Raw genomic sequence first — 41,850 nt, 5'->3', positions numbered from 1 at the left:
CCCTGAATCTTCTCCGTCACGTCCTCAGGTGCGGTGAATTTCGTGCCCTTAGGAAGTTCCTTGCCGCCCTTATCCTTCGGAGCGTCAATAGTAGCCTCTTCACCCTGCTTGACACGAGTCTCCTCGTATGCTGGGTCAAACTCAGCGTTCTGCATCGAAGCAACGATGAAGGAGTCTGCGGCAATGTCGTTATGGCGTGGTCGACCCTGCTCATCAAAGCCCGGCGTGCCGTTGACCAAGTATGCAGTGTAGATCGTGCCAGCCTTTGCATCCTTCGGCACCTCGAACGTGCGGCAATCGCCCATGTCACCATTGACAATCAGGCAGTCAATGTCTTTAAGGTTTTCACCCTTAGCGCCACCCTTGAGAACCTTGCCCTGCGGGTCGCGCCACTCGATCCAGCTGTTCAGCGGCGGCAGCTTACCCGTCAACTCAAGCTCAGCAACATCGCCCGGGGAGGCCGGCTTATCAGTGGTGTTGAAGTTGATGATGCGCAGGTTCACGTCGTAGCCCGGCAGCAACGCAAACGCCACAGACTTCAGGTTACGACCCTTCGTCTCCGGGGAGTTAACTACCGGCGCATTGATCGGGTTGCGACCCGGATCGCGCGGACGCATGGTTACGAATGCACGCGGGCTGTGGAACTGTGGCACCATCCACGGCGAGTAGCTGGTAACAATGTCACCATTCGAGTCGATGACGCCCATCCAAATGTCACGGAAATCCTTGAAACCGGCGTCCGTGGTACGCAGACCATCAGGGATAGCACCCGAAGGCAGCTGGATGGTGAACTGGCCGTTTTCGTTCGTCTTGGAGTAACGAGTGAAGGCAATGGCATCCGGGTTTTCCTTCAGGAACTTCACTGCCGCTGCAGTGCGCTGCTCCTCCGGCAGCGAGTTCACTGCCGCGTCATACTTCTGGTAGCCCTCCGGGGTCATCTTGGAAAAGACCACGGTAGCACCCTCGTGCAGTCGGTCACCCGACTTACGAGTGAAGTTAGGGCCGGTGGACATATTGCCAGTGCGGTCGAAGCGCGTACCAGTCTCATTCCAGACGGTACCGCTGACCGTGTCCTTGTAGTCGCGTTCGCGGCGGATGCCGGTAAGGACGACGTGTTCATTCCCCTTGGTAATGGTGCCGTCTTCCCACTCGTCGCGCGGACGAGTCATCAGCTCAACGTTGGGCACCTGAGCCATAAGGACACGCAAGAACTGCTTGTTCTTGTCCAGGTAGTGAGTCGAGCCATTACCCTCGGAGTGGTTACCCACGAATGCGCCCGGGAAGAACGGATCTGCCTGGCGCAGCATGTTGTATTTCACACCGTCGCGCTCATAGGCCGGAATCCAGAGGCGGAAGCTCTTACCTTTCTCAGCGGACCACTGGTGCTGCGTGCCGTTCGTGTCCACCCACGGCTGGCGCATATCGAAGGCGAAGGTACCCTCGCCGCCCTGTGCGCCGCGGAATGCGTTGTGGATCTTGGCAGCGTAGTAGGGCGATACCGAACCGTCGGTATCAATCCACTGCATGTAGATGGTCGTGCCGGCAGGCACAGCTGGCAGACCGGTGCCGGTGATCAGGCCCACATTGTTGATTTCCCATGCGCGACCAGAAAGAACGTAATCCTTCAGGTGCATGTTGGAAACCGAGCTGACGTAGCCATTGGCGACACCGTCTGCCCAGATCACCGGGTTGCCATGGGAGTCAATCTTGGGCTGGTCTTCCAAGGAAGGTGCCGCAGGTGCGTTCTCGCCCCCCTGCGCCGGCGCGTCGCCGGCTTCCTGCGCGTGAGCGGCCGGAAGGAGCGGTGAAGAAACCGGCTGTACTGCCGGCGCAATGAGCGCGGCAGTGACCGCTGCCGCTGCAATTGAGATCCCGCGATTGCGGATCGTTGTTCTCGCAGTCATGTATGTCCTTTCAAAGGGCTTGTATCGCCATTTCGTACCACTTCACCTTTGCCAATGCGCTGGTATCCGCGGCGCAGACTTCACGGAAGCTTTCAGAAAAACCAAACAACTTAAAGAATCCGTGAGTTGCCTGATAAAAGAATAAAGTCCGGCCAGCTTTTATGCAACCTCTGCCTACGATTCACTCATAACCTTGCAATGTCTAGATTTCTCCGCTTTTCGATCGTTGAGTACTATGCGCCACATGCACCTCATCCACTGCAACTGCGGAGGGTCGGCGCCCATTGTCGGCTCTGAGCACATACTTCTCCCCCCAATCCCATCACGTAAGGACTTACAGGCGGTGGACGCCGCAGCTAAAATCTGCTTGCCGGAAGACCCCACACCGTCCTTGGCAGAGATCCAGGCCTCCCCAGATGTCGGACACATGGGTGCCCCCGCATTTTCCCCCCAAAGCCCCGAAACGCCCCTGCGTGTGATCGTTTCCGGCTCGGATGCGGCCCTCGCAGCAGTGCTTACTAGGATGATGCGCGGTGATTACCTGTGGGCGGAGATCGCATACGTTCCAGATGATCCCACCTCCGCAGCAGCTGTGTGCTGGAACGTACCCACATCACGCGACGCTGCCGTCGCTCTGGCTCTCGAAGGCTCCGTTACACCCGCAGCCTGCATCCGCACCGATACCGGCGACGTCCTCGCCGGGGCAGCAGAAATTTACCATGCTGACGGCCGTGAGGAGTTCGTCGGCGAGGTTGTCGTTGATTCAAAAAGGTTGATATACCGCACAGGAGAAGATCCTTCGGCCAGCTTCTCTGGACAATTTGGCGCACGGCTGGTTCCCACCATGGATCAACCCGGCATAGCCTGCAGCGCGTTCATCACCCCGGTGTCACCCCCAGCCGGGCACTCACGCCCTGCAACGCTGAGCCCTGAGCAACTTGAATGGTTCGCATCCACACCGGGTCTGCGCTGGCTTACCCGCGGCAAGCACGCTACCCCAGCCGTGCTAGACCACACACGTATCCTCCAGGGCCGAGCCGTGCAGGCCGGCGGCAGCGACATCACGGTGAAGTTAGACGGCGTGGAAAAGCCTCGCACCGTCAACCGGGTAACCTTTTACCGGCATCTGCGCGACATACAGGCAGTGCGCCAACCCTAGACACGAGCCGTGCGCGCGAGCTGTGAGCTGTATACGCAAGCTGTACGCGAACCCCACATAGCCAGGCCTGTCAGGCAAGCACCATGGCATCAACGTCCGTGTTGCCACCACAATGCTGCCCCTGGTGTTGGTCTTCGCTACCTCGTCCCTCGCAAGCGATCTCAGAGCAGGCGTAACGGTTCTGCAGGTAGTACCGCCTGCTCTAGGGGGATGACCGTGCCGTGGTCGCGGAATGCGTCGGCAAATTTTCGCCAATCGCTACCGTAATAAATGACCGCACACGACATGGGAGCTCCTTTAGGGTCCTCTTCACCCTTGATATAGAAGCGAAGTCGCGGTACCGAAAGGAAGCAGATCGCTGAGGCTTCTGGGTAGACATACGTCTTCCAGTGATGAGTATTGGTTGCTACAGGAACTAGGGCAATTACCTCTGAACCAGCATGAGCTGCTCTTACCATGCGTTCAAACCAATGAATAATCCGTGTACCTCTTGCTGGATCGGATCCGTACGGAGGATTGACATAGATGGTTTTTGCGTCCCACGGCTCACGCAAACCATCGTGTTCAGGCAAAAGATACGAGCGCTCAGCGTCAACGAGCGACCACTTGTTGGAGCAAGGATCTAGACCTATATGGCCATCGAATACTTCTTTTACCGATTTGATGATGCTTGGAGGCGTACACCAATCCTTTGTCTGTGAGATTGCCTGTCTTCCTGCTGTCACTGCTCGGCCTCCTGCTCATGTAGCACTTTTAGTGTGTGCAAGTCCTTCTTAAGCTCAGCTAGTGCAACGTAACGCCCAGCCTTCTCTAGCATGTTCAAACTGTCGTCCGCTTCTGCTTCTCTGGCAGTTGCTACATCGCTGGGTGCAGGAGCGATGACGTTAAACCATCTATCCCATGGTTGTTCTCGGGCAAAGTACTCTGTCAGTTCTCGGTCGGCCTCAGCCTCTATCTGCACCTTCGTAAACACCGTTGGTTCCCCTTTAGCCCGCCCCACATTCGCACGAAACGCTGCTCTGGTTGCTTTGAGTTCGTCCTGGTCACCATTTAGAACGTCTTCAATAAATTCTGCCAAGCCATCATCAGTAAAGAAAAGCAGCCAATCATATGACTGAGCCAAGACTCGCATCTCCTTGTTCTTTGTCTCGGCAGTAAACCAGTTCCCGTGGTTACTTACTACACCGATAGTCAGCACAATATTGGCCAAAGCATTGACATCCCCTTGATCAATAGCATTCCGGAGGAAATCATAGTAGCTCTCGTAGTGTTGCAGCTTCCCTTTTTGATCCTTTACTACAGCTGCCACAGACCCATCGCTTCGGGGCACTCGCTGCAGACCCGATACGGTTCTAGCTACGTATGCCCCCTGTTTGGCTTTCTCGATCGTTTGCGGGCCTTTCTTCATCCCTTGCTCGACACCGACGCGTTTACATTCGACCATTGCATACGGCTTCGTCTTGAGTCGAGTGATCTCCATATCCGCGGAGTCGCCCACCATGTGAGCAACCCAGAAGCCACCTTCCGCTTCAGCAAAAACAGTTGCATGCCGCAAAACATTGCCTTTTAACAGAGCAGCGTTACCACGCTTTTGCCCGACTTGGAGCCCTGCTGAGCGTGCTGCCGCCAAGATTTGTGTAGGCGTCAGCGTTTTCGTTCTGTCAATAATAGGCACGGACGTAGTCACTGAAGCAGGGTGGAGCGAGAACTCAACATTGTGCGTGATCTCTGCATTTCCGTACTCGGGCAAACCGCGCTCAATAGCAAGACTGGTTTCCAATCCCCAATCTCGAATCATGTAGAACGTCACCAACTCGACCAATGTCCCCAAGGCTCGACCTGCGGCCTTTTTGGGTGAAACACTTTGGTGGAAGATTTCTTCTGCCAGCAGATTCTGAAGCGCATCCACTGACTGGTACCTAGCCATATTTCCTCCATAGCCTGTAAACACTGATACGCACCCAGTGTAAAAATACCCTGGTGGTCCCACATGCGACAGTATTCAATTGAAGGGTCGCGAGGATAACCTAGATTCAACCGCGAACGCTGCTGCGCCCATTGTTGGCAATGATCGCTGACGCCGCCTCAATCATTGTCGTCTGTTGCCGCATCAGTGCTCCACAGCCTCGGCGCGACATTTCGTTGCGTTGGTGACTACGTTTGAACCACAGGCGCCGATAATATGTGCAGGCAACATACGTAGACAAGACTTTGACACACTCACAAACCTAAGGAGCACCCCAATGACTACGCATCCCGACCTCGAGCGAATTGAAGAACTTGCCAAGGCCACGGTCTTTGACGTCAACGGCGAGAAGGTGGGCAGCGTAAAGGACGTCTACATCAATGACACCACCGCTCAACCGGATTTCATCTCCATCAACCATGGACTCTTCGGCGCAGGCCACAGTCTTGTCCCGCTGTGCGGGCACTCGCTGCGCGACGGAGAGCTGCACCTCACCTTTGAAAAAGAGCGCATTGAAGACGCACCCGATTTAGACGACAACGGCCACCTGACTACTGAAGACCAAGACGCTCTCTACCACTACTACGGCCTCGATGACGCCGACGCCGAGAACACCGAAACCCAGGACACTGAACCAGAGCCGGTACCAGAGCAGGCCCCCGAACCGATCCGCCTGCGCAAATACGTGGTCACCGAAACCGAAACCATCGAAGTACCCGTTGGACAAGATCATGCAGAGCTAGGTAAGACTAATCCTCCAGATCACCAATAGGATCAACATCGAAATGCTCCGGCTGATACTTCGGTGTTGAAGATGTCGGGGCCAACGCCGCCAGCGCCGACTCCCTGGACATGCCGCAAATCTCCAGCATGTCCACCGTCAACGAACGTGTCTGTGCCAACGCGGCGTAGGTGGACAACACCGGCCCCCCTGGGGCCTCCAGCGCCACCTCCATGCCCGAAGCCTGCGCCACCGCACGCAACTCATTGACTAACTGCGGAATCACCACAGCCTGAGCCCGACGGGAATTGACGTCATAGACCTCAGAGATCTCAAGCGCCACCTTCGCCAGCGTGTCTATCAACACAATCTGTGTCTCCGAAACCCGATCACCGTCCTCACACAACACCCGGGCACGACGCGCCAACACACGCGCGGAACGCACCGCGTTATCCACCGGCGGAATCACGCGCCCCATGGACTGGATATAGCGGCGGGAACCCCACAAAAACGGCGACAAGCGCGTGGACTCCGCACCGGATTGCACGGCGGCAGCCATCGCATCAATCCGCGTCTGCGAACCCCGGATCGCTTTTAGCGCGGTGTTGATTTCTTCGGGGTTGAGGTTGGCAAGTCCCGACGCAACGTCGTCAAGCACACTGCTCAAAAGGCTCATAACCTGTGCAATTTCAGCCCTTGCTGAAGCCATAGGTGCTTGCGGAATCAACGACAACACCCCGAGCGCGACCAAACAGCCAACACACGCATCCACAGTGCGGTCAAAGCCAGTCACCGCCGCACCCGGCGGCATGATCGTAGCGATCAAAATCGAGCCAATAGCCACCTGGTTGACCAACATCTGCGACTTCGAGAAAAACGACGCGATCAACAGCGCACCAGAAACAATCACCGCGATCTGCCACGGGCCATCCCCCAGCCGGTAAAACAACAAATCCCCCACCAACACACCCAGCAGGCAACCAATGGTGATGTCCACCGCCTTTGTCAGCCTGTCACCCGTGCTGATCCCAATGATCAACACCGTGGTAATCGGCGCGAAAAACGGACGCTGGTGGCCAAAGAGATCCTGCGCAATCCAATACGCAAGGCCAGCGGCAAGACCTGTCTGCAAAATCGGCAACAGCCGTTTACGCACACGCTTTATACGCGCCTGGAAAGACTCATCAACCGCACGCAGACGGTCGCGAGTGTTCATTCGTTGTTGAGCCATAACAGATACAAATACTAATGGCGCCGGGCACAACCCGACGCCACGTTGAAAAAGAGCAGCTACTTAGCCACGCTCTTGCCAACCGAGTGCAGATCCTGGCACGCCTCAATCACACGCTCAGACATGGACTGCTCCGCCTTCTTCAGGTAGGAACGCGGGTCATACATCTTCTTGTTGCCCACCTCACCGTCAATCTTGAGCACACCGTCATAGTTCTGGAACATGTGGGTGACAATCGGGCGGGTAAACGCGTACTGCGTGTCCGTATCCACGTTCATCTTCACCACACCGTAACGCAGGGACTCCTCGATCTTCTCCTTCTCAGAGCCGGAGCCACCGTGGAAGACAAAGTCAAACGGGTTGGAACCAGCAGCCAAGCCGAGCTTTTGCTCCGCAACCTTCTGGCCCATGTCCAGCACCTCCGGACGCAGCTTCACGTTGCCCGGCTTGTACACGCCGTGCACGTTGCCAAACGTAGCGGCAAGCAGGTAACGGCCGTTTTCGCCGGTACCCAGCGCGTCAATAGTCTTAGCAAAGTCCTCTTCCGTGGTGTACAGGTTCGCGCCGGCCTTCGCCTCAACGCCGTCCTCCTCACCACCAACAACGCCGATCTCCACCTCAAGGATGATGTTGGCCGCACGCGACTTCGCCAGCAGCTCCTGCGCTACCTCAAGGTTGTGATCAATCGGCACCGCGGAACCATCCCACATGTGGGACTGGAACAGCGGCAGCTCACCACGGTCCACGCGCTCCTGGGAGATAGCCAGCAGCGGGCGCACGTACTCATCCAGCACCTCAAGCTGGCAGTGATCCGTGTGCAACGCAATGTTAACGTCATAGTGCTTGGCCACTTCGTGTGCGAACGCCGCCAGCGCCTGCGCGCCAGCCACCTTGTTCTTCACGCCCAGGCCAGAGCCGAACTCAGCACCGCCGATGGAGAACTGAATGATGCCGTCCGACTCAGCTTCGGCAAAGCCCTTGATAGCTGCGTTGATGGTCTCAGAAGAGGTGCAGTTAATTGCCGGGAATGCGTAGCCGCCTTTCTTGGCGGCATCAAGCATCTGGTTGTACACCTCAGGGGTTGCGATAGGCATGCGGAAATCCCTTCCTGTCGGGGCAAATAATACCCCTCCAGTATGCCCCGTCTACGGCCTGTTTGCAGCCACCGCCGCCGCAGCCTCCAGCAGCAGCCAGCCGGACAACTGGACTGACAGGTCGCGTTCATCGATCCGAACCAGCCCCACAGCTTCACTTATCGACGCCGGCCCCAACCCATAGTTATGCGGCAACCTCGCATCCTCCGTCCACTCCGCCGGGAAAATCGGCAGACCATCGACCTCTAGACGGTGCTGCCACAGACTTTCCGCCGACGCTAGGACTAGGCGGGCCGCCACCTTTTTGGTAGCGATGTTCTCCCGCGAATCTTCTGGAAGCCTGAGCGCAATGTCTGCGAGGTAGCGCGCAAGAATACCCTTGAACAGTCCGCCGTCGCCCTCCCCGGACTCGGCGGCTGGGCTGATGATCACGCCCTGCGGTGTTGCCATATTGAGCGCAATGGCCTGCACAATCGCACGGATATGCGTGATGTAGAACACGGACGCGTCGGCGCGTTCGGAGAACTCAAACGAGTCGATCGGCTCATCTTCTGCAAGACCAATGTCTTCGCGCAGCGCCAGCGCAATCTCCAACGAGGCGCCGAGGACCGTGCCCTGGTTGTAGGTGTAGAGCTTCTGGTTCACCTCGGGGCCGTGCATGCGCATCCGGATGCCATCATAGAGCAGGCCCGACTCCGCGACCAGGTTGTCAAAGATCCAGTCCGTGATCTGCCGCGCCTTGTCTACACGGCCCGTCCTTGCAAACAGCATCGCCGCCGTGGCGTTCGACGCAATGTTGTAATACGTCTCCTCCGCCTTCAACGGCAACACACCCGTAATCGGATCAATGGCCTCAAGCAGGTCAAACTCCAACGCATCAAGGGTGCGTGTGCGTTTAAACCCGTCGAGGGCAAGCGCCCGGTTCCACGCGAGCGCCAACCACGCCTTGTCATCATTGTGCGGATTATCCGTCGGCTTGCCCTTGGTCCTGCGCTGAATCCCGCGCAAGGTGTACGCCAGCAGCTTGCGCCTGGACTTAGTCGGCCGCCGCAGCGCCGCGTCCACCTGGCAATCCACATACTGTGCCTGCCACCAGAAATGCCAGTGCCAAAACAGTTTGTCCTTCGCCCCAGGTGGCCACGTCACCATAGCCAAGTTCGTTTTGGGGATACCCCAAAGACGAGCGGCGTGACGCTCATTGATGGCAGATGCTGCCAGGTCAGCGCGATGCGACCAGGTTTCCGGCACGTTGGCTCCCTCGGCGACGCTATTGCTAAAAACTGTGCTCTCTATATTGCCACCAATATTGCCACGCGACGCCTCATTGTTACCCCTCCCCCGTTGGGTGTGGTGGAGTGGATACCCCTTTGGCGGATCCTCGGTCGCCGGCTGACAAATCTGACAACGCGGTTTACGTTTCCCCAGTTCATGCTCCGATTAGCTAGGGGAAATTGTTAAATTTGTCAGAGCCATGCTTCTGGCGGAGCCAGGGCAAGGCCAAGGTCAGAGGACCAAAAGCTACCAGGCCCGGGAAAGATCCGCGTGCTGGCGTATCCAGGTGTGCATGGCAATGCCAGCGGCCACGCCCGCGTTGATGGAGCGGGTGGAGCCGAACTGAGCAATGGAGCAGGTCATGGAGGCAGCGGCCTGGGCGTCCGCAGTCACGCCGGGGCCTTCTTGGCCGAAGAGCAGCAGGCAGCGCTTCGGTAGCACGGCCGTTTCCAACGGCACCGAGCCCGGCGTGTTGTCGATGGCAACCACCGTGATGTCTTGGCTTTGAGCCCACGCGATCAAATCCGCCACGGTGGCGTGGTGACGGATGTGCTGGTAGCGATCCGTCACCATCGCCCCACGCCGATTCCAGCGCTTACGCCCAACAATGTGCACCTCACGCGCCAAAAACGCATTCGCGGTACGCACCACGGTGCCGATGTTCATGTCATTTTCAAAGTTCTCGATGGCTACATGAAAATCGTGACGCTTCGCATCCAAGTCGGCGACGATGGCGTCCATAGACCAGTACCGGTAAGCATCAACAACGTTGCGGGTGTCACCTTCGGCGAGGAACCTCGAGTCGTATTGCTCACCTTCCGGCCAAGCGCCCTCCCAAGGGCCGACGCCGTGGCGGCCTTCGTTCCACTCGGTGGGGCCTTTCACATTGGCGTTGTCAAGCGGAAGCTCAGGCAAGCCCCAAATCCTCCAGGCCAAGGATGTGGCGATAATCCACGCCGGCGTCTGCAATGATCTGGGCGGCGCCGGTCGCGCGGTCAACCACAGTGGCCACGGCAACAACCTCGGCCCCCTCGGCGCGGCAGGCCTCAACGGCGGTCAGCGGGGAATTGCCGGTAGTGGTGGTGTCTTCCACAACCAGGACGCGCTTGCCAGCAATCGACGGGCCCTCAATACGACGCTGCATGCCGTGCTTCTTCGCCTCCTTGCGCACCACAAACGCGTCAATAGGCCGGCCGGGCGCGTGCATGACGGCGGTGGCAACCGGATCGGCACCGAGCGTCAGGCCGCCGACAGCGTCGAAATCCAGGTCCGCGGTCAGCTCACGCAGCAGCGTGCCAATTAGCGGGCTGGCCTCATGGTGCAGCGTGGCACGGCGCAGGTCAACGTAGTAATCCGCCTGCCTGCCGCTGCTCAGCGTCACCTTGCCGTGCACCACGGCTAGCTCCTTGACCAGCTCGGCCAGGCGTTCTTTGTTACTCATGTGTGTCCTCCTCAAAAATGGATGGCGGTTGTTGCATGCGCGGCGCACGCGTTAAATCCGTTACGTTCCCAGCGCGGGAGTCGCCGGCGATGGGCTCTACGTCATCCGCACCGACCTCGCGCGACCCCACCTCACCCTTCGTGGTGCCTGTGACCCTCGTGGGCAGCTCCACCTCGGGTTTTAAGAGCTTTTGCTTGTCCACGCCCACCGTAAACCCTCTCTCCGCCAACTCACGAGGGGAAGCGGGTGGGAGGGTTCGCGCAGCGTCTGCAAGCAATCCGAGCGGGGCGAAGGCGGCCTGCCAGTCGCTGGGCTTGGCGCCGTGGGCCAGCTGGGCGACAACCCAATCAGCCTCAAACCAGATCGCTTCCACGGCGGCTGGCATCTGCTCGAGCGCGGTGGAAATGCGCACGTCAATGAAACGTTGGATGGGGCCGGTGTCCGTGCCGAAGATGCGGAAGCCTTCAAGCTCGGCAACCAGGTGGAGGTCGGTGTCGTCGCAAGCTCCGACACCGGGATGGGCATTGTCGCAAGCTCCGACACCGGGATGGGCGTTGTCAACGCGGCGCATGTCCACCACCACATCGCTTACCTCACCCGTGGTCATAGCGATCACTGTGGTGGAGCCAAGGTCCGCAATATACGTGTCGTGACCGAACTGCACGCCACTAGCCACCTTCGTTGCTGCCGCACCTGCCGATGCGGCGCCGCGGCGCCACTCCCCCGTCAACGACTCATCAGTCTTGGCGTACGCGAACCCATTCGCCTTCGCCCACGCCTGGCGCGTCTCCGCAACATGTAGTGCCGGTAATGTCGGCAGTGCTGGCAGACTGGTCTCCGGACGCAGCAGCCACAAGCCCGCCGCAAACAGCACGACGGCCAGAAGAATTAATACGTAGGCCATTACACGTCTGCCGCCACCGGGTTTTCACGATTAGCGGCCCACTGGGACCAACCACCGATGTAATGCGTCAACGTAGGCAACCCGGCGTGCTCCAACGCAGCGAGCAGGAGTGCCGAGTGGTTACCCGAACCCGAATACGTAATAGCCTGAGCCGGATCCGTCGACTCTGTAATCCCAATCTCAGCGGCACGCTGGCAGATCTCGTCTGCGCTGCGCACCAAGATGTGATCCTCCTGCGAGTCAAACAGCTCCGACACCGGAAGATTCACCGCATGCGGAATGTGACCCGCACGCAGATCAAGGGCTTCGCGGCGGCCTTGGAAGCGGCGTTGCGATCGTGCGTCGATAAGCAGGCCAGTGAAATCCCTGACCTCCTCCATGCTGGCGGTGGGCAAACACCCTGGTTTGAGCTGCACCTCACGCGGCACAACCACCTGGCCGGGACCGGCGACCGTGGGCAACTGCTTGGCCTCCCAGCTGGCAAAACCGCCATCCACAATGTGCACATCCTGGATACCCGCCCAACGCAACACCCACCACGCGCGCGCCGCGAACAGGCCCGTGCCCTGGTCATAAATGTACGTCGGACGGCCCGCCTCGATCCCCCAGCTCTTCGCGGCCTTGCGCACAACATCAATGTGCGGCAACGGGTTCCTACCTGCTGCGCGACCCGGCATGCCCGCGAGCTGCGACGCCGGGTCACAAAACAACGCCGACGGCACATGCTCAGACTGGAACTTCGCCCAACCACGATTGACCTTCTGCTCCCATAATGCCGCAATCACGGTCTGCTTGTTGCCGGACTGAATACGATCGTTCAGCTCCTCTGCCGCCACAAAAACGCTCATGGTGGCTCATTCTAGGGCAAATCTGTGCCCGTGTTATGCCGTCGTGTCATGCCATGTAGCCCGGCGCTTGCTCGATGGCGCCCTCAGACTCCAATCCATCCAGCCACTCCATAATCCCCTCACGAGGACAATCCGCGCCTATAGACGCCGCGAGCATCCCACCCGGCCCCATCTCCACCCGGCAGCCGAACGCCAGCAACGTCTCGGCGAGCTGCAGCGGCGCCTCCGTCGCCGGCAGGATTCGCACCGTCGACGCACCGCCACGCACCACCACACGATCCACGTGGAACTGGCCACCAACTGTGACACACTCCACGATGTCCCCCAGCGCCAGCGAGGTATCCACAAACGGCACGCTGGCAACCACGAAATGGTTGCCAGAGAGCTGGTGGCCTGCGAGCAGCTCGTTTTCCACACCCGGGACGGCAACGCGGGTGGTGATAGTGGTGATCGGTTGCATGCACCGGATTGTAGCCGGTGCTGGGGTCTGGGCGTGGTGGGTTGGCGGTAAGCGCCCCCGGACAGAGCAAACGCCTAGTACTTGATGGACATTCGGCCGGCGATCTTGCCGTTTCGCATGTCTTCAAACACCTGGTTCACATCATCGAGTTCGCACGCCGTGACGTGGGGCTTCACCTCGCCGCGGGCGTAGAAGTCGAGCGCCTCCGCCATGTCCTGACGCGTGCCCACTAGGGAGCCGCGAATGGTAATGCCGCGCAGAACGATGTCGAAGATCGGTGCCGGGAACTCCCCCGGCGGCAGACCGTTGAAGACGATGGTGCCGTTGGAACGGCACATCGCAATGGCCTGTCCGAACGCGGCTGGGTGCACGGCCGTAACAAGCACGCCGTGGGCGCCGCCGTCCGTGAACTCCTGCACAGCCTCACCCGGGTCGGTGTTGGCGGCGTTGACGGTGAATTCGGCACCGAGCTCCTTGGCCAGTTCGAGTTTGTCGTCAGCGATGTCCACCGCAATCACACGCATGCCCATGGCCACGCCGTACTGCACTGCAAGGTGGCCGAGGCCACCGATACCGGAGATGACCATGAACTGTCCTGGCTTCGCTTGTGCTTCCTTCAGGCCCTTGTATACCGTGACGCCAGCGCAGAGGATCGGGGCGACCTCGACCGGGTCGGCGCCTTCGGGGATGCGTGGGGCGTATCGCGTATCTACGAGCATGTACTCACCAAAGGAACCATTCACCGTGTAGCCGCCGTATTCTGCCTTTTTGCAGTACGTTTCACGGCCGGTTCGACAGAACTCGCACTCGCCACATGCGGACCAGAGCCAAGCGTTGCCGACAATGTCACCAACCTTGACCGAGTGCTCACCCGGCCCCAACTCAATGATCTCGCCGACGCCCTCGTGGCCCGGCACGAACGGCGGAGTCGGTTTGACCGGCCAGTCACCTTCCACCGCGTGAAGGTCGGTGTGGCAGATACCGCTGGCAGAAAGTTTCACCAGTGCCTGGAACGGGCCAGGCTTAGGCAGGTCGATCTCTTTGACGTTGACGGTTGGGCCGAACTGTTCGGCAACTGCTGCTCGCATGGAAGTTGGAGCGGACATATGGTTCTCCTTTCCTGAAAGGGACGTTCCCCAGGAATGCTACAGTTCACATTCGGGTAAGTCGAGTGAACTGAAACACATTTTCATTAAGCCCCAGATGCCCTGGCCCCGGACCGGGCGGCGGCGGTGCCGCCGCTGCGGACCCTACGCCGTGATGTCCAGGTGGTCGGCGCCTTCGGCGACGTCTACGTGCACCGCATCACCATCGCGGATCTCGCCGGCAAGCAGCTTCTTCGCCAGCTGATCACCGATCGCCTGCTGGATCAGACGACGCAACGGACGAGCACCGTAGGCCGGGTCGTAGCCACGCTCCGCGAGCCAAGACTTGGCGGCGTCGGAGACCTGCAGCGTCAGACGTCGTGAAGCAAGACGCTCCGCGAGCGCCGCGAGCTGGATGTCCACAATGCCCACGAGCTGCTCCTGAGTCAGCGGGTCAAAGACCACCACATCATCAAGACGGTTGATGAACTCCGGTTTGAAGTGGTGCTTGACCGCGTCCATGATCTGCTCGCGAGTACCACCAGCGCCCAGGTTGGAGGTCAGGATCACCACCGTATTGCGGAAGTCCACGGTGCGGCCCTGGCCATCCGTCAGGCGGCCTTCGTCCAACACCTGGAGCAAGACATCGAAGACGTCGGGGTGGGCTTTCTCGACTTCATCGAAAAGCACGAGCGAGTACGGACGACGACGCACCGCCTCAGTGAGCTGACCACCAGCGTCATAACCCACATACCCCGGAGGGGCACCAACCAGGCGCGCAACGGAGTGCTTCTCCCCGTACTCGGACATGTCGATGCGGACCATAGCGGACTCATCATCAAAGAGGAACTCCGACAACGCCTTCGCCAACTCCGTCTTACCCACACCAGTAGGGCCGAGGAACAGGAACGAACCAATCGGACGGTTCGGATCCGCAACACCCGCGCGGGCACGACGCACCGCGTCAGAAACCGCAATGACCGCCTCACGCTGGCCAACCACGCGCTCGCCCAGCACGTCTTCCATCTGCAGCAGCTTCTCCGTCTCGCCTTGCATCATCTTGCCGGCCGGAATACCCGTCCAGCTCGACACCACATCCGCGATCGTGTCAGGCGTGACCTCCTCCTCCAGCATCGTCTTCGTGCCAGCCTCAGACTCAGCCTTGGCAACCTCCGCCTCCAACTCCGGGATGCGGCCGTAGCGCAGCTCAGACACCTTGGCGTAGTCTCCCTCGCGCTCCGCAATCTCAGACTCATTGCGCAAGCGCTCCAGCTCCTCCTTCGCGGACTGGACGCGGTTGACCTCGCCCTTCTCGTTCTCCCAACGTGCCTTCATCTCGCCCAAGACCTCACGCTGATCCGCCAACTCCTGGCGCAGCGCGACGAGGCGCTCCTTCGAGGCTGCGTCCGACTCCTTCGCCAGCGCAATTTCCTCAATTTCTAGACGACGCACCACACGCTCCAACTCATCAATCTCCTGCGGAGACGAATCAATCTGCATGCGCAGACGCGAACCAGCCTCATCAACCAAGTCAATCGCCTTATCCGGCAAGAAACGGTTAGTGATGTAGCGGTTGGAAAGCTCAGCGGCAGCCACCAGCGCGGAGTCCTGGATGCGCACGCCGTGGTGCACCTCGTAGCGCTCCTTTAGGCCACGCAGAATACCGATCGTGTCCTCCACGCTCGGCTCACCCACGTACACCTGCTGGAAACGACGCTCAAGCGCCGCGTCCTTCTCAATGTACTGGCGGTACTCATCCAACGTGGTCGCGCCAACCAGGCGTAGCTCACCGCGCGCCAGCATCGGCTTGATCATGTTGCCCGCGTCCATCGCGCCCTCACCGGAGGCGCCGGCGCCGACGATCGTGTGCAACTCATCAATAAACGTAATGATCTCGCCATCACTGGACTTGATCTCATCCAGCACTGCCTTCAGGCGCTCTTCGAACTCACCGCGGTACTTCGCGCCGGCCACCATGGAGCCCAAATCCAGGCTGATCAGCGTCTTGCCCTTCAGACTCTCCGGGACGTCACCGGCAACGATGCGTCGCGCCAGGCCCTCAACCACAGCGGTTTTGCCCACACCAGGCTCACCAATGAGCACCGGATTGTTCTTCGTACGACGGCTCAACACCTGCACCACACGACGAATCTCCGCGTCACGGCCAATAACCGGGTCGATCTTGCCCTCACGCGCACGCGCCGTTAAGTCCGTGGAGTACTTCTCCAACGCCTGGAACTGCTGCTCCGGGTCCTGAGAGGTCACTTTCTTGTGGCCGCGCACAGACGGAAAGGCGTTCTTTAACACCTCATACGTCGCGCCGCGCTTGCGCAGAAGCTCCGCAGCCTCGTCACTGCCCTTCGCAATTGCCGCCAAAAGCACCTCCGTAGAGACGTACTCATCGCCCAGCTCTCCAGCCAGCTCCTGCGCGGCGTTGAGCGCCGTCAGCGCCTCACGGTTAAAGTTCGGGTTCGCCATGTTGGCACCCTCGGCCTTGGGGTAGCCGTCTGTAATCACCGCCGCTTCCTTAGCGACGGTCCCCGGGTCCACCCCAGTCGCCTTCAACACAGGAGCGGCAATGCCGTCTTCCTGCTTCAAAATCGCCTCAAGCAGGTGCGCCGGACGAATATCCGGGTTTCCGGCAGCCGACGCCTTCTGCAGCGCCTGCTGGATCGCTTCCTGCGTTTTGGTGGTTGGGTTAAAAGCTCCCATGTCATACTCCTTTGATTGTTGCTAAGTTTTGTTGTGCACTTTGCCTTGCACTTTTTGCCTTGCACTAAGTACAACGCACGAAAGGTTGAGTATGTTCCACTCAACTTTGACCTGGGCCTTTTATGCCTGAGCTTTGGGGGTTTCTGAGATTTGGAGTACGGGGGGAGCTTTTTGGGATTGCGGCGAATATCTGCCAAACCGGGGATAGTCGCATTGGCTGGCAGCTGGTTCACAGTTTCGGGCCTATTGCGGCAGATATCCCCGGTTTGGCAACATGCTGCCGCAATTGAAAAAAGCCCCCCACCACCCCAGCTTCACAGCCTTACAGCCTTACAGCCTCACAGCTTTAAAAGCGCCAAGCGAGTGCAGCGAAACTACAACACAACAACGGAGGGGATCCATCAATGACCACCAACCAGAAGAAACGTGTCGAGACCGCCGCGCGCGGGCTGACCATTCTCCGCCTCATGCAGTGGGGACGCCAATACACTGCGCGCGAACTCGCCGAAGCCCTTGGCGTGAGCGAACGCACAGTGCGCGAGTACATCGCGCAGCTGCGTCGGGACGGCTACAACATCCACTCTGCACCCGGCGTCGAAGGGCTCTACGAAATCCGCTCAGGCGATTTCATTCCCGCGCTTTTCTTCAACGAAAAGGAGTTTGACCTGATTCTCAAAGGGCTCCGCGCACTGCCGTACCTGCTTGGGAACAATCACCCCGACGTCGCCGAACCCATGTCCCTCTACAGGCAGATCGTCCGCCAACTGCCGTACGGCACGGACTATCGCGTCTCCGAGGAGATCCGCGACTTTGAGTGGAACATGCAAAAGATGGCGGCGAAGGCGACTGCGTATGATCGACGGTCATGAAGGACCCAGCGAACGTGCGCGCAGCATGGTTTCAACGTTTCATTGACGCCTACCCGCAAGGTGCTTCCCTTTTGCCCCGGGATGCAACCGAGATGCCGCAGATCGCGCTTGATGCTGTGGATTACGTCCTGGAACACGCCAACACCCCACAGCTGCCAGAGGACGTTCAGCAGCGCCTGGAAACGTGGGCGCTGGATCTGCGCCGGACGGGGTTTCCCGCTTCAGAGTTTGGGATGATTGCAGGGCTGTACGGGGATGCGGTCAAGCTGGAAGAGCCTCGACGCAGGGTGCTCGCAGCGGCTGCGGAGGTGATGCGCAGAGCAAGCGTGGCGGCTGATTTGGACGGCATTGCGCCAGCGCACGTGGCGCAGGTGACGGATGTGACGCAGACGTCGGGGGTGACTATCTTGCGTCTGGAGGCCGGATCGAAGATTGATTACCAGCCGGGCCAGGTGCTGCCCGTTATGCTGGCTGGGCAGCAGGGGAAGTGGTATCACTGGGCACCTGCAATGCCGGCCAATAGTTTCGGGCAGTTGGAGTTTCACGCGGTGCTGGATTCGGATCCGGGCGATTACGCAACCGTGGGCGCACCTCACGGCGAGCCGATGAAGGTGGGCGAGCGCGATCTTCTGCTTGTAGCCGTAGGCACCGGCTTGGCCGCGGCGAAGGCACTCGTGTTCGACCTGCTAGAACGTGAAGAAAAGCCGAACGTGCACCTGATCATCACACCGGGGTCGGAGGGCTTCTATGACTTGGCAACGTTCAGCGCCATGGCCAAGGCACAGCCTTGGCTAACGGTGACGTGTTGTTGTGAGGACCCAGAAGTAGACACCGCCGACCTTACGTGTGTGCGCGTGCCGCTGCACATGCTGGTTCAGGGTCCGGGCACGTGGTGGGGCAAAGATGTGGTGCTCAGCGGATCTGAAGCCGACATCACGCCGCTTGCGGAATTGCTTGCAGAGCTTCAACCGCAGGTCATCGCGTACGACGCTAGCACATCTCCGTTTGCTCAGTAATAGTCAGAAGCGGAAGCGCGCGGTGGGCGTTGTCGACTTCGTCGAAGTCAATGTCCACGATCAGCGTCTCCGGGGCGTAGCCGGCCTCCGCGATGCGACGCCCAACGGGGTTGACCACGCACGAATGGCCCGCACCGGTCGGGCCGGAGGGTTCGCCAGCCTTGGCTTCCCAATCGGGACGCGCTTGGCCGGCTGCCGCGATGAACACACCGGCATCCAGCGCGCGGGCGGCGGTCAGCGTGCGCCACTGCTCAATCTTGTCCTTGCCATCGGCCCAGCTCGTGGGCACAACAATCAGCTTCGCGCCGCGTGCCGCCAGCGCCTTGAACTGCTCCGGGAAACGAATGTCAAAGCAGATGGCCACACCCACCGTCACGTCTTCGTGCTCGAACGTGACTAGCTCGCTGCCAGTTTTCACGGTGTCGGATTCGCGGTAATTGAAGGCGTCGTAGGCGTGAATCTTGTCGTAGCCCTTGTGTATATTTTCGCCCGTTATGAGTGCCGTGTTGCGCACGCGGTTGAGGGTTTTTTCGCCGACCTTATTGACATCACCAGGCCGAAACATCCCCGCCACAACAGTCACCCCAAGGCGCGTGGCAAGCTCCCGCATGGCGGTGGCGAACTCCCCGTCCAGCTCCTCCGCCTGAGTATCCAATCTCCCCTGGTCAAAGGCCTGTGACGAGGCTTCCGGCAGCACGATGAGGGTGGCGCCGGACGCGGCTGCGTCTTCAATCAGCGGGCGCAATTTCTCAATGTTTTTAGCCTTGTTGGCTCCCGTGACCGTTTGCAATAAGGCGATTTTCATGTGGATAACTCTAGGCAAGTTATCCACAGTTTCGCCACGCCTCATTGCCCCACCCCACCACCGCCTGCCACACTGCCGGCATGAATTTTCTTAGCTTGACCGAATCAACCGCACGCATCGCCCTCCAGTTCATCCCCGAGCGCGTCCCAATCCCCACAGCCACCCTTGACCCCTCCCTTACAGCCACCGCCCTCTCGCAGCTCCAGGCCAAAGAGCTTTTGCTTCACGACGCCACGTTTAACTCCCTCACCACCCACCTAAAATCCATCACCACCTTTGCTAGAAGCATTCTGGACGCCGATGCCGCGTGGGCTGTCCGACTCAGCAGGAGGGCTGGCCGTGACTAACCTCGCCTATACCCCAAGCCTGTTGCCCACCCAGCTGCACGGTGTTGCTACCGCGTGGAGGCTTGCCGCCGTGGCGTTCTCGGCTCGCGCCGCCACCGTTCACCGCACCATTGACGCGCTACACAGCAGCGGCTTTGACGGGCCTGCGCCGCAGCTAGCCTACAAACGTTTAGCGTCCTACGCCGCTGCTTACGAAGCCGCCGCCGCACGTGCGAAGCGCGTCGCCGAAGTGATGACGATAGCCGCCCAGCAGCAGGACCTCATCGACCAAGCCGCCGCCGACGCTATCCACGAGCGCACGATTGTGATGCTGAATCTGCTGTCTAAACGCCTGGACATGGCAGTTGCGAAGCACCTCGACCCAACCGTTGCTGATCAGATGGAGCGGTTGGTGGATGCGGCTGGCGTGGACATAGATACGCTGCATGCCCAACACATGGCCACCCTGCCGGCCGCAACCCAACTGGCCATCGAGCGCGCCGGTGGGACCGTGTTGGAGGCCGGGCCCGGGGCGAGCACCGTGATAGTTGGTGATGCCGTAGACCCGGCGCGCATTATCACCATGGTTGCGGGAGTCTCCAGCGGGAACCCCCGCGACCTGCCTGCTGAGCTGGCGAAAGCGCAACGCATCGCGGAGACCACCGGCGCGTCCGTAGTCGTGTGGCAAGGCTACGACCCGCCTCAAGACCTGGCCGAAGGCTTCTCCGGGTTGCCGGCCACGCGCGGGGCGGCGGACCTGTCCATGTTCCAACTGGCGCTTGAAGAGCGCTGGCCGGATGCCACCAAATCTGTCGTCGCCCACTCCTACGGCACGCTGGTGGCCAGCCGCGCTGCCTACGAACACGGACTGCTTGCGGATGACCTGTGGTTATTGGGCAGCCCCGGTGTTGATGGGCGCTCCGTGAAGGACCTGACCCTACGCAGCCCAGGTTCTTCGGTGTTTGTTGCGGACGCTTCCAATGATGCGATCCTCGCCCTGCGCAACGACGCCTTCAGCCTCCACGGCTCCACCTCCCCCAGCGACCCCAGCTACGGCGCCACCATCATCGACGGCATCCGCGGCAGCCACAGCGACTACTTCCACGACCAGGTGTTCCTCGACGCGCTGGCTGGGGTTGGGGTTGGGGCTGGGACTTAGCGTCCACGGCGGCGTCGTGAAGCAAAAGGCTCCCACGCCACGATCGCCGTGGAGCGCGGCACGTGGACGAGCTCACCGCGGGAACGCCTGGAGGCGGAACGCTCCTGCTCAAGCTCCGCCTGCAGGGACTCGATCTGCTCAGTAAGCTCAATGATCGTCTTGATCCCGGCCAGGTTCACGCCTTCTTCCTGGGAGAGGTACTGCACGCGCTGCAGCAGGGCGATGTCGCGCGTTGAGTACCTGCGCCCACCACCGGAGGTGCGCTGCGGCGTGACCAAACCCAAGCGGTCATAGGTACGCAGGGTCTGGGCGTGCATGCCGGTCAGTTCTGCGGCGACGGAAATTGCGTAGAACTGCTCCTTTGCCATGTGTCTTCACCTCCTAAACCGCCCCGGCCCACCCGGCGCGTGGGTCAAAGCCGGAGTCTTTCTCAGCCTGGGCGTAGGTGCGAAGTGCACTCATGGCACCCGCATCCAGGTCGCCGGAGCGGGGCACTGCCACTTCCACTGTGACCAGCAGGTCGCCGGCGCCGGATTTCCGAGCCACACCGCGGTCCTTCACACGCAGCGTCCTACCGTTTGGTGTGCCGGCGGGAATCTTGACGCGCACTGGTTTATCCAGCGTCGGTACCGCCACGGTTCCGCCTAGCGCGAGTTCCGTAAAGGACACCGGCACAGTGACCTCCAGGTCGTCGCCGTTGCGGCTAAACACCTTGTCCGGGCGGACGTGCACGGTGACAAACAGGTCGCCGGAGGGTTTGCCGTTCGGGCCGGCCTCGCCTTGGCCGGCAAGGCGTACCTTCTGGCCGTCCTCAACACCTGCGGGGATGCGCACGGTAATCGAACGGGTGCGGCGTACAGTCCCGGTGCCGTTGCACGTAGTGCACGGATCCTCGATTGTCTCGCCGGTGCCGTTGCAGTTCGCACACGGTCGGGCCATGCCGAACGCGCCGGAGTTTTCCCGCACGTAGCCGGAGCCGTTGCACACGCCGCAGGTGTGTGTTTTGCCGGTTTTGGAGCCGGAGCCGTGGCAGGTGGTGCACGGTGCGTCGCCTGTCAGCTCAACCGGGAAGGTTGTGCCTTTGGCTGCCTCGCGGAAATCAATGGTTATTTCCGTTTCAACGTCGGCCCCCCGCGACGGCCGAGCGCCCCTGCCAGCACCGCCGCCGCGGTTAAAGAAGCCACCGAGGATATCACCAAGGCCGCCGTCTCCAGCTTGTCCACCAGCCCCGCCGAAGATGTCTCCGAAGTCGAATTCTGCGCCGTCGAAGTTGGACGTCGACGTCGTGCGAAACCCGTCCGGGAATCCGGAACCACCTCCAAACCGGCCGAAGCCGCCTGAGCCAACCATTGATTTGAACTGGTCGTACTCTTTGCGTTTGGTTTCATCACCAACCACGTCGTATGCCTCGGCGACTCGCTTGAATTTCTCCTCAGCCGCCTTGTTGCCCGGGTTGGAATCTGGGTGGTTCTCGCGTGCTAGTTTGCGGTATGCCTTCTTAATATCGGCGGCCGACGCGCTGGAGCTCACGCCCAAGTCTCCGTAGTAATCCTTGTTTGCCCATTCCTGTTGCATTGCCATAGCCCTCCTCCTTTCTTTCCTATTTCCTGTTTTAAAAAAAGCCGGGGCAAGCGTTCGCCGCTCGCTCCCGGCTTTGGGGCCATCATGCTTATCGACGTCCTACGCCACCTACTCCGACGCCTCCGCCGGATCAGCCGCCTCCGCCGGATCAGCTGGTGCAGCCGGGTCGCCGATGATCACCATCGCGTTGCGTACAAGGGTGCCGCCGAGCGTGTAGCCCTTGCGCAGTACCGAAGCAATAACCTTCTCATCGCCTTCGGAGAGGTCTTGAACAGCCTCGTGTACTTCCGGGTCAAACGCTTCGCCTTCAGCGCCGAACGGCTTCAGGCTCTGGCCTTCAAGCGTGCTACGCAGCTTGTCACCAAATGCCCTAAGCGGGCCTTCAGCCATGTCGCCGTGCTGCTCTGCCAAGTCCAAGTCGTCCAGGATCGGCAGCATCTTCTCGGCGAACTTCGCCTTGGTCAGCTCCGCGATCTGGGTGCGCTCACGCTCCGTGCGACGACGGTAGTTCGCGTACTCCGCGCTCACTCGCTGCAGGGACTCGGTGCGCTCAGCCAGCTGGAGCTCAACGTCGCTCACCGTGCCGTCGCCGTCAGCGTCGGGATCAACCGGGTCGACGTTTACCTCAGCGTCAGCGTCTGCACCTGCAGCGTCAGCGAGTTCCGCTTCAAACGCTTCGGCTTCGGCCTGGTCCGGGGACACGAACTGCTCGTCCGTGTTCTCCGGCGCACCCGGGTCATCCGGCATCTGCGGATTCACGTTGGGTTCAGTCATAGCTTCTCGCGTCCTTTACTTACTTGTTGTCCTCAGCAGTCGGTGCGTCTGCGTCGTCCTCAACAACCTCAGCGTCAACCACGTTGTCATCAGCGTTGGCGCCAGCCTCACCGGCGGTTGCGCCGGCGTTTGCCTCAGCCTCGTAGAGTGCCTTGCCCAGCTCCTGGGACTCAGTGTTGAGCTTCTCCACCGCGGACTTGATGGCATCCAGGTCGTCGCCCTTCAGTGCCTCATCCACAGCGTCTGCAGCCTCAGCCACGCGGGTACGGATGTCTTCCGGCAGCTTGTCGGTGTTCTCATCCATGAACTTGCGGGTCTGGTAAGCAGCGGTCTCCGCGTTGTTGCGGGTCTCCTGCTCTTCACGACGCTTCTTGTCCTCATCAGCGTGCGTCTCCGCATCCTTGATCATGCGGTCGATCTCCTCCTGGGACAGGCCAGAGCCGTCCTGGATCTTGATCGTGTTTTCCTTGCCGGTGGCCTTGTCCTTAGCGGACACGGACACGATGCCGTTGGCGTCGATGTCAAAGGTGACCTCGATCTGCGGTACGCCACGCGGGGCCGGAGCGATACCCGCCAGCTCGAAGGAGCCGAGCAGCTTGTTGGCGGCAGCCATCTCACGCTCACCCTGGAAGACCTGGATCTGCACACTCGGCTGGTTGTCCTCAGCCGTGGTGAAGGTCTCAGAACGCTTCGTCGGGATGGTGGTGTTGCGCTCGATCAGCTTGGTCATCACACCGCCCTTGGTTTCGATACCCAGGGACAGCGGGGTGACGTCGAGAAGCAGCACGTCCTTAACGTCGCCACGAAGCACACCAGCCTGCAGAGCAGCACCCAGAGCCACAACCTCATCCGGGTTAACGGACTTGTTCGGCTCCTTGCCAGTCATCTCCTTGACCAGGTCGGTCACTGCCGGCATACGGGTGGAGCCACCAACCAGCACAACGTGGTCGATGTCGGAGAGGGACAGGCCTGCGTCCTTAATCACCTGGTTGAACGGTGCCTTCGTGCGATCCAGCAGGTCAGAGGTGATCTTCTGGAACTCCGTACGGGTCAGCGTCTCATCCAGGAACAGCGGGTTCTTCTCAGCGTCAACCGTGATGTACGGCAGGTTGATGGATGCCTGCTGTGCAGACGACAGCTCAATCTTGGCCTTCTCCGCAGCCTCACGCAGACGCTGCATAGCCATCTTGTCCTTGGACAGGTCCACGCCGTTCTGGGACTTGAACTTGTCTACCAGCCACTCAACGACGCGGTTATCCCAGTCGTCACCACCCAGCTCGTTGTCACCAGCGGTTGCGAGCACCTCAACAACACCGTCGCCAATCTCCAGCAGGGAGACGTCAAAGGTACCGCCACCCAGGTCGAACACCAGAATGGTCTGCTCGCTGTCAGCCTTCTCAAGGCCGTAAGCCAGTGCAGCAGCGGTCGGCTCGTTCACAATACGCAGCACGTTCAGGCCTGCGATCTGACCAGCCTCCTTGGTGGCCTGACGCTGAGCGTCCTCGAAGTAAGCCGGGACGGTAATGACCGCATCAGTAACCTCTTCGCCCAGGTAAGCCTCGGCGTCCCTCTTCAGCTTCTGCAGCGTACGAGCGGAAATCTCCTGTGGGGTGTACTTCTTGCCGTCAATGTCTACCGTCCAGTCTTCGCCCATGTGGCGCTTTACGGAGCGGATGGTGCGGTCAACGTTGGTCACCGCCTGGTTCTTTGCGGACTGGCCAACCAGCACCTCGCCGTTCTTCGCAAAAGCAACGACCGACGGGGTCGTGCGGGAACCTTCCGCGTTTGCAATAACTACCGGCTCGCCGCCCTCAAGGACAGAGACAACCGAGTTCGTCGTACCAAGGTCAATACCTACTGCACGTGCCATGAAACTTTTCCTCCTGTGTATGTGGGTTTGTTAGTAAGTTGAAGCACCTCGACTCAACTTCACGGCAGCCACTGTAGCAGATGGTCCCGCCGGGTTGAGTCTGTTGCACTCAATCCTTACAACGGCACATACACAAAAGTTGTTCCCACTCGACTCAACTTTTTCTATTAGAGCAGGTCAGAGCGGGTCAGAGCAGGTTATTTTCCTGACGCCTAACGCTGCAACCCCGCCATCACATCGTCAAAAAACGGACGCGCAGCAACACCCAGACCGAACAAGGCCAAGAGCCCAAGCACCACACCGGCGATGCCAAGACCCACAACCTGGTTGGTTGTCATGGAGCTCCCCGCCGCCACCATGCCACTGCCGGACTTGCCATCGGCACACATTGAAAACGCCTTGCCATAGGACAAAATCGGCCCAGCAAACTCTGGCGCGTGGTCCTTAGCCGAGTTGATGATCTCCTCGCGGATATTCCCGATGCTGCCGCCGAACAGGAGGTCGCCGATCGCGCCGCCAGCAACTGATCCGAAGTCCACGCCATACAGCGGGCCCTGATCAAGCGCTTCCTTCTGGCTGATCGTGATGGTCTGCTCAGAGATCACTTCTTTCTTCGACGCATTAATGAAGCCGACCATGCGCCAGTACTTACCCTTCTGGCTGCCCAAAGCAAGCGCGGTCTGCGCGTTGGAGATCTTCAGGTCCGGGGGACTCGGAAGGTCGCTTGCCCTCTTCACATCTTCGCGCTGGCCGTACTCCCACACGATCTTGGCCCGCTCCTTCGCCTTTTCACCTTCGAAACTGTCGCGGGCCTGCACGGCCAGGCGGGAAAAGAGTGTGGAGTATGCACCGTTGACGCGCTCCTTGTCCCGATCCGTGAACGTGATGGTGCACTGCTTGGTGTCAGCGTTGTACTCAGTTTCATACGCCTGCGCCTGCGGCGCGGCAACAATCAGGGAGGTAGCGGTGGCAGTTGCCACGGCGGTGGTGGCAAGACGTGAGATACGCATCAGCGAGTCCTTCGGTCAGGGAAACAATCTAGACTTCACTGAAAACTAACACGTTCACGTCAGCCAGTACAGGGTTTTCACATGTGAATTTGTTGGGCCGAAGCCATCCCCCAAGCCAGTTGCTGTTGTGCCCGTTATGGATCGGACGCAACAGCAACCGAACTAGAACAGGCCAGTCTCGTTCTCAGAGTAGGAAACCAGCAGGTTCTTGGTCTGCTGGTAGTGCGCCAGCATCATCAGGTGGGTTTCACGGCCGATACCGGACTTCTTGTAGCCACCGAAGGCTGCGTGCGCGGGGTACTGATGATATTGGTTCACCCACACACGACCAGCTTGGATCGCGCGGCCAGCGCGGTACGCCGTGTTTGCGGAACGAGTCCACACACCGGCGCCAAGACCGTACTCCGTGTCATTGGCAATACGGATCGCGTCGTCGTAATCCTTAAACGTGGTCACTGACATCACCGGACCGAAGATCTCCTCCTGGAACACGCGCATGTCATTGGTGCCCTTAAACACTGTCGGCTCAATGTACAGACCGTTTTCCAGACCCGAGATCGTGTTCACCCCACCACCAATGAGCACCTCAGCACCCTCCTTCGGGCCGAGCTCAAGGTAGGACTTAATCTTGTCCATCTGCTCCTGGGAGGCCTGCGCACCCATCATCACATCCGTGTCCAACGGGTTGCCAGTCTTGATGCGCTTGACGCGCTCAACGCCGAGCTCCAAGAACTCATCCGCAATGGACTCATGCACCAACGCACGCGAAGGACAGGTGCACACCTCGCCCTGGTTCAGCGCAAACATGGCGAAACCTTCAATGGCCTTGTTCCTAAAGTCATCGTCTCGGTCCATGACGTCCGCAAAGTACAGGGAAGGCGACTTGCCGCCCAGCTCCAGCGTGACCGGAATAATCTTGTCAGCCGCTGCCTTGTTAATGATCTTGCCAACCTCAGTGGAGCCGGTGAACGCGATCTTGTTAATCCGATCCGAACCGGACAGCGCCGCACCCGCCTCATCGCCGTAGCCGTTGACAATGTTCAACACACCCGGCGGGATCAGGTCTCCCACCAGATCCATCAAGTACAGGATGGACGCCGGCGTTTGCTCCGCAGGCTTCAGCACAATGGCGTTGCCCGCCGCCAGAGCTGGAGCAATCTTCCATGCGGCCATCAGCAGCGGGAAGTTCCACGGAATGATCTGTCCCACCACACCAAGCGGCTCGTGGAAGTGGTACGCCACCGTGTCATCATCAATCTGGCTGAGGCGGCCCTCCTGCGCGCGGAGCGCACCCGCGTAGTAGCGGAAGTGGTCGATGGCCAACGGGATATCAGCCGCAAGGGTTTCACGAACCGCCTTGCCATTTTCCCAGGTCTCAGCAACCGCGATCTCTTCGAGGTGCTCCTCCATCCGGTCAGCGATCTTCAGCAGCACCAAAGAGCGTTCCTGCACGCTAGTCACGCCCCACTTAGGCGCAGCCTTCTTCGCAGCATCGATAGCCAGGTTGATATCTGCCTCACGGCCACGTGCTACCTGGCAAAACACCTCTCCGGTCACAGGGGTGACATTGTCAAAGTATTCTCCCGCCACCGGGGCGACCCAGTCGCCGCCGATGTAGTTCTCATAGCGCTTGCGGAACTTGACATTCGATTCCGGGGTTCCGGGGTTGGGATAAACGGTCATGGAAGAACTCCTTTACATCTCACAGAGAATGACGAACGTGGTGTGAGCCACACTATATCGAAATTGAGTTGCAGTCCACATATCTATTTTTGCGACGTTTCTACCCCCCCACATTTGTGCGGTTTTATTGAAATCGACCATCCAGCGGCCTCATGGCACGCACCCAATGTTCGCTCGCCCGTATTGACCCGGCAGGAGCATGCATTGAAGTGGGAATATCAAGTCCGGCTCGAACATTCATTTGGCTTTTGCTTCTCGACGAAAAAACGTGCAGGAATAGGACCCTATACCAACTACAACCGCCACCATGCCTGCCAAATATGCGTGCAGACATAGTGCAATATGTGCAGGTTTAGCCTTTGCGTGTAGAACAGGTAGGCGGGTCTAATTAAGGGTGTAAAACAAAGGCAACACATTCATTGGGGGTACACCGTGAGCGAGCCGTACTTTCGCATACAACGACCAGGCGATGCAATAAGCGCGGTAAGTCAATGCTTCCGCGATGGCTACTGCAACGTTGAATGCAACGTTTACCTGCAACGTTTACTCCAACATGAGCGGGTCAACTTACCCCACAAACTTCCTGACCCCCTCCCTCAAACCGGCCCCAAACCGGCCCTAAACCGGCCCTAAAGTCACCCACCTGCGTCCTTCTTCGCTAAACCACGAATACAACACTACGGATAGATACCCAAAACACGGCCTATCCGTACTCTTCCGTTCGGGGTTTAGGCCCGAAGCCACCCTCAGACCTACGTCGGACCAGGACCTACGCCGCCTCCGGCCCAGAAGACGACAACTGGCCAGAACACTACAACCCAGAAGAACTCCTCGACACCCGCCCCAATAAACAGGTGCAACTTTTCCAAAGGGTGTGGTCGAGACTTCGGGGGTTCAGCTTGAGGCGAAAAACAATATGGAAAACAATATGGCCTAGCAGGCTGCATGCACTACTAGACCACGTTGCATCGACCGGCAACACCGGCCATTCGAGCTACTTCATGAAGTTCTCAATGATCGGGCGAGCGGCAAAGCCAGCAACACCCGTAGCAAGCAGCGTGGCAAGCACGCCGAAGATGCCCACTGCCATCAGGCCCTTCATGTCCAGCGAAGACCCGGAGGCAACCGACCCCTTCACATGATCCTCCGAGCTGCCCTGCTTGCGTCCCGAGGAACCAACAGTGGAACCGGTGGGCTTCTCCTTAACCTGGTCAGAATGCATCGAGCAAGCGGTAAACGCATCATTCATGGTAAGAATCGGCGCACCGACCTGCGGGCCAACGGAACGGATCGCAGCCTCAGCCGCAAGCGTGACATCAGAAATCTTGTAGCCCAAAAGCTTCTGCACATCCGGCTGGCCATGCTCATCCAAGAACAGATTCTTCAACACAACATCAAAGTTGGCCTTCTTCAGCTCCGTCTTCAGCGCGTCCTTTACCTTCGGCTGCGCCAACACGTTCTTGATCACAACCCTTAGGTCTAAGTCAGCCGCCTCAAGCACGTCAGCCAACGTCTTGTTCAGATCAACCTGGTTGATGGTGTTGGACAGCTCGTTTTGGAACTTCTTGTTCGCCGTCAGCTTCTCCACAATGTTGCCAATGCGAAGATTCTCCAGGTTCTTCTCCGGCTTCAAAATAGCGCCGAGAAAACCTGGATCCAGAAGAATTGGCGTCAGGTTGAATGAGTTCAGCATCTCCTTGATCGGCAGCGCCTTCATCACGTCTGCAACCGGCAGGTTCTCCTTGCCGCCAACGGCTGCCTCGAAGTCAATCTCCTTGACCACGGCATCCATATCAACGTCTTTCAGCACCTGGGCAAGCAGATCGCCGTCCAGCACGTTTTCAATGCCAACGTTTTGCACCACGCCATCAATGCCGTACGGCAGCAGCAGCGTGAACAGGTCCACGCCGTAGAAAATGCCGCCGCGCTCCAAGGCCTCATCCGGTGTCATGGTGATGACGTCCTCATCGGCGTCAAAGAATGGGTCATTTGCTGCGTTGTTCAGGCTCAGCTTCAGATCAGCGTTGTCGGTCTGCTTTGCCATCTCGGAGAACAGCAGTTTGAAGGCCGCATTGACCTTCTCTTTCTCAGACTGGGCGAAGCTGATCGAGCACTTGTTGGATTCTCGGTCATACTTCGTCTCCCAGGCATTTGCTGCAGGAGCTGCAACTACAAGCGCGGAGGCGGTGGCGGCGGCCACGGTGGCGGCGGTAAAACGGGAACGTCGCATCGACATATCCTTTAGGTAAGGGAAACAACAAAGACTTCATGGAAACTAACACGTTCGCACCTGTCTGGCACAATGTTTCAAGTGACCGAAAAGGATCAGGCCAAAGATCAGGCCAAAAACCGAAACAAGAACCCAGACAGCGGGCCGGATGTGGACGCATTTCTAACGCTGCCCACCCCAGCGGAAGCCGCGCAGGAAATGTCTGACGAACCGATTGATCGTGGGCAAGTGATTGCCTCCGACGGTCGTACGGCAGCAGCTTGGGCACTTCGCTTCATTATTGTCGTTGCTGCTACGGGTTTACTGTTCTACCTCCTCAAGTTCGTTTGGATGGGCCTGCTGCCAATCCTTCTGGCACTGATTTTCTGCACGGTGTTGTGGCCACCGGTGCGGTGGCTGAGGGACCACAAGGTGCCGTCGGCGCTGTCAGTGTTGCTGGTGCTGGTCGGTTTCTTCGGCGCGATCATCGGTATCTTCTCGGCGATGGCACCGACCGTCCGCACGCAGGGCAAGCAACTGTATGACCAGGCGCAGACCGGTATCCGCCAGATTCTGGACTGGGTGGACGGCCGCATTGACTCAGAGTTGATCGACCCGAACAAGATTCAGGAGGCCTTAGATCAGGTTGCTGGGATGGTGCAGGGGCAGGCGTCGTCAATCGCCTCTGGCGTATTTACTGGCATCGGTGCGATTGCCTCGGTGGGTACTACCCTCGCTCTGACCCTCATCCTGTCTTTCTTCTTCCTTAAGGACGGCGACCGCTTCCTCCCCTGGCTGCGCAAATACACCGGTGTACGCGCAGGCTGGCACCTGACCGAGGTGTGCATGCGTTCCTGGAACACCCTTTCCGGGTTCATCCGCACGCAGGCGATCGTGTCACTGGTGGATGCCATCTTCATCGGCATCGGCCTGATCGTCCTTGGCGTACCGCTGTGGCCGGTGCTGGCTGTCCTGACCTTCTTCGGTGGCTTCATTCCCATCGTCGGCGCGTTCACGGCGGGTGCCCTGGCGGTGATCGTTGCGCTGGTGTCCAACGGTTTCCTCAACGCGGTATTGGTACTCATCTTGATCATTGCTGTGCAGCAGATCGAGGGCAACGTTCTACAGCCAATCCTCCAGTCCCGCGCCATGGGCCTGCACGCGGCGATCGTGCTTTTGGCGGTGGCGCTGGGTGGCACCGGATTCGGCATCATCGGCGCGTTCCTGGCAGTTCCGGTGGCTGCAGTTATTGCGGTGTGGTTCCGCTACTGGGCCGAGATGGTGTCCCTGCGCGCCGGTGAGATCACCGCAGACGAGATCTCTATGGCAACGCAGCAGACCCAGACTCTGGATTCCAAGGAGTCCTTCCTGGCTATTCGTGACCACATGATGAGCATGGCCAAGCGTGACAAGGCGCACGCCGACAACCCGAAGGTGCCTGTGAAGGAAGGCCTGGGATCTACCAAGGTGCCGTTAGATCAGGACCTGCCAGAAAACTAACCCGATAACCAGCATCACGGCACGATCCAAACAAGATACGTACGGTGGGCCGCATGGCTGATCTAAACAACGCTCTAAACAATAAGACGATTGCGATTCTTTCCACCGACGGTTTCGAGGATTCGGAGCTGACTAGCCCGAAGGAGGCCGTCGAGGCCGCCGGCGCCACCACCCGCGTGGTGTCCACCGAGTCCGGTGAGATCGAAGGCAAGAACGGCACGAAGGTTGCGGTGGAGCTTCTTACTAGCGACGCCAACGTGAACGACTTCGACGCCCTCATCCTTCCCGGCGGCACCACCAACGCCGACCACATCCGTGTGGACGATGACGCCGTTGCCCTGGTCAAGGCGTTCAAGGATGCAGGCAAGCCGATCGGCGTGATCTGCCACGGTGGCTGGATTCTTACGGACGCAGACGTGATCCGTGGCGTGAAGCTGACGAGTGTAAAGAACGTCAAGACCGACCTGATCAACGCTGGTGCGAACTGGGTTGATGAGGAAGTTGTAGTTGACTCAAGCGTGATCTCCTCGCGCACCCCGGACGACCTGCCGGCGTTTAACGCCGCGCTGGTTGAGGAGTTTGCCCGTTGGTAGCCGGGTGTAGGTAGCTGCAAACTCGCCAGGAGAGAGGCCGCGCCTACTCCGCCACGGCCACGCACTGCGGCGGGTCCACCACCAGCGGTGTTGCACCCTCGGCAACAGACGCCGCCTTCGAGTTCGCCCGCGCTTTGACGGCTCCTCGCCAGCACAGCACCGCACCCAGGCACAAAAGCAGGACACGCACGACCCACAGCTGCTGATCAAGCCCCACGGCGACAAGAACTACCGGCAGGTTCAGCACTGTAATTAACGTGCCCACAAACCCGCCGAGGATGATCGGGTTGATGCGCGTCACCATCCACGCGGCAATCGGTGCGGCAATCACGCCGCCAATCAACAGCGCCACCACCGCAGCGAGGTTAGCCAGCAATTGGTTCCACATACCCACTACAAAGCCTGCGGTGGCAGCCGCTGTGACAAGGAATTCGGCGGTGTTGACGGTTCCCACGATGCGTCGCGGCTCACTACGGCCCGCGGAAAGCAAGGTGGATGTGGTTACAGGTCCCCAGCCGCCGCCACCGGTGGCGTCGATAAACCCGCCAGTCAGGCCCAACGCGGCGAGGAAACCCTTAGAGTGCGGCTTCGGCGAAAGCTTGCGTCGCGTCAGGCCGCGGGCGAAGCGGAACATCAAGTTGAAGCCAATCGCCGCAAGGACCAACGACATCACCGGCCGCGCATGTTCCATAGATAAGGAGGACAACAGCAGCGCCCCCGTAAAGGATCCGATCGCGCCCGGGATGCCAACGGCGGCCACGGTGCGCCAGTCCACGTTGCCGAAACGCCAGTGCGCCACACCAGAGACCAAGGTCGTGCCTAGCTCCGCGGTGTGCACCACCGCCGACGCCGCTGCCGGTGTCAGCCCGGCGAGCATGATCAAAATCGTGGTGGAGGTGGCGCCGAAGCCCATGCCCAGCCCGCCATCCACAAGCTGCGCCGCAAATCCGGCCACTGCGATGAAAAGCAGGGTTGCTGTACTACGCATGGGTCACCTCCAGTGAATTCAGTGCTTGGGTAAAACGCTTCGCCACCATCGCGGCCAGATCGGTTTCTAACGGCTCCGAGAAACTCGCTTGCGGCAGCGCCTCACGCGCGCGGTCCAACAGCAGCCCGTGCGTGACAAACATCGGCGCAACATGCAGGTTGCCGTGCGTACGCTCCAGCGCCTGCAGTTCTTCGACTCCTCCGCGGGTTGCGGCCACAACACTGACCGTCCGAGCAGTTTGCTTTTCGACGCCCCACGCCACCACCCCATACCGCACTGCCGCCACCGGGTCCGACGTCCCCACTGGGTACACAACCACGTGGGCGCCCGCGGGTGCGTCGGCACGCACACGCGCCGAGAGCACATCCACTAAGTCTTGGTCGGTGCCAAGCCCCTTGGCCAGCGTCAACGAAGCCTGCGTGCAAGCAAACTCGCGCGCCTGCGCTAGGTGCTTCGGCACGTCATAGCGTGCGTGGAAGGCATCGGTAAACAGCAGCGGCACGATGATGGCAGGTTCAGGGATGTGGCGTATGGCGTCGATAAGCAAAGGCTCATTGAACTCCAAGTAGGCAGCCTGCCCGTGCACCCCGAGGCGTTTCGCGGCAGCGCGGGTGAGCGCCTCAACGCCAGCGGCCGCGCGCGGGTGGCGCGAACCGTGAGCAAGGGTGATCAGAGCGGTCATGGCCGTATCTGTCCTAACGCAGGCGACGACCCACCAGGCCGGCTGCCAGTGTGTTGCCGCTTGCCTGGTCTACCAGCAGGAAGTTCCCCACCGCGCCGCGCGCCGCGTACGGCTCCACGGGAAGTTCATCGGCGGTCTGGACGGTCACATGTGCAATGTCATTAAGCTGCACGCTTTCCGGATCAGGCGTGTCCTTGTCCACACTGTCGATGTCCAAGATGCGCTCCACGCTGGCAATGCGCGCACGCACAAGCGCTGTTCCGTAACGCAGCTTCACGGCCTGCCCGGCGCGCAGCTCCTTTTCCGTAAGCGCCACGATGGTGGCGTCGAACTCGCGCACGTCCTCCGGGCGAGTATGTGATGCCAACAGGTCACCGCGGGTCAGATCGATCTCGTCGCTTAAGCGCAGCGCGATGGAGTCGCCGGTGTTGGCGGTGGTCACCTCACCGTCGGCGGTATCAATGCCTGCAACCGTGGTGGTGCGACCGTGTGGGGCGAGCACCTCGTCGCCCACGCTGATAGATCCGGCGGTGACGCGGCCTGCGTAGGCGCGGTAGTCGCTGGCGTGCTCGCGCAGCACGTATTGGATTGGGAAGCGGAAGTCCAGCCCATCGGCGCGCCCGTGGGTCACCGGGATGGATTCCAAAAGCTCAAGCACGGTCGGTCCGGTGTACCACGGTGTTTCCGCGGAACGCTCGGCAACGTTGTCGCCCTTGAGCGCACTAATCGGCACCACGTGAGGATCGGCGATGCCCAGCTCCGCGGTCTTCGCGTCGAAGGTTGCCTTGATCTGGTTGAACACGTCCTGGGAGTAGTCCACCAGATCGATCTTGTTCACGGCCAGGATCACCGTTTTGACGCCAAGCAGGCTAGCCACGTTGAGGTGGCGCACGGTTTGTTCGACGACGCCATTGCGGGCGTCTACAAGCAGGACCACGACTTGAGACGTGGACATGCCTGTAACCGTGTTGCGCGTGTACTGCACATGCCCTGGGGTATCGGCCAGGATGAACGTGCGTTTGTCGGTGGCGAAGTAGCGGTAGGCAACGTCGATAGTAATGCCCTGCTCGCGCTCAGCACGCAGGCCGTCAACCAGCAAGGACAGGTCTAGGCCCTCGAAGCCGCGGTCGGCGGAGGTGCGCTCGACCGAAGCAAGCTGGTCTGCAAGCACCGACTTCGTGTCGTGCAGCAGGCGTCCGACGAAGGTGGACTTGCCGTCATCAACAGAACCGGCGGTGCACAGGCGAAGTGTCGCGCGGTTGGCTAAAGCATTGGTGGCAGTCATCAGAAGTAGCCCTCCTTCTTGCGGTCCTCCATTGCGGACTCGCTCAAGCGGTCATCCGCGCGGGTTGCGCCGCGCTCGGTCAAGGTGGAATTGGCAATCTCTACAAGCACCTGGTCAATGGTGGCCGCATCCGAATCAACGGCACCCGTGCAGCTCATATCACCCACGGTGCGGTAGCGCACGCGGCGGGTCTCAAGCTGCTCGCCCTCCTTCGGCCCACCCCAGTCGCCGGCAGTCAGCCACATGCCGTCACGGTTGAACACCTCGCGGTCATGGGCGAAGTAGATGCTGGGCAGCTCAATGCCGCGCGCACCGATGTACTCCCACACGTCCGCTTCCGTCCAGTTGGAAATAGGGAACACGCGGATGTTCTCGCCCGGCAGCTTGCCGCCGTTGTACAGGTCCCACAACTCCGGACGCTGGCGGCGCGGATCCCAGCCTCCAAAGGAATCGCGCACAGAAAACACGCGCTCCTTGGCGCGGGCACGCTCCTCATCACGACGCGCACCACCCAACACCGCGTCATAACCAACCTCCGCGATGGTCTCCACCAGCGGCACCGTCTGCAGCGGGTTGCGCGTGCCGTCCGGGCGCTCAGTCAGATCACCACGATCGATCCAGTCCTGCACGTGCGTCACGCGAAGGCGCGCACCGGTTTCCTCAACCAAGCGGTCCCGAAACTCAATAACCTCCGGGAAATTGTGGCCCGTATCCACATGCAAAAGCTCAATCGGCATCTTCGCTGGTGCGAAAGCAAGCAGGCACAAGTGCAGCACCACGCAGGAATCCTTACCACCGGAAAACAGCAGGCCAATCTTGTCAAACTGGCCCGCTACCTCACGGATGATGTGAATGGACTCATTTTCCAAGTCCCGCAAGTGCGGTGAAAGCGGTGAAAGCGGTGAAAATTCAGTCATCGTGTTGCTCCTTGCTTACTCGTGGCTTACTCGTGCAAACCGCACTCAGTCTTCGCGGCGAATGCCCAACGCCCAGCCCGCGGATCCTCGCCCTCAGCCACCGGCATCGTGCACGTTGCACAGCCAATAGACGGATACCCTTGGCGGGTCAGCAGGTGAATAATCAAATCGTTGTCCTGCTCAAACGCTTCGGTCTCCTCCAGCGTCCACGTCACCAGCGGTGAGATCTTCAACCTGCCCGTGGCATCCAGGCTTAAGGCGGGGGCTTCGGCGCGCGTCGGTCCGTCTGCCCGCCTTAAGCCCGTAATCCAACCCACGTACGGGCTCATGTGCACCGCAAGCGGCTCCACCTTGCGCATCCGGCAGCATGCGCCAGGGTTGCGCAGGTACAGGTTCGGGCCGTATGTCTTGTCCTGGTCTGCGCGGCTCAGCTGCGCCCTCGCACGCACCAGGCGGTGCTGCGGGTAGCGCTGCTCCACCGCATCCGCCACCTCAAGTGTCTCTGGGAAGTGGTACTCCGTGTCCAAGAACAGGAAGTCCGCGCCCGGAAGGTAGCGCTTCGCAAGCTCCGCGAGCACGGTGTTTTCCATAGACAGTGTCACCGCCAACGCGCCCGGCGCGTGCTCGTGAGCCCAGGCGAGAATTTCTTGCGCGGAGGCGTGAAACAGCAACGCGCCGAAACGCTCAACCAGTGCAGCGTTGCGTTCAGCAATAGCCGGGTCTAGCGGCGCGGTTGTCTTCGGGCCCTCGGGGCTGACTTCCGGATCGCGGAAACTGGCTGTATTCAGATGCAGCATATTATTCATCTCTTTTTCCATCCCCGCCAGTATTCCCGCTCCCGACCAGCACCGCAGTGTGACCACGCCTAGCCAACGAATCCTGCAAGGCCTCAGGGGTAGAGCGCGCAGGCGCAGGCGGCGTATCGGGGGCATCTTGGCCGTGGAACTTCACTTCAAACACGCGCAGGCATTCGCCACACTTCCACGCGAAATCGGTTTCCTCGTTCGGCTCCAGCTCCTCGCCCCCGCAGTAAGGGCAGTACGTGGGAAAGTTCCGGTTCGGGTTGGGTGCGCGGCGCATTACTTCAGGTCCTCCTCATCGGCGCGTTGCACCCAGGTGCGGAACGTCTCGGCCGGCTCGCGCTTGTCCAGGTAGTTGCCCACAACGCGCGTGACGTAGTCTGTCAGCTCGCTGGAAAGCACCTTGTGTCCGCGCAGCTTGCGGCCAAAGTTCGCGCCCTCACCGATCGTGCCGCCCAGGTGTACTTGGAAGCCCTCGACTTTTTCGCCGTGGCCGTTGTCCACCATCTGGCCTTTCAACCCAATGTCTGAGACCTGGTGGCGCGCGCACGCATTCGGGCAACCATTGAGAGAAATGCTGATTGGGGAATCCAGGTCCCCGAATCGCTCCTCCAGCTCATCAGCCAGCTCAATCGCGCGGGACTTCGTGGTCACATGCGCCAGCTTGCAAAACTCCAGGCCAGTGCACGAAATCAGGCCGCGTCTAAACTCGCTCGGCTCACTGGAAAGCCCCAACGCTTCCAATTCGAGCTTGAGCTTTTCTATGTCCCCGCGATCCACGCCCAACAACAACAGCTCCTTAAACGGAGTAAATCGCAACTGGGTCACACCGAACTTCTCTGCTGTATCGGCCACGGCAATGAGCTGCTCACCAGACATGTGGCCAAGGGTTGGCTTCACGCCGATGTAGACACGTCCGTCCTTTTGTTCGTGTACGCCAATATGGTCGCGGTCTACAAGGTTGTTGGGCGCGTGTGGGCCGTCGGGAAGCTTGTAGCCCAAGTAGTCATCTTCCAGGACCTGGCGAAACTTCTCCACGCCCCACTTCTGCACCAAGAACTTCAGGCGCGCCCGGTTGCGCAGACGACGGTAGCCGTAGTCGCGGAAGATGCGCACCACGTTCGCCCACACCTCCGGCACCTGTTCAAGTGTGATAAACGCACCGAGCGACTGCGCCAACATCGGGTTAGTGGACAACCCTCCTCCTACGAAGCACTCGAAGCCAGGGCCAAGCTCGGGGTGCTCGACGCCAATAAACGCGAGATCGTTGATCTCGTGCACCACGTCCTGGCGCGCATTGCCGGAGATTGCGGACTTGAACTTGCGCGGCAGGTTCTGGAACTCCGGGTCCATAAAAATCTGTTGGACTTTCTGGATCGCCGGGGTGGCGTCAATAATCTCGTCTTTGGCAATACCCGCCACCGGCGAGCCCAACACCACGCGCGGTACATCCCCGCAAGCATCCCACGTGTTCAGGTCGTTGGCTTCGAGCTTCTCCCAGATCGCCGGGACATCTTCAATACGCACCCAGTGGAACTGGATATTCTGCCTATCCGTCAGATCCACCGTGGAGCGGGCGTAATCGCGCGAGAGTTCGCCTACTGCGCGGGCTTGTGTGGTGGAGCAGATACCGCCGTCAAAGCGAATGCGCATCATGAAGTACTTGTCTTCCAGCACCTTGTTGTCCTCGCCGGTGAACTCACCGCCCAGGTTCTGCTTGCGCTGCGTGTACAAGCCGAGCCACTTGAAGCGCGGGTAGAGGTCCTCGCGGTCGATAGCGTCGAAGCCCTTTTTGGAGTAGGTGTCAATCACGCGCTGCTTGACGTCCCAAATCTCGGAGTCCTGCTTGATGGCTTCGTCGGTGTTGAGGGGAGCTTGGCCGTTGATAAGCCACTGGCCCTCCGGTTTTGGGGCGCGGGCTTTTGTAGCTGGCTTGGTTACTGCTGGTGCGCTCATGGCCACTTCCTGACTAGACCGATCGGTTTATTCAATGCCGCGTATTTGCGTTGTTTGGCAAGCTTGCCGTACCGGTAGGTCTATTGTAATAAGCAGATCAAGAAAGCATGTTTAAGTGGGACGTTAATAGTGAATCTTATTCTTTGACAGCACCGGATTGAATGATTGAGTGGTGATGCGCCAAAGTTGCACCGATTAGCAGACCGCTTTGTCTATCAGCTATATTGGCAACGATACGTATAACGAAAGGAACCAACTCATGACCTTGCGCGTGGCCGTAGTCGGCGCCGGACCAGCCGGCATCTACGCATCCGACCTGTTGATCAACAACAAAGAGCTGGACATTCACGTCGACCTCTTCGAGCAGATGCCAGCACCATTCGGCCTCATCCGTTACGGCGTGGCACCCGACCACCCGCGCATCAAGGGCATTGTGAAATCCCTGCACAACGTGCTGGACAAAGACAACCTGCGCCTCATCGCCAACGTCACTGTCGGCCGCGACATCACCGTCGAAGAGCTGACCGACTATTACCACGCAGTGGTGTTCTCCACTGGCGCAGTACGCGACCGCGAGCTGCTCATCCCAGGCGGTGACAAGTCCATCGGCGCTGGTGAATTCGTCGGCTTCTACGACGGCAACCCGCGCTTCGAGCGCTCCTGGGACCTCACCGCTGAGGAAGTTGCCGTTATCGGCGTTGGCAACGTGGCGCTGGACATCTCCCGCGTGCTGGCAAAGACCGCCGATGAACTGGCAGTTACGGAGATTCCGGACAACGTCTATGAGTCCTTAAAGCAGAACAAGGCAACAACGGTCCACATGTTCGGCCGCCGCGGCCCCGCACAGGCGAAGTTCACGCCGAAGGAACTGCGCGAGCTGGATGAGTCCCCGACCATTCAGGTGCTCGTCGACCCAGAGGATATTGACTACGACCAGCTGTCCGAGGAAGTCCGCCGCGCCGACAAGTCCGTTGACCTGGTCTGCTCCGTGCTGGAGTCCTACGCCATGCGCGAGCCGGACGATAGCCCGCACAAGATCCACATCCACTTCTTCGAGGAGCCGGTTGAGGTATTGACGGATGACGCTGGAGCGATCACCGGCATCCGCACCGAGCGCCAAGAACTCGACGGCCAGGGCGGCATCACCGGTACCGGCAAGTTCACCGACTGGCCAGTGCAACAGGTCTACCACGCTGTTGGCTACCGCTCCGAGCCTGTCGAGGGCGTCCCGTTCGACCTTGAGCGCCACGTCATTCCTAACGACGGCGGCCACGTCCTCACCGAAGCAGACGGCAACATCGTGCCGAAGCTCTACACCACCGGCTGGATCAAGCGCGGCCCTGTTGGCCTGATCGGAAACACCAAGTCCGACGCCAAGGAGACCACCGACATGCTGGTCGCCGACGGTTTGGCCGGCAACCTTGCCACTCCGGCCAATAACGGCGCCGACGCCATCCTCGACCTCCTGCGTTCCCGCGGCGTGGACTACGCCACTTGGGAAGGGTGGTACAAACTCGACGAAGCCGAGCGTGCCCTCGGCGCCGCCGACACCGCATTCCCGCGCGAGCGCAAGAAGATCGTGGAGTGGGAAGAGATGCTCGGCCACTCCCGCGCCGGCGAATAGTCGGCGCCCGGGGGGACGGGAGTTGGTATTTAGGGGCTAGCGCCGGGTCAAGATCGCCACTGCGCGGCGATGCAGGAAGATCTTGGACCGACCCGCATCTAACTCCTCTAGTACCCCAACCTGGGCGAGTTTGCTCAACCATGTCGATGCTGTCTGACGATGCGCCAACCCAGCATCAACCACGTCTGCAATCCGAATGTAGGGCTTTTGAAACAGTAACTCGCTCAGTTCGTATGCGGGTGACACGCCGGCGTCGCGAATCGCCTGCTCCGTTCGCTGCTGTTCCTCCCGCAAATCCTTAATCAACGCCCTGGCAGCGGCCGCCGAATGTTCCACCGCCGTAACCATGAATACGATCCAATCTTCCCAGGCGTCATTCTCGGTGACAGCCGCAAGCAGTTCGTAGTATCGCTCCTTGTTATCCACGATGTACCCGGACATGTAAAGCACCGGAAGCGTCAACACGCCTGTCTGCAGCAAGAGCAGAATATTGAGGATCCTGCCGGTCCTACCGTTGCCGTCATAAAACGGGTGGATCGCCTCAAACTGGTAATGCGTCAACGCCATTAGCACTAACGGATCCAACCCGTGCGGCGAGTAAATGTAGCGCTCCCAGGCGCTCAAATGACGCTCAATAACGTCTTTGCCCTCCGGCGGCGTATAGCGTCGGCGCTGCGTGAACGGGTCACCAATGTACGTACCCGGCGTTGAGCGAATAGCCGTTGGTTGGCCTTGCAGTTGCGAACAAATCTCCTTCGCCAGCTTCTCCGAAACCGGTTGATTATCAATCCGACTTGCACCGTGACGCAGCGCAACCGTGTAACGCAGCGCCTCTTTCGTCGCTGGACTTGGCGTTGGATCCACGTCCCACTCTGCACGGAAGAGTTCATCGTTGGTCGTGACAATGTTCTCAATCTCCGTCGAAGCCTGCGCTTCCCGCAGTGGGATCGTCGCCGTAATAATGTCCGGGTTTGGAATCAGCTCACACGCCGTGTTGAGCGCCGCCAGTTCCCGCGAGGCAGCAATAACCGCTTTGAGCACCCGTGCAGTCTCCACCTCACCCGCTGGAGGAAGCGGCGGCAACTGGTTGTAGGGCACGTTCGGATCAAAGATAGCCATGACGGCAGCGTAAGCGGATTCCTCACGACGTGTCGAATTTCGCCCCTTTTTCGACATAATGCCCTCGACATGTCGAACCGTTCGACATATCGACAGGGACGTGTCGAAATTACGGCCCGTTTTCGACATATCGGTATCTTTTGTGAGTAGATGTTCGGTCAACTCCTGACAAATCACGCATCACCCGTTTCCAGGCCCGTTGTGAACCGCTCCGGCGAAAGAATTCAGAAAGAATTCAGTGCCCTGGGGCGGATGTTCAGAAGACTGAAATGGTAGCGGTGTGGTGA

Annotated in this window: 37 protein-coding genes; 9 read left to right on the top strand and 28 right to left on the bottom strand. The window is 59.7% G+C overall.

Annotated features, from left to right (window positions below; all coding sequences use genetic code 11):
* Positions 1-1,904: Rib/alpha-like domain-containing protein (locus HMPREF3101_RS00195; RefSeq protein ID WP_210386138.1), on the bottom strand; the 1,904-nt coding region annotated here is incomplete at its 3' end.
* Positions 1,905-2,148: 244 nt separating this feature from the next.
* Here HMPREF3101_RS00195 and HMPREF3101_RS00190 point away from each other — a divergent pair.
* Positions 2,149-3,063, top strand: coding sequence for a hypothetical protein (locus HMPREF3101_RS00190; RefSeq protein ID WP_070461849.1), 915 nt, complete (start codon positions 2,149-2,151; stop codon positions 3,061-3,063).
* A gap of 161 nt (positions 3,064-3,224) precedes the next feature.
* Here the strand turns inward: HMPREF3101_RS00190 and HMPREF3101_RS11605 are convergent, their stop codons facing one another.
* Entirely contained in the window at positions 3,225-3,788 is a 564-nt protein-coding gene (locus tag HMPREF3101_RS11605; protein ID WP_083279998.1) for a DNA N-6-adenine-methyltransferase, read from the bottom strand.
* A complete protein-coding gene (locus HMPREF3101_RS00185; RefSeq protein WP_141737291.1) occupies positions 3,785-4,972 on the bottom strand; it encodes a hypothetical protein in 1,188 nt (395 codons plus the stop codon). The genes HMPREF3101_RS11605 and HMPREF3101_RS00185 overlap by 4 nt, the downstream gene beginning before the upstream one ends.
* A 334-nt stretch (positions 4,973-5,306) precedes the next feature.
* Here HMPREF3101_RS00185 and HMPREF3101_RS00180 point away from each other — a divergent pair, with 334 nt between their 5' ends.
* Positions 5,307-5,801 (top strand): PRC-barrel domain-containing protein, encoded by a 495-nt coding sequence (locus HMPREF3101_RS00180; protein WP_070461841.1) that lies wholly within the window; start codon positions 5,307-5,309, stop codon positions 5,799-5,801.
* Here the strand turns inward: HMPREF3101_RS00180 and HMPREF3101_RS00175 are convergent.
* From HMPREF3101_RS00175 to clpB, 10 genes are all read right to left on the bottom strand, one after another.
* Positions 5,779-6,981, bottom strand: coding sequence for an FUSC family protein (locus HMPREF3101_RS00175; RefSeq protein WP_070461839.1), 1,203 nt, complete (start codon positions 6,979-6,981; stop codon positions 5,779-5,781). The genes HMPREF3101_RS00180 and HMPREF3101_RS00175 overlap by 23 nt on opposite strands.
* Positions 6,982-7,040: 59 nt before the next feature.
* Positions 7,041-8,075 carry a class II fructose-bisphosphate aldolase gene (gene fbaA / locus HMPREF3101_RS00170; RefSeq protein WP_070461837.1) on the bottom strand — a complete coding sequence of 345 codons (1,035 nt, stop codon included), beginning with the start codon at positions 8,073-8,075 and terminating at the stop codon, positions 7,041-7,043.
* A 51-nt stretch (positions 8,076-8,126) separates the two neighbouring features.
* Positions 8,127-9,323 carry a glycoside hydrolase family 76 protein gene (locus tag HMPREF3101_RS00165; RefSeq protein ID WP_070461835.1) on the bottom strand — a complete coding sequence of 399 codons (1,197 nt, stop codon included), beginning with the start codon at positions 9,321-9,323 and terminating at the stop codon, positions 8,127-8,129.
* Positions 9,324-9,593: 270 nt separating this feature from the next.
* Entirely contained in the window at positions 9,594-10,262 is a 669-nt protein-coding gene (locus tag HMPREF3101_RS00160) for a TrmH family RNA methyltransferase (RefSeq protein WP_083279997.1), read from the bottom strand.
* A complete protein-coding gene (gene pyrE / locus HMPREF3101_RS00155; RefSeq protein WP_070461833.1) occupies positions 10,255-10,788 on the bottom strand; it encodes an orotate phosphoribosyltransferase in 534 nt (177 codons plus the stop codon). Before pyrE ends, HMPREF3101_RS00160 begins: the two co-directional genes overlap by 8 nt.
* Positions 10,781-11,692: a type III secretion system chaperone family protein gene (locus tag HMPREF3101_RS00150; protein ID WP_070461831.1), complete on the bottom strand. Its 912-nt coding sequence runs from the start codon at positions 11,690-11,692 to the stop codon at positions 10,781-10,783. The genes pyrE and HMPREF3101_RS00150 overlap by 8 nt, the downstream gene beginning before the upstream one ends.
* Positions 11,692-12,540: a sulfurtransferase gene (locus HMPREF3101_RS00145; RefSeq protein ID WP_070461829.1), complete on the bottom strand. Its 849-nt coding sequence runs from the start codon at positions 12,538-12,540 to the stop codon at positions 11,692-11,694. Before HMPREF3101_RS00145 ends, HMPREF3101_RS00150 begins: the two co-directional genes overlap by 1 nt.
* A 46-nt stretch (positions 12,541-12,586) precedes the next feature.
* Positions 12,587-13,000, bottom strand: coding sequence for a DUF4265 domain-containing protein (locus HMPREF3101_RS00140; RefSeq protein WP_070461827.1), 414 nt, complete (start codon positions 12,998-13,000; stop codon positions 12,587-12,589).
* A gap of 74 nt (positions 13,001-13,074) precedes the next feature.
* Positions 13,075-14,106, bottom strand: coding sequence for an alcohol dehydrogenase AdhP (adhP, locus tag HMPREF3101_RS00135; protein ID WP_070461825.1), 1,032 nt, complete (start codon positions 14,104-14,106; stop codon positions 13,075-13,077).
* Positions 14,107-14,250: 144 nt separating this feature from the next.
* Complete coding sequence (clpB, locus tag HMPREF3101_RS00130) at positions 14,251-16,797, bottom strand: ATP-dependent chaperone ClpB (RefSeq protein WP_070461823.1); 2,547 nt, start codon at positions 16,795-16,797, stop codon at positions 14,251-14,253.
* A gap of 404 nt (positions 16,798-17,201) precedes the next feature.
* Here clpB and HMPREF3101_RS00125 point away from each other — a divergent pair, with 404 nt between their 5' ends.
* Together HMPREF3101_RS00125 and HMPREF3101_RS00120 are read left to right on the top strand one after the other, a co-directional pair.
* The gene (locus tag HMPREF3101_RS00125) at positions 17,202-17,666 is read left to right on the top strand and encodes a helix-turn-helix transcriptional regulator (RefSeq protein WP_070461821.1); all 465 of its coding nucleotides are present in this window, start codon (positions 17,202-17,204) and stop codon (positions 17,664-17,666) included.
* Positions 17,663-18,682: a ferredoxin reductase domain-containing protein gene (locus tag HMPREF3101_RS00120; protein WP_070461819.1), complete on the top strand. Its 1,020-nt coding sequence runs from the start codon at positions 17,663-17,665 to the stop codon at positions 18,680-18,682. Before HMPREF3101_RS00125 ends, HMPREF3101_RS00120 begins: the two co-directional genes overlap by 4 nt.
* On the opposite strand, the gene HMPREF3101_RS00115 is transcribed toward HMPREF3101_RS00120, so the two are convergent.
* Positions 18,657-19,487 (bottom strand): carbon-nitrogen hydrolase family protein, encoded by an 831-nt coding sequence (locus HMPREF3101_RS00115; protein ID WP_070461817.1) that lies wholly within the window; start codon positions 19,485-19,487, stop codon positions 18,657-18,659. The genes HMPREF3101_RS00120 and HMPREF3101_RS00115 overlap by 26 nt on opposite strands.
* Positions 19,488-19,567: 80 nt before the next feature.
* On the opposite strand from HMPREF3101_RS00115, the gene HMPREF3101_RS00110 reads away from it, so the two are divergent.
* On the top strand, positions 19,568-19,834 hold the full coding sequence (locus HMPREF3101_RS00110; RefSeq protein ID WP_141737290.1) for a hypothetical protein: 267 nt from the start codon (positions 19,568-19,570) through the stop codon (positions 19,832-19,834).
* Positions 19,827-20,972 (top strand): alpha/beta hydrolase, encoded by a 1,146-nt coding sequence (locus HMPREF3101_RS00105; RefSeq protein WP_070461813.1) that lies wholly within the window; start codon positions 19,827-19,829, stop codon positions 20,970-20,972. The genes HMPREF3101_RS00110 and HMPREF3101_RS00105 overlap by 8 nt, the downstream gene beginning before the upstream one ends.
* Here HMPREF3101_RS00105 and HMPREF3101_RS00100 read toward each other — a convergent pair.
* The 7 genes from HMPREF3101_RS00100 to HMPREF3101_RS00070 all read right to left on the bottom strand — a co-directional run bounded on the left by HMPREF3101_RS00100 (position 20,969) and on the right by HMPREF3101_RS00070 (position 30,120).
* The gene (locus tag HMPREF3101_RS00100) at positions 20,969-21,340 is read right to left on the bottom strand and encodes a heat shock protein transcriptional repressor HspR (protein ID WP_070461811.1); all 372 of its coding nucleotides are present in this window, start codon (positions 21,338-21,340) and stop codon (positions 20,969-20,971) included. The two genes, HMPREF3101_RS00105 and HMPREF3101_RS00100, sit on opposite strands and share 4 nt — an antisense overlap.
* Before the next feature lie 13 nt (positions 21,341-21,353).
* A complete protein-coding gene (gene dnaJ, locus HMPREF3101_RS00095) occupies positions 21,354-22,553 on the bottom strand; it encodes a molecular chaperone DnaJ (protein WP_070461809.1) in 1,200 nt (399 codons plus the stop codon).
* A 108-nt stretch (positions 22,554-22,661) separates the two neighbouring features.
* The gene (grpE, locus tag HMPREF3101_RS00090) at positions 22,662-23,327 is read right to left on the bottom strand and encodes a nucleotide exchange factor GrpE (protein ID WP_070461807.1); all 666 of its coding nucleotides are present in this window, start codon (positions 23,325-23,327) and stop codon (positions 22,662-22,664) included.
* Between the two features lie 19 nt (positions 23,328-23,346).
* A complete protein-coding gene (gene dnaK, locus HMPREF3101_RS00085; protein WP_070461805.1) occupies positions 23,347-25,197 on the bottom strand; it encodes a molecular chaperone DnaK in 1,851 nt (616 codons plus the stop codon).
* A gap of 212 nt (positions 25,198-25,409) precedes the next feature.
* On the bottom strand, positions 25,410-26,207 hold the full coding sequence (locus tag HMPREF3101_RS00080) for a hypothetical protein (RefSeq protein WP_070461803.1): 798 nt from the start codon (positions 26,205-26,207) through the stop codon (positions 25,410-25,412).
* A 162-nt stretch (positions 26,208-26,369) separates the two neighbouring features.
* Positions 26,370-27,890, bottom strand: coding sequence for an acetaldehyde dehydrogenase ExaC (locus tag HMPREF3101_RS00075; RefSeq protein ID WP_070461801.1), 1,521 nt, complete (start codon positions 27,888-27,890; stop codon positions 26,370-26,372).
* A 994-nt stretch (positions 27,891-28,884) separates the two neighbouring features.
* Positions 28,885-30,120 (bottom strand): hypothetical protein, encoded by a 1,236-nt coding sequence (locus HMPREF3101_RS00070; protein ID WP_070461799.1) that lies wholly within the window; start codon positions 30,118-30,120, stop codon positions 28,885-28,887.
* Positions 30,121-30,201: 81 nt separating this feature from the next.
* Here HMPREF3101_RS00070 and HMPREF3101_RS00065 point away from each other — a divergent pair, with 81 nt between their 5' ends.
* Together HMPREF3101_RS00065 and HMPREF3101_RS00060 are read left to right on the top strand one after the other, a co-directional pair.
* Positions 30,202-31,599 (top strand): AI-2E family transporter, encoded by a 1,398-nt coding sequence (locus HMPREF3101_RS00065; RefSeq protein ID WP_371327051.1) that lies wholly within the window; start codon positions 30,202-30,204, stop codon positions 31,597-31,599.
* 53 nt (positions 31,600-31,652) lie between these two features.
* Complete coding sequence (locus HMPREF3101_RS00060; protein WP_070461845.1) at positions 31,653-32,192, top strand: type 1 glutamine amidotransferase domain-containing protein; 540 nt, start codon at positions 31,653-31,655, stop codon at positions 32,190-32,192.
* Positions 32,193-32,235: 43 nt separating this feature from the next.
* Here the strand turns inward: HMPREF3101_RS00060 and HMPREF3101_RS00055 are convergent, their stop codons facing one another.
* The 6 genes from HMPREF3101_RS00055 to HMPREF3101_RS00025 form a co-directional block, all read right to left on the bottom strand.
* Positions 32,236-33,180, bottom strand: coding sequence for a sulfite exporter TauE/SafE family protein (locus tag HMPREF3101_RS00055; RefSeq protein ID WP_070461796.1), 945 nt, complete (start codon positions 33,178-33,180; stop codon positions 32,236-32,238).
* Positions 33,173-33,862 (bottom strand): sirohydrochlorin chelatase, encoded by a 690-nt coding sequence (locus HMPREF3101_RS00050; protein ID WP_070461794.1) that lies wholly within the window; start codon positions 33,860-33,862, stop codon positions 33,173-33,175. Before HMPREF3101_RS00050 ends, HMPREF3101_RS00055 begins: the two co-directional genes overlap by 8 nt.
* Before the next feature lie 13 nt (positions 33,863-33,875).
* On the bottom strand, positions 33,876-35,147 hold the full coding sequence (locus HMPREF3101_RS00045; RefSeq protein WP_070461791.1) for a sulfate adenylyltransferase subunit 1: 1,272 nt from the start codon (positions 35,145-35,147) through the stop codon (positions 33,876-33,878).
* Complete coding sequence (cysD, locus tag HMPREF3101_RS00040; RefSeq protein WP_070461790.1) at positions 35,147-36,064, bottom strand: sulfate adenylyltransferase subunit CysD; 918 nt, start codon at positions 36,062-36,064, stop codon at positions 35,147-35,149. The genes HMPREF3101_RS00045 and cysD overlap by 1 nt, the downstream gene beginning before the upstream one ends.
* Positions 36,065-36,090: 26 nt before the next feature.
* A complete protein-coding gene (locus tag HMPREF3101_RS00035) occupies positions 36,091-36,870 on the bottom strand; it encodes a phosphoadenylyl-sulfate reductase (protein ID WP_371327050.1) in 780 nt (259 codons plus the stop codon).
* 273 nt (positions 36,871-37,143) lie between these two features.
* A complete protein-coding gene (locus HMPREF3101_RS00025; protein ID WP_070461784.1) occupies positions 37,144-38,820 on the bottom strand; it encodes a nitrite/sulfite reductase in 1,677 nt (558 codons plus the stop codon).
* A 259-nt stretch (positions 38,821-39,079) separates the two neighbouring features.
* Between HMPREF3101_RS00025 and HMPREF3101_RS00020 the strand changes: the two genes are divergently transcribed.
* Entirely contained in the window at positions 39,080-40,444 is a 1,365-nt protein-coding gene (locus tag HMPREF3101_RS00020) for an FAD-dependent oxidoreductase (RefSeq protein ID WP_070461782.1), read from the top strand.
* Positions 40,445-40,480: 36 nt separating this feature from the next.
* Here the strand turns inward: HMPREF3101_RS00020 and HMPREF3101_RS00015 are convergent, their stop codons facing one another.
* On the bottom strand, positions 40,481-41,563 hold the full coding sequence (locus tag HMPREF3101_RS00015; protein ID WP_246816572.1) for a Fic family protein: 1,083 nt from the start codon (positions 41,561-41,563) through the stop codon (positions 40,481-40,483).
* Between the last annotated feature and the right edge of the window lie 287 nt (positions 41,564-41,850).

Origin of the sequence: Corynebacterium sp. HMSC29G08 (assembly GCF_001806875.1) — a bacterium.
In the GTDB taxonomy this organism is placed as follows: domain Bacteria; phylum Actinomycetota; class Actinomycetes; order Mycobacteriales; family Mycobacteriaceae; genus Corynebacterium.
This window is presented reverse-complemented; position numbering and strand designations above follow the sequence as displayed.

What these genes read in the sequence shown, in the direction of transcription:
- pyrE (WP_070461833.1), bottom strand. Translation starts at nt 10,788, where the DNA reads ATGAGTAACAAAGAACGCCTGGCCGAGCTGGTCAAGGAGCTAGCCGTG.
- HMPREF3101_RS00145 (WP_070461829.1), bottom strand. Translation starts at nt 12,540, where the DNA reads ATGAGCGTTTTTGTGGCGGCAGAGGAGCTGAACGATCGTATTCAGTCC.
- HMPREF3101_RS00125 (WP_070461821.1), top strand. Translation starts at nt 17,202, where the DNA reads ATGACCACCAACCAGAAGAAACGTGTCGAGACCGCCGCGCGCGGGCTG.
- HMPREF3101_RS00045 (WP_070461791.1), bottom strand. Translation starts at nt 35,147, where the DNA reads ATGACTGCCACCAATGCTTTAGCCAACCGCGCGACACTTCGCCTGTGC.
- HMPREF3101_RS00070 (WP_070461799.1), bottom strand. Translation starts at nt 30,120, where the DNA reads ATGCGACGTTCCCGTTTTACCGCCGCCACCGTGGCCGCCGCCACCGCC.
- HMPREF3101_RS00020 (WP_070461782.1), top strand. Translation starts at nt 39,080, where the DNA reads ATGACCTTGCGCGTGGCCGTAGTCGGCGCCGGACCAGCCGGCATCTAC.
- dnaK (WP_070461805.1), bottom strand. Translation starts at nt 25,197, where the DNA reads ATGGCACGTGCAGTAGGTATTGACCTTGGTACGACGAACTCGGTTGTC.
- HMPREF3101_RS00180 (WP_070461841.1), top strand. Translation starts at nt 5,307, where the DNA reads ATGACTACGCATCCCGACCTCGAGCGAATTGAAGAACTTGCCAAGGCC.
- HMPREF3101_RS00150 (WP_070461831.1), bottom strand. Translation starts at nt 11,692, where the DNA reads ATGGCCTACGTATTAATTCTTCTGGCCGTCGTGCTGTTTGCGGCGGGC.
- cysD (WP_070461790.1), bottom strand. Translation starts at nt 36,064, where the DNA reads ATGACTGAATTTTCACCGCTTTCACCGCTTTCACCGCACTTGCGGGAC.
- grpE (WP_070461807.1), bottom strand. Translation starts at nt 23,327, where the DNA reads ATGACTGAACCCAACGTGAATCCGCAGATGCCGGATGACCCGGGTGCG.
- HMPREF3101_RS00025 (WP_070461784.1), bottom strand. Translation starts at nt 38,820, where the DNA reads ATGAGCGCACCAGCAGTAACCAAGCCAGCTACAAAAGCCCGCGCCCCA.
- clpB (WP_070461823.1), bottom strand. Translation starts at nt 16,797, where the DNA reads ATGGGAGCTTTTAACCCAACCACCAAAACGCAGGAAGCGATCCAGCAG.
- adhP (WP_070461825.1), bottom strand. Translation starts at nt 14,106, where the DNA reads ATGTCCGCTCCAACTTCCATGCGAGCAGCAGTTGCCGAACAGTTCGGC.
- HMPREF3101_RS00115 (WP_070461817.1), bottom strand. Translation starts at nt 19,487, where the DNA reads ATGAAAATCGCCTTATTGCAAACGGTCACGGGAGCCAACAAGGCTAAA.
- fbaA (WP_070461837.1), bottom strand. Translation starts at nt 8,075, where the DNA reads ATGCCTATCGCAACCCCTGAGGTGTACAACCAGATGCTTGATGCCGCC.
- HMPREF3101_RS00060 (WP_070461845.1), top strand. Translation starts at nt 31,653, where the DNA reads ATGGCTGATCTAAACAACGCTCTAAACAATAAGACGATTGCGATTCTT.
- HMPREF3101_RS00080 (WP_070461803.1), bottom strand. Translation starts at nt 26,207, where the DNA reads ATGCGTATCTCACGTCTTGCCACCACCGCCGTGGCAACTGCCACCGCT.
- dnaJ (WP_070461809.1), bottom strand. Translation starts at nt 22,553, where the DNA reads ATGGCAATGCAACAGGAATGGGCAAACAAGGATTACTACGGAGACTTG.
- HMPREF3101_RS00140 (WP_070461827.1), bottom strand. Translation starts at nt 13,000, where the DNA reads ATGCAACCGATCACCACTATCACCACCCGCGTTGCCGTCCCGGGTGTG.
- HMPREF3101_RS00035 (WP_371327050.1), bottom strand. Translation starts at nt 36,870, where the DNA reads ATGAATAATATGCTGCATCTGAATACAGCCAGTTTCCGCGATCCGGAA.
- HMPREF3101_RS00175 (WP_070461839.1), bottom strand. Translation starts at nt 6,981, where the DNA reads ATGGCTCAACAACGAATGAACACTCGCGACCGTCTGCGTGCGGTTGAT.
- HMPREF3101_RS00015 (WP_246816572.1), bottom strand. Translation starts at nt 41,563, where the DNA reads ATGGCTATCTTTGATCCGAACGTGCCCTACAACCAGTTGCCGCCGCTT.
- HMPREF3101_RS00100 (WP_070461811.1), bottom strand. Translation starts at nt 21,340, where the DNA reads ATGGCAAAGGAGCAGTTCTACGCAATTTCCGTCGCCGCAGAACTGACC.
- HMPREF3101_RS00055 (WP_070461796.1), bottom strand. Translation starts at nt 33,180, where the DNA reads ATGCGTAGTACAGCAACCCTGCTTTTCATCGCAGTGGCCGGATTTGCG.
- HMPREF3101_RS00120 (WP_070461819.1), top strand. Translation starts at nt 17,663, where the DNA reads ATGAAGGACCCAGCGAACGTGCGCGCAGCATGGTTTCAACGTTTCATT.
- HMPREF3101_RS00075 (WP_070461801.1), bottom strand. Translation starts at nt 27,890, where the DNA reads ATGACCGTTTATCCCAACCCCGGAACCCCGGAATCGAATGTCAAGTTC.
- HMPREF3101_RS00110 (WP_141737290.1), top strand. Translation starts at nt 19,568, where the DNA reads ATGAATTTTCTTAGCTTGACCGAATCAACCGCACGCATCGCCCTCCAG.
- HMPREF3101_RS00190 (WP_070461849.1), top strand. Translation starts at nt 2,149, where the DNA reads ATGCACCTCATCCACTGCAACTGCGGAGGGTCGGCGCCCATTGTCGGC.
- HMPREF3101_RS00050 (WP_070461794.1), bottom strand. Translation starts at nt 33,862, where the DNA reads ATGACCGCTCTGATCACCCTTGCTCACGGTTCGCGCCACCCGCGCGCG.